Source organism: Candidatus Hydrogenedentota bacterium (assembly GCA_018005585.1).
Taxonomy (GTDB): Bacteria; Hydrogenedentota; Hydrogenedentia; order Hydrogenedentales; family JAGMZX01; genus JAGMZX01.
In genome coordinates this window covers 1-57,671 of sequence record JAGMZX010000018.1, presented here as the reverse complement: position 1 = coordinate 57,671, position 57,671 = coordinate 1, and the positions used below count along the sequence as shown (strand labels likewise).

Annotated in this window: 39 protein-coding genes and 2 pseudogenes (1 of these 41 running past the window's edge); 17 read left to right on the top strand and 24 right to left on the bottom strand. The window is 64.9% G+C overall.

Features of this window, described 5'->3' with window-relative positions:
• The 4 genes from yidC to KA184_05020 all read left to right on the top strand — a co-directional run.
• Positions 1–1,698 carry the 3' portion of a membrane protein insertase YidC gene (gene yidC, locus KA184_05035; protein ID MBP8128924.1) on the top strand. It extends 297 nt beyond the left edge of the window, so 1,698 of the gene's 1,995 nt are visible here — the last part of the coding sequence; the start codon falls outside the window, past its left edge; its stop codon occupies positions 1,696–1,698.
• 63 nt (positions 1,699–1,761) lie between these two features.
• Complete coding sequence (locus KA184_05030; protein MBP8128923.1) at positions 1,762–3,033, top strand: Jag N-terminal domain-containing protein; 1,272 nt, start codon at positions 1,762–1,764, stop codon at positions 3,031–3,033.
• Positions 3,023–4,396: a tRNA uridine-5-carboxymethylaminomethyl(34) synthesis GTPase MnmE gene (gene mnmE / locus KA184_05025; GenBank protein MBP8128922.1), complete on the top strand. Its 1,374-nt coding sequence runs from the start codon at positions 3,023–3,025 to the stop codon at positions 4,394–4,396. The genes KA184_05030 and mnmE overlap by 11 nt, the downstream gene beginning before the upstream one ends.
• A gap of 75 nt (positions 4,397–4,471) precedes the next feature.
• Entirely contained in the window at positions 4,472–5,530 is a 1,059-nt protein-coding gene (locus KA184_05020) for a M42 family metallopeptidase (protein MBP8128921.1), read from the top strand.
• 14 nt (positions 5,531–5,544) lie between these two features.
• On the opposite strand, the gene KA184_05015 is transcribed toward KA184_05020, so the two are convergent.
• The 5 genes and pseudogenes from KA184_05015 to KA184_04995 form a co-directional block, all read right to left on the bottom strand.
• A complete protein-coding gene (locus tag KA184_05015) occupies positions 5,545–8,760 on the bottom strand; it encodes an O-antigen ligase family protein (GenBank protein ID MBP8128920.1) in 3,216 nt (1,071 codons plus the stop codon).
• A gap of 259 nt (positions 8,761–9,019) precedes the next feature.
• Positions 9,020–9,235 carry a flagellar protein FlaG gene (locus KA184_05010; GenBank protein MBP8128919.1) on the bottom strand — a complete coding sequence of 72 codons (216 nt, stop codon included), beginning with the start codon at positions 9,233–9,235 and terminating at the stop codon, positions 9,020–9,022.
• Positions 9,236–9,506: 271 nt separating this feature from the next.
• A complete protein-coding gene (locus KA184_05005) occupies positions 9,507–10,322 on the bottom strand; it encodes a flagellin FliC (GenBank protein ID MBP8128918.1) in 816 nt (271 codons plus the stop codon).
• A gap of 218 nt (positions 10,323–10,540) precedes the next feature.
• A pseudogene (locus KA184_05000) lies at positions 10,541–11,330 on the bottom strand (flagellin FliC).
• Between the two features lie 217 nt (positions 11,331–11,547).
• Positions 11,548–12,363, bottom strand: a complete 816-nt coding sequence (locus KA184_04995) for a flagellin FliC (protein ID MBP8128917.1) — start codon at positions 12,361–12,363, stop codon at positions 11,548–11,550.
• Positions 12,364–13,083: 720 nt separating this feature from the next.
• Between KA184_04995 and KA184_04990 the strand changes: the two genes are divergently transcribed.
• Positions 13,084–15,684 (top strand): hypothetical protein, encoded by a 2,601-nt coding sequence (locus tag KA184_04990; GenBank protein ID MBP8128916.1) that lies wholly within the window; start codon positions 13,084–13,086, stop codon positions 15,682–15,684.
• 20 nt (positions 15,685–15,704) lie between these two features.
• Here KA184_04990 and KA184_04985 read toward each other — a convergent pair whose 3' ends face one another.
• Both KA184_04985 and KA184_04980 read right to left on the bottom strand, forming a co-directional pair.
• On the bottom strand, positions 15,705–16,184 hold the full coding sequence (locus KA184_04985; protein MBP8128915.1) for an isoprenylcysteine carboxylmethyltransferase family protein: 480 nt from the start codon (positions 16,182–16,184) through the stop codon (positions 15,705–15,707).
• A gap of 183 nt (positions 16,185–16,367) precedes the next feature.
• Positions 16,368–17,765: an RtcB family protein gene (locus KA184_04980; GenBank protein MBP8128914.1), complete on the bottom strand. Its 1,398-nt coding sequence runs from the start codon at positions 17,763–17,765 to the stop codon at positions 16,368–16,370.
• Positions 17,766–17,940: 175 nt separating this feature from the next.
• Between KA184_04980 and KA184_04975 the strand changes: the two genes are divergently transcribed.
• Complete coding sequence (locus tag KA184_04975) at positions 17,941–19,131, top strand: Gfo/Idh/MocA family oxidoreductase (GenBank protein MBP8128913.1); 1,191 nt, start codon at positions 17,941–17,943, stop codon at positions 19,129–19,131.
• A gap of 77 nt (positions 19,132–19,208) precedes the next feature.
• A complete protein-coding gene (locus tag KA184_04970; GenBank protein ID MBP8128912.1) occupies positions 19,209–20,486 on the top strand; it encodes a Gfo/Idh/MocA family oxidoreductase in 1,278 nt (425 codons plus the stop codon).
• 199 nt (positions 20,487–20,685) lie between these two features.
• Here KA184_04970 and KA184_04965 read toward each other — a convergent pair.
• Positions 20,686–20,877 (bottom strand): annotated as a pseudogene (locus tag KA184_04965) (type II toxin-antitoxin system HicB family antitoxin).
• Positions 20,878–21,145: 268 nt separating this feature from the next.
• On the opposite strand from KA184_04965, the gene cysS reads away from it, so the two are divergent.
• Together cysS and KA184_04955 are read left to right on the top strand one after the other, a co-directional pair.
• Positions 21,146–22,540 (top strand): cysteine--tRNA ligase, encoded by a 1,395-nt coding sequence (gene cysS / locus KA184_04960; GenBank protein MBP8128911.1) that lies wholly within the window; start codon positions 21,146–21,148, stop codon positions 22,538–22,540.
• A 2-nt stretch (positions 22,541–22,542) separates the two neighbouring features.
• The gene (locus KA184_04955; GenBank protein MBP8128910.1) at positions 22,543–23,019 is read left to right on the top strand and encodes a tryptophan-rich sensory protein; all 477 of its coding nucleotides are present in this window, start codon (positions 22,543–22,545) and stop codon (positions 23,017–23,019) included.
• A gap of 33 nt (positions 23,020–23,052) precedes the next feature.
• Here KA184_04955 and gltA read toward each other — a convergent pair whose 3' ends face one another.
• The 6 genes from gltA to KA184_04925 form a co-directional block, all read right to left on the bottom strand.
• On the bottom strand, positions 23,053–24,525 hold the full coding sequence (gltA, locus tag KA184_04950; GenBank protein ID MBP8128909.1) for an NADPH-dependent glutamate synthase: 1,473 nt from the start codon (positions 24,523–24,525) through the stop codon (positions 23,053–23,055).
• A complete protein-coding gene (locus KA184_04945; GenBank protein ID MBP8128908.1) occupies positions 24,525–27,035 on the bottom strand; it encodes a sulfide/dihydroorotate dehydrogenase-like FAD/NAD-binding protein in 2,511 nt (836 codons plus the stop codon). The genes gltA and KA184_04945 overlap by 1 nt, the downstream gene beginning before the upstream one ends.
• A gap of 53 nt (positions 27,036–27,088) precedes the next feature.
• Positions 27,089–29,017: an NADH-quinone oxidoreductase subunit NuoF gene (locus KA184_04940; protein MBP8128907.1), complete on the bottom strand. Its 1,929-nt coding sequence runs from the start codon at positions 29,015–29,017 to the stop codon at positions 27,089–27,091.
• The gene (nuoE, locus tag KA184_04935) at positions 29,014–29,496 is read right to left on the bottom strand and encodes an NADH-quinone oxidoreductase subunit NuoE (GenBank protein ID MBP8128906.1); all 483 of its coding nucleotides are present in this window, start codon (positions 29,494–29,496) and stop codon (positions 29,014–29,016) included. The genes KA184_04940 and nuoE overlap by 4 nt, the downstream gene beginning before the upstream one ends.
• A gap of 227 nt (positions 29,497–29,723) precedes the next feature.
• Positions 29,724–31,532 carry a tetratricopeptide repeat protein gene (locus KA184_04930; GenBank protein MBP8128905.1) on the bottom strand — a complete coding sequence of 603 codons (1,809 nt, stop codon included), beginning with the start codon at positions 31,530–31,532 and terminating at the stop codon, positions 29,724–29,726.
• Positions 31,533–31,733: 201 nt separating this feature from the next.
• The gene (locus KA184_04925; protein MBP8128904.1) at positions 31,734–33,581 is read right to left on the bottom strand and encodes a hypothetical protein; all 1,848 of its coding nucleotides are present in this window, start codon (positions 33,579–33,581) and stop codon (positions 31,734–31,736) included.
• Positions 33,582–33,745: 164 nt separating this feature from the next.
• On the opposite strand from KA184_04925, the gene KA184_04920 reads away from it, so the two are divergent.
• Together KA184_04920 and KA184_04915 are read left to right on the top strand one after the other, a co-directional pair.
• Positions 33,746–34,813 carry a cellulase family glycosylhydrolase gene (locus KA184_04920; protein MBP8128903.1) on the top strand — a complete coding sequence of 356 codons (1,068 nt, stop codon included), beginning with the start codon at positions 33,746–33,748 and terminating at the stop codon, positions 34,811–34,813.
• Positions 34,814–34,833: 20 nt separating this feature from the next.
• Positions 34,834–36,321: a sulfatase-like hydrolase/transferase gene (locus KA184_04915; protein ID MBP8128902.1), complete on the top strand. Its 1,488-nt coding sequence runs from the start codon at positions 34,834–34,836 to the stop codon at positions 36,319–36,321.
• Between the two features lie 31 nt (positions 36,322–36,352).
• Here the strand turns inward: KA184_04915 and KA184_04910 are convergent, their stop codons facing one another.
• Together KA184_04910 and KA184_04905 are read right to left on the bottom strand one after the other, a co-directional pair.
• Positions 36,353–38,272 carry a methyltransferase domain-containing protein gene (locus tag KA184_04910; protein MBP8128901.1) on the bottom strand — a complete coding sequence of 640 codons (1,920 nt, stop codon included), beginning with the start codon at positions 38,270–38,272 and terminating at the stop codon, positions 36,353–36,355.
• Positions 38,273–38,602: 330 nt separating this feature from the next.
• The gene (locus tag KA184_04905; GenBank protein MBP8128900.1) at positions 38,603–39,652 is read right to left on the bottom strand and encodes a Gfo/Idh/MocA family oxidoreductase; all 1,050 of its coding nucleotides are present in this window, start codon (positions 39,650–39,652) and stop codon (positions 38,603–38,605) included.
• 136 nt (positions 39,653–39,788) lie between these two features.
• Between KA184_04905 and KA184_04900 the strand changes: the two genes are divergently transcribed.
• The 3 genes from KA184_04900 to KA184_04890 are packed head-to-tail and all read left to right on the top strand — an operon-like array spanning position 39,789 to position 43,599.
• Positions 39,789–41,198 (top strand): aspartate aminotransferase family protein, encoded by a 1,410-nt coding sequence (locus KA184_04900; protein ID MBP8128899.1) that lies wholly within the window; start codon positions 39,789–39,791, stop codon positions 41,196–41,198.
• On the top strand, positions 41,195–42,400 hold the full coding sequence (locus tag KA184_04895; GenBank protein MBP8128898.1) for an aspartate aminotransferase family protein: 1,206 nt from the start codon (positions 41,195–41,197) through the stop codon (positions 42,398–42,400). Before KA184_04900 ends, KA184_04895 begins: the two co-directional genes overlap by 4 nt.
• Positions 42,397–43,599 (top strand): alcohol dehydrogenase catalytic domain-containing protein, encoded by a 1,203-nt coding sequence (locus KA184_04890; protein ID MBP8128897.1) that lies wholly within the window; start codon positions 42,397–42,399, stop codon positions 43,597–43,599. The genes KA184_04895 and KA184_04890 overlap by 4 nt, the downstream gene beginning before the upstream one ends.
• A 9-nt stretch (positions 43,600–43,608) precedes the next feature.
• On the opposite strand, the gene KA184_04885 is transcribed toward KA184_04890, so the two are convergent.
• From KA184_04885 to KA184_04870, 4 genes are all read right to left on the bottom strand, one after another.
• A complete protein-coding gene (locus KA184_04885; GenBank protein MBP8128896.1) occupies positions 43,609–45,555 on the bottom strand; it encodes a hypothetical protein in 1,947 nt (648 codons plus the stop codon).
• 217 nt (positions 45,556–45,772) lie between these two features.
• Positions 45,773–46,888, bottom strand: coding sequence for an ABC transporter permease (locus tag KA184_04880; protein MBP8128895.1), 1,116 nt, complete (start codon positions 46,886–46,888; stop codon positions 45,773–45,775).
• A complete protein-coding gene (locus KA184_04875; protein MBP8128894.1) occupies positions 46,881–47,849 on the bottom strand; it encodes an ABC transporter ATP-binding protein in 969 nt (322 codons plus the stop codon). Before KA184_04875 ends, KA184_04880 begins: the two co-directional genes overlap by 8 nt.
• Positions 47,850–47,851: 2 nt before the next feature.
• Positions 47,852–48,973, bottom strand: coding sequence for an HlyD family efflux transporter periplasmic adaptor subunit (locus KA184_04870; protein MBP8128893.1), 1,122 nt, complete (start codon positions 48,971–48,973; stop codon positions 47,852–47,854).
• Positions 48,974–49,305: 332 nt separating this feature from the next.
• Here KA184_04870 and KA184_04865 point away from each other — a divergent pair, with 332 nt between their 5' ends.
• Both KA184_04865 and sfsA read left to right on the top strand, forming a co-directional pair.
• Positions 49,306–50,004: a hypothetical protein gene (locus tag KA184_04865; protein ID MBP8128892.1), complete on the top strand. Its 699-nt coding sequence runs from the start codon at positions 49,306–49,308 to the stop codon at positions 50,002–50,004.
• A gap of 75 nt (positions 50,005–50,079) precedes the next feature.
• Entirely contained in the window at positions 50,080–51,228 is a 1,149-nt protein-coding gene (gene sfsA, locus KA184_04860) for a DNA/RNA nuclease SfsA (GenBank protein ID MBP8128891.1), read from the top strand.
• A 79-nt stretch (positions 51,229–51,307) separates the two neighbouring features.
• Here sfsA and KA184_04855 read toward each other — a convergent pair whose 3' ends face one another.
• The 4 genes from KA184_04855 to KA184_04840 form a co-directional block, all read right to left on the bottom strand.
• The gene (locus KA184_04855; GenBank protein MBP8128890.1) at positions 51,308–52,963 is read right to left on the bottom strand and encodes a hypothetical protein; all 1,656 of its coding nucleotides are present in this window, start codon (positions 52,961–52,963) and stop codon (positions 51,308–51,310) included.
• A gap of 297 nt (positions 52,964–53,260) precedes the next feature.
• Positions 53,261–54,025, bottom strand: a complete 765-nt coding sequence (locus KA184_04850; GenBank protein ID MBP8128889.1) for a four helix bundle suffix domain-containing protein — start codon at positions 54,023–54,025, stop codon at positions 53,261–53,263.
• Between the two features lie 74 nt (positions 54,026–54,099).
• Entirely contained in the window at positions 54,100–56,088 is a 1,989-nt protein-coding gene (locus KA184_04845; GenBank protein ID MBP8128888.1) for a hypothetical protein, read from the bottom strand.
• Positions 56,089–56,531: 443 nt separating this feature from the next.
• Positions 56,532–56,984: a transposase gene (locus tag KA184_04840; GenBank protein MBP8128887.1), complete on the bottom strand. Its 453-nt coding sequence runs from the start codon at positions 56,982–56,984 to the stop codon at positions 56,532–56,534.
• A 192-nt stretch (positions 56,985–57,176) separates the two neighbouring features.
• Between KA184_04840 and KA184_04835 the strand changes: the two genes are divergently transcribed.
• Positions 57,177–57,371 (top strand): hypothetical protein, encoded by a 195-nt coding sequence (locus tag KA184_04835; protein MBP8128886.1) that lies wholly within the window; start codon positions 57,177–57,179, stop codon positions 57,369–57,371.
• Positions 57,372–57,671 lie beyond the last annotated feature (300 nt).

Below are 57,671 nucleotides of genomic sequence, written 5' to 3'. Positions count from 1 at the left end.
ATTACCTTGGCCAACGACCGTCTGCGGCTGGAGTTTACGCGTGTTGGGGCGCGCTTGAAACAGGCGTGCGTCCTCATCGGCGACAGCGAAGACCAGCACCCTCGCCTGGTGCCGGAGTCCCCCGAGATCCTCGGCGACCCGCCCCTGTATCCGCTGGGGCTGCACGGCCTCAAGCTGGGCGACAACTGGCGCGGCGACGAACTTGATTACGCGCTCTGGGAAGCCACCGTGGACGAGACCGGGCGCTCCGTTACGTTTACGTACGAACAGCCGGGCGTGGCGCGCGTCACGAAGCTATTCTCCCTGGATTCGGATGAGGGGCTTTTGGACGTCTCGGTCGTTTACGCCAACCTGAGCGATGCGGCGCAGCGCCTGGGACTGGACACCCATGTTCCGGCTTTTACGTTGAACTGGACGCCCGCGCTGGCGTCCGACGAGAACGGGCAGGCCGGTCCGGTACAGAAGGAGGTCATCTGGCGCAAGAGCGGCCAGAATGAGCATCACGCGACCAGCGGGCTGGAACCGCCGGACAGCGATACCGGCTATTCAACCGAGCGGGTTGTCCAGCCCGACTGGATGGCCGTGAAAAGCGTGTATTTCCTGATGGCCATGCGCGTCGTGGCGCTGCCCGACGCGCCCTGGCTCCCCGATACGTGGGGCTGGGTTGCGGGGAGCCCCGAACGCTACCGGTTCGGCATCGCGACGCCGCGGATGGAAGTGGCGCCCGGCGCTTCCGAGACGCGCGATTTCCGCATCTACCTTGGGCCGACACACCTGGCCTCGCTCAAGGAGGCGGCCTCGCGCGGTTTTCCCGAACTCGACGAAGGGCTTCAGTTTTTCACGATGTTTGGGTTCATGGACTGGTTCGCCAAGCTGCTGCTGAGCCTCCTGAACTTCTTCCACAACACGCTCCATGCCAGCTATGGGATCGCGATCGTCCTGCTGACAGTCGTCGTGCGCCTCTTCATGTTTCCGCTCACGATCAAGAGCATGAAGAGCATGAAGAAGGTGCAGTTGCTCGCTCCGGAAATGGAGAAAATCAAGGCGGAGTTCAAGGACAACCCGCAGGAAATGCAGAAGCGCACGATGGATTTGTACCGGCAGTACGGCGTGAATCCGCTGGGCGGGTGCTTTCCGATGCTCCTGCAAATGCCGGTCTTCATTGCGCTGTACCGCATGTTGTGGAGCGCCTTCGAGTTGCGCGGCACTTCGTTCCTCTGGATTCAAGACCTCTCGCGCCAGGACGCGCTCATTCGGTTCCCGTGGGAAATCCCGCTTGTCTTCACTTCCATCGACGCCATCAACGTGCTGCCTATCCTGATGGCCGTGGCCATGTACGTGAGCCAGAAGCTGATGCCAACCTCGGGGCCGGTACAGACGCAGCAGCAGAAGATGATGCTCAATTTCATGCCCGTGCTGTTCAGCGTCTTTTGCTACAACGTGGCCGCGGGCCTCAATCTCTATATTTTGACCAGTACGCTCCTGGGCATCGGCCAGAGCTATCTCACGCGGATGTTTACCGTCGAACTGACGCCCCAGGAGCTCAAGAAGAAACCGGCCGCCCGGAAACCGCAACACTTCTACGACGCCGCGCAGGCCCGCAAACGGCAAGCGGCGAAGGAAATGCGCCGCGCCAAGAAACAGCCGAAGGGCCGCGGCGACGCCGTCACCAAGCGGGATCCGAGGAAGCGGTCATAACCGCGGGGCGCGCCACGCCCCGAACAGTCCCGGGCTTGCAGCCCGCCGAGGAGACATAGACCTATGCCATCGGTCGAATCCAGCGCGAAAACGCGCAAAGAGGCTATCCAACTCGCCTTGGACCAGCTGGGGGTCGAAATGCATGATGTGGACGAAATTGAAATCCTGGACGAAGGCAGCCGCGGCTTTCTCGGCCTCGGCGCGCGGCCCGTCCGCGTCCGCGTAACGGCCAAGCGCGGCAAACAGCGGCCCGCCGCTCAGGACGAGCGCCGTCCCGAACAGCGCGAGCGCCAGACCGAGGGCGCGGGTGACGAGCGCCGCCGCGGACCGCGCGACGACCGCCGCGGCAGGGACCGCCACCGCGGCCGCGACGAGCGCGTGCCACGGCGCGAACACGACGGGCGGCCAGCCGCGCCGGCACCGCGCGACGAACAACGCCGGGACGCCGGGGACCGGCCCGCCCCCTCCGGCCAGCGTGATGAGCAACGCCGCCAGCGCGACCGCGGAGACCGTCAGCACGGCCGCGACCGTGCACCGCGCCACCGGGACGACCCAGGGCGCGAACCGCGTGCGCAACGCCAACGGCGCCCCGACCAGGGGCCGCAAGCAGACCGGCGGCGCGCGCAGGAAGAGCCCGGCCCGGAAGCGTTGAATCAACCGTTGGCGCAGGAGACGGAATCCTCGCCCCTGACCGAAGATCAAGGCCGCGAGGCCGCCGCGTTGCTGCAATCGATCATCAGCCAGATGGGCATCGAGGCAACCGTCGAATTCCGCCGGGACGGGGACGGCGCGGCCCGGCTCGACGTGGCAACGCAGGACAGCGCCCTGCTGATCGGGCGCAAGGGCCGCAGCCTTCAGGCAATGCAGTATCTCATCAACCGCATCATCGCGCGCAGCGACAAGAACGAAGTCACCGAACGCCTTGTGGTGGATATCGAGGGCTATGTCGACCGGCGGCGCGACGCGCTCGAGGGCATGGCGCGCGGCCTCGCGGAGCGCGCGAAGGAATCGGGCCGCGACGTGCGCCTGAAACCCATGAGCCCGCAGGAACGGCGCGTCATTCACCTGACGCTCCAGGGCGACCCCGACGTGCGCACCTTCAGCATCGGCGACGCGCTCTACCGGCAGGTGGTGATCAGCCCGCGCGTCAAGCAGCCTTCCGGCGGGCAAGGCGGCCCGGCGAGCGAATCGCACCACCGCCCCCGCGGCGGCATCAAGCGGCGCGCAAGCGGCCGCCTGATGCGGCCCAGGCCGGCGAACATGCGCAGGGGCGGCGCGCCGCAGCGGCCCGGGCCGCAAGACTCCGGCAATTCCGGTGAAGACGCTGGCGCATGACGATACCATCGCCGCCATTGCGACCCCGCCGGGGGAAGGCGGCATCGGCATTGTGCGCCTGAGCGGCGCGCAGGCCTTCGGCATTGCCGCACGAGTGTTTCGTCCCTCGCGCGGGCGCGCGTTTGCGCCGGCGCGGCGGCGCGTGCACCACGGCCACATCCACGACGCGAGAGGCAACGCGCTCGACGAAGTGCTCGTGCACGTCATGCGCGCGCCGCGCTCCTATACGCGCGAGGACGTCGTGGAGATCAATGCGCACGGCGGTGCGGCGCCGCTCAACGCGATTCTCGAGGCCTGCCTCGAGGCGGGCGCGCGGCTCGCAAGGCCGGGCGAATTCACGCTGCGCGCGTTTCTCAACGGGCGCATCGACCTCGTACAGGCGGAGGCCGTCATCGACACCATCCGCGCGCGCACGCGCGCCGCGCTGCTCGCGGCCAACGCCGCCGCCAGCGGCCGCCTCTCCCGCGAGTTGCACGCGATGCGCGACCGGATAAGGCACGCGCTGGCGCACATCGAAGCCGCCGTCGATTTCCCCGAGGAAGACTTGCCGGACCTCGTGACGCCCGCGTTACTTGACGAACTGCGCCATGCGCACGCGGACATGCTCGCCTTGATCGACACGGCGGACGCAGGCCGGCTGGTGCGCGAGGGCGCCGTCGCGGCCATCGCGGGCCGCCCCAACGTCGGCAAGTCAAGCCTGTTCAACGCGCTGCTCCGCGACGCGCGGGCCATCGTTTCGGCGCATGCGGGCACGACGCGCGACCGCATCGAAGAGTACATCACCATAGCGGGCGTGCCCGTGCGGCTCGTCGATATGGCCGGGCTGCGCGCGACGGACGACGAAGTCGAGCGCATCGGCGTCGACCGCGCGCGGGAAGCGCTGCAAAACGCGAATTTGATCCTTCTGGTCATCGACGCTTCGCAACCGCTCACCGAAGAGGACCGGGCCATCGCGCGCGACCTCGGCGCCCTCGCGACGCCCATCGTTATCGTACTCAATAAAACGGATTTGGCCCCAGAAGCGGAACCGCCGCCACTGGGACTCGATGCCGCCGCCGTCTGCCGGCTTTCCGCCTTGACCGGCGAAGGACTGAACGGCCTTGAGGCGGCCCTGGGCCGGCTCTTGCTGGGCGGCGCGCATATTGCGGCCGACCAGGCCCTCATCACCCGGCTGCACCAGAAAGACAGCCTGCGCCGCGCTTGCACGGCGCTCGAACGCATGCTCGGCCACCCCGGCGAGTCTCCCGAGTTCCTCGCCATCGACTTGCGCGAAGCTTTGCAGGCGCTCGGCGAAATCACCGGCGAAACCACGCCCGAAGACCTGCTCGGCATCATCTTCTCCACCTTCTGCGTCGGAAAGTGACCTGGTCTCCATTGTCGTTTTGCGTGCGCGACAAGGTACTATACGGCCTCGCGTCAACCCCAGGGAGAGTTTGTCATGCGCCAGGAATCGCTCGATTTCTTGAAACGGTTGCTGAGCACGCCGAGCCCGTCCGGTTTCGAGGAGCGGGTGCAGGCGGCGTGCCGCGAATACGTCGCGCCCTACGTTGATGAAGTGTACAAGGACGTTCACGGGAACCAGTACGCGGTGCGCAACAAGAATGCGCCGTTGCGCGTCATGCTCGCGGGCCACGTCGATGAGATTGGCCTGATGGTGAACACCATTGACGATAAGGGGTTTATCGGGTTCGTGCCCATCGGCGGCGTGGACGCGGCTACGTTGCCGGGTCAGCGCGTAGTGGTGCACGGCGCGCGGGGGCCGGTGCCGGGCGTCATTGGACGCAAGGCGATTCACCTGACGCCGCCGGACGACCGGAAGAAATTCACCGACTTTCACGAGATGTGGATTGACACCGGCGCGAAGGACAGGAAGGACGCGGAGAGGCTGGTAGCGATCGGGGACCCGGTCACGATTGACGTAGGTTTCATGGCGTTGCGCGATCACAAGGTTGTGGCGCGCGCGCTGGACGACCGTATCGGCGCGTTCGTGTGCATCGAGACCATGCGCCTGCTTGCAAAGCGGAAAGTTGAAGTCGCCGTGTACTGCGTCACCACGGTACAGGAGGAGATCGGCTTGCGCGGCGCAACCACGAGCGCGTATGGCTGCCACCCGCACGCGGGCATCGCCGTCGACGTCGCGTGGGCCACGGATCATCCGCGCGGCGACGGGGACCGCTTCGGGCTCACAAAGATCAACTGCGGCCCCATCCTCGACCGGGGTCCCAACATCAATCCTGTCGTCCGCGCGGAGCTGGTGCGCATCGCGGAGAAACACAAGATCCCGATCCAGCACCGTGCCGCGCCCCGGAGCACCGGCACCGATGCGAACGCGATGCAATTGAGCCGCGATGGCGTGGCAACGGCCACGGTCGGCATTCCAAACCGGTACATGCACACGCCGGTCGAACTGGTTTCGCTCAAGGACGTCGAGCAGGCCGCGAAACTGATCGCCGAGTGGGTGTGCGCGCTCAAGAGCGACGCCAGCTTCGTGCCCTGATGCCGTAACGCGGTTTACGGCTGCGGCTGGACAAGTGCGTTGCGCTCCGCTTCGAGCTGTTCCTTCACGTTCGGCGGCAAGTACTGCACGTCCAGCAACGCGTCGTACTCCTGCAACGCCTCGGGAATCTGCTGGTTGCGCACGAGCGTCTGCGCGTGGGCGTGTCGCAGTTCGGGCATGTCTGGGAAACGCGCCAGCAAGTCGCGCAGCAGGTTGAGCGCTTCCGGGGTCCGCCCCATGCGCTGAAGCGTGTCTGCCCATTGGATGCCCGCGATGGCGGTATTCTCGCCTTCAAGGCACTGCATCGCGCGCGGATACAGGCTTTCGGCAGCCGTGTACTGTTCCATGCCGGCCAGCACAATGGCCAGGTTGAGCCATGTCCTGCACAGGGTGGGCTCGCTGCCCTGGGCATTCACCGCCGCCTCGAACAGCAATTGCGCCGCCCAACTCAGATGCACGGTAACGAGCCGCACGTTGCCGGACGGATACTCCCGGAACTGGCGCAACAGCACCGAGGTGGACAGTTCAAGCGCCGCGGGGCCTTGTTCGATCACGTTCGACACCGCGTGCACGAAGGCGGGCGGCGTGACGCTGCCACCGCGCGTGGCGTTGCAGGTCGTCTTCAGGGTTTCCTTGAACGTCTCCATGCGGTCATTTCTGCGCGCGAAATTCGCGTAGTTCGCCCAGACATCGGCGCGGTCCGCCGCGAACCGCACGGCCTGCTGATAGGCGGCCTCGATCGCGGCGGCGTCCGCCGGGGGAGTCTTGCCTTCGTACATCTCCGCCAACAGCAGATGGGCGATGGCGAGCGCGGGCTCGGCCGGCGCGCCGTTCGCGGCGGCCTGCTGCACGGCGTCCCGCAGACAGCGCTCATACAGGAATAGCCGGTCGTGCTCGTTTGCGTACTGGGCAAACGCCCGCCACACGCCTTCCTGCCCGGTCCCGTAACGCGCGGCGCTGGCAATCGCGTCATCGGCGCCGGCAAGATCCTTCGTCTCCGCGAAACATCGCGCCAGCGCGATATAGCCGTTCGCCACGGCGTCGTGGCGCGGCGGCTCCAGGCTGACAATATGCGCAATCAACGTGTTCAGCGTATTCTTGATTCGCTCGGAGACCTCCGCGCGCATGGCGAAACTGAAGAACATCTCCCACAAGTCCGCATCGTCCGGATTAGACTGGACAGCCCGCACGAACGCTTCCTCGGCGCCCTCGGGGTCGGCCAGCGTCTCGCGCACTTGCGCCAGGAGCCGGTATAGTTCGATATGGTTTCTCGCGCCCAATTGAATGGCGCGCTCCAGATGGGCCTCGCCCTGTTTCCATTGCTCTTCGACTTCGACGCCGTCGGCGGGCGGGTCGCGCCGCGCCAGGCATTTTGCCCGCAAGCAGGCGATGCGCCCCTTCAATTCTTCCGCAAGGGCGAAAACGGGGCACAATTCGCCGATGCGATCAGCGTAATGCAGCGCCTCATCCAGCAAACCCGTCACGTCCCCCGCCGGAGCCGCCCCTTCCGGACCCAGCGCGTCCTCCGCCTGCGTAAGCCGGGTTCCGGCGAGCCGGGCCAGCGTCGGCACATAATACGGGTTAAGCGCGAGCGCCCGCTCGAAGTGCCGCGCCGCATCGTCATACGCGCGCGCCGCGGCCTCCGTCTCGCCGATCCGCCCGCCAAAGAGGTAGTTCCACGGAGCAAGCCGTTCGCCCCACGTGAAGGCCGACTTTGCAGCGGCCCGCTGCGCCTCGACAAATGCCGCGGCCTTCTGCGGGTCCATGTCACGCTTTTCCTGCGGCGGCGCATTGAACACCTTCATCATCAGGTGATGATGTTTCAGGCCGCGCTGCAGCATGAATTCGGAGAGAAACACCCGCGCGCCCCAGACAGCGATGATCACCGCGGCGCCCGCCATGCCCAGCCGCCACGCAACGCCGGGCAAGCCCGGTTTGCGGAGGGGCGCAGCGCGCGTATCGGGGGATACCCAAAGCCCTTCCAGGCTGCCCAGCAACACAAACAGCACGGATGCCGACACGGGCACACGCAGATTGAAACCGAACAACCCGTCCACCAGGAACGTCATGAACAAGGCGGCAAACGCAAAGCCGAGACGGCGTCTGGCCGTATCAGGCGCCGTGAACGCCATCAGCAGGCCGTAGCATATCCCCAGCAGCAACAGCGCAAGGTAGAACCCGGCGGCGGGCAGGCCCGCGTCCACGGCGACTTCCAGCAAGTCGTTGTGGACGTGCGCGTTCATCAACTGCTCCTGGGCGAACCACTGCTGCTCGAAAGTCGTCCAGTATACGGGAGTCGTCAGCGCGTAGACCCCCGGGCCGTGTCCGAGGAGCGGCCTGTCGAGGATCATCGCGGCGGAATTCAGATAGCCGTTGTACCGGAGCAACAGGGAACCGTCGAGCGGCAGGGCTACGCCGTTACGCGCCTTGTTCTGAAGCATGTAGAGCCCGCCGGCGGCAGCGCCCGCCAGCGCTGTGACCAGCAGCGCAACCACGACGCGCTTGATCGCGCCGGAGAAGAGACGCGATGCGCCACCGGCCATCAATAGCAGGACAGCCGCGGCTCCGAGCCCGATAATCCCGCCGCGCTGCCCCGTGAAGTACAGGTAGAGGGCAAACAGGGCGGCAACCGCCCAGACCCGGCGGTCAGCCGTGTGCCGCGCAAGCAACACGGCCATGATCAGGGCAAGTACAAGCGTGTGCGCCGCGTAGTTCGGGTTGCCGAACGTGCTCGGCAGATTGGTGTAGATGTCCTGCTCGCGGCCGGTCCATGGAAACGGGTCCAGGCCGCTTTTCTGCAAGAACGCATAGAGCGCGGCCAGCACCATGGCCGCACACAGCGTTTTCATCAGCCCGAGTACTTCCTGCTCCTTCGTATATACCTGACTGGCCACGAAATAGAGCAGAAACAGGCCGCCAAAAAACGCGAGTTCCGTTATGCTGAACCCGGGATAGGGCGAGCGAAACGTGGCGGCGCCATAACACACGAGCATGCCCAGCAGCACTTCCAGCACAATTCGCGGCCGGCGCACGGGAACGCCCATGCGCCACGATGCCGCAAGCCATGCCGTCGCTAATGACGCGCTGAACACCGCCAGCAACAGCCGCTTGACGTCGCCGGCCGGGTCCGGAGTCCAAGGGGTCAGCGCGAGCACAAGCACAAACAGATATGCCGCGATGGAAATGCGAAACCAGCGGTACGCGCCCTGAGTCTGTTTCTCCGCTTCCATAGTACGGCTCCTGTAAACGTGCTCTCTTATGAGACCGGCGACGGGCGCAACGCACACGGGAAGCACGGCGTCCGAACACTTACCCCGAGGCACAAATGCTAACACCCGCGCCATATCCGAGGCAATCGCGCGGCGCAAGGAAGCTGGAAAACCGAGGTCTTCGCGGCGGCCGCGCCGTCCGCTTCACGGACCGGGAAAGCCCCGGCGTCCTCTGCAGGACGCCGGGGCCGGGCAGGACTCGCGCGCCAGTAAAATTCGTTCAGGCGCGTTCGTCAAAGATCAATCCCTGAAGCCGCCGGAACTGTGCCGCGATTTCGAGCAGTTCCTGCGGCGGGACTTGCCTGATCACTTTGTTGTTCTGGTCAATCAATTGACCTACGATGCGGCTGGTCGCCTCATCGACGCGCATGCGAGTACCCGTACGGCGCCGCTGCTCCTCGATGGGAACGGCCTCCGTTTTTCTCTTACGCTCCACGCCATCGTGCAGGCGTTGCGTCTGCTGTACCTGCCGCGGACCGGCATGTTCCCCTGCGGCGGTACGCAAAGCAGGAACAGACGAAGAACCTGCACGGGCGGAAAGCAAGCTCGCGGCGGCTTGTTCCGTATGCTGCTCCACTCGCATATGCATGCTCCGGCAAACGCCTTTGCCGCAATGCCCGACGAAACGGGCCTATTTCACATGGCCAGCGCCGCCGCGGTCTGGACTGCGCCCGACGGCGCGCGGCCGCAGAACATTATCCGGCCTGCTAGCTCAAGAGCAGCAGGGCGGTCTGCGGCACAATATTGGCTTGGGCAAGCACCGATGTGCCTGCGCTGACCAGAATCTGGTTGCGGGTATACCCGACCGTTTCCTGCGCGATGTCGGCATCGCGGATAGCGCTCTGCGAGGCGGCGGCGTTCTCTTCTTGAATCGCCAGCGTATTGATCGTGAATTCCAGGCGGTTCTGGTACGCGCCCAGGCTGCTGCGCAGGGTGTTCACGCTCTGGATCGCGTTGTCGATCGTGCTGATCGCCGACACCGCCAACGCCATCGTGGAAACCGACACGGCGTTCACCGAAAGGTCGTTCGTCTTCGCGCCCGAAACAACCACCGCCAGCACCTGGCTCGTGTACGCGCCCGACTGCAGCGTGACCGTCTGCGACGAACTCAGCACGCGAATCCCGTTGTAGTCGGTGTCCAGCGCGATGCTGTCGATCTGCGCCAGCAACTGCTTCACTTCCGCATCGAGCGCGGCGCGGTTGCTCGTGCTCTGCGTGCCGTTCGCCGACTGCACCGCCAGTTCACGGATACGCTGCAGGATGTTCGTCGTCTCGCTCAGCGCGCCTTCCGCCGTCTGCACGAGGCTGACGCCGTCCTGCGCATTGCGCTGCGCCACTTGCGTGCCCAGCACCTGCGAGCGAAACGCCTCCGCGATTGCCAGTCCCGCCGCGTCGTCCGCCGCACGGTTGATCCGCAAGCCGCTCGACAGCCGTTCCAGCGACTGGTTCAACGCGTTCGTGGACCGCCTCAGGACGCGCGCCGTGTTCAGCGCGGGCACATTGGTATTGATCCGAAGTCCCATAAGCTTACCTCCTTGAATTGTGTTCTCAGGCTTCCGTTGCCACTACCACCTTTCGACAAGAACAGGCGAACGGGGCTGCCACGTGTCCCGGCGTGGCGTCCGCTCGCGCAATATTCTCAGGCCCTCCTTTCTCCGCGCGCGTCCCCACCGGGCGCAGTATACGACGCGGTGCGCGGCCATACGCGTCGTCACGCGCTTCGCCCGGTCCGAATGCTGCGTTACGCCAGCAACCGCAGCGTGGCCCGGGGTAAAACGTTGGCCTGCGCCAAGACCGATGTGCCGACCAGAATCTGGTTGCGGGTATAGTCCATGGTCTCCTGAGCAATATCGGCGTCGCGGATAGCGCTCTGCGAGGCGGCGGCGTTCTCTTCTTGAATTGCCAGCGTGTTGGTCGTGAATTCCAGGCGGTTCTGGTACGCGCCCAAGCTGCTGCGCAGGGTGTTCACGCTCTGGATCGCGTTGTCGATCGTGCTGATCGCCGACACCGTCAGCGCCATCGTGGAAACCGACACGGCGTTTACCGAAAGGTCGTTCGTCTTGACGCCGTTCACGGCCACGGCCAGCACCTGGCTCGTATACGCGCCCGACTGCAGCGTGACCGTCTGCGACGAACTCAGCACGCGAATCCCGTTGTAGTCGGTGTCCAGCGCGATGCCGTCGATTTGCGCCAGCAACTGCTTCACTTCCGCATCGAGCGCCGCGCGGTTGCTCGTGCTTTGCGTGCCATTCGAGGACTGTACCGCCAGCTCGCGGATGCGCTGCAGGATGTTCGTCGTTTCGCTCAGCGCGCCTTCCATCGTCCCGCGCATTGCGCTGCGCCACTTGCGCGCCCAGCACCCGCGAGCGAAACGCCTCCGCGATTGCCAGCCCCGCCGCGTTATCCGCGGCGCGGTTCATCCGCAAACCGCTGGATAAGCGTTCGAGCGACGTATTCAGGCGGCTTGCAGAACGCGCCAACTGGCGTGACGCGTTTATGGCGGGCACATTGGTATTAACCCGCAGGCCCATCACTCAACCCTCTTTGAATGGCCCCAAGACAGTTAAACTTGGATCCTCCCATGCATTCACGCACACTGCCATCGATGGACGACGCGACTCATCCACCCACGGCACGCGCCGCAATCACGGCTCGACCTGCGTTCTGTCCCGGCGCTACATACCTGGCGGGGCGGTTGGGCGCTATAACGGCGCCCAACCGCCGGCACAGTTATGAGAAACGGCGCGCCTAACCGAGCAGTTGGAGCGCCGTCTGCGGCACAATATTGGCTTGGGCCAGCACCGATGTGCCTGCGCTGACCAGGATCTGATTGCGCGTGAACGACACCGTTTCCTGCGCGATATCGGCATCGCGGATAGCGCTCTGCGAGGCGGCGGCGTTCTCTTCTTGAATCGCCAGCGTATTGATCGTGAATTCCAGGCGGTTCTGGTACGCGCCCAGGCTGCTGCGCAGGGTGTTCACGCTCTGGATCGCGTTGTCGATCGTGCTGATCGCCGACACCGCCAACGCCATCGTGGAAACCGACACGGCGTTCACCGAAAGGTCGTTCGTCTTCGCGCCCGAAACAACCACCGCCAGCACCTGGCTCGTGTACGCGCCCGACTGCAGCGTGACCGTCTGCGACGAACTCAGCACGCGAATCCCGTTGTAGTCGGTGTCCAGCGCGATGCTGTCGATCTGCGCCAGCAACTGCTTCACTTCCGCATCGAGCGCGGCGCGGTTGCTCGTGCTCTGCGTGCCGTTCGCCGACTGCACCGCCAGTTCACGGATACGCTGCAGGATGTTCGTCGTCTCGCTCAGCGCGCCTTCCGCCGTCTGCACGAGGCTGACGCCGTCCTGCGCATTGCGCTGCGCCACTTGCGTGCCCAGCACCTGCGAGCGAAACGCCTCCGCGATTGCCAGTCCCGCCGCGTCGTCCGCCGCACGGTTGATCCGCAAGCCGCTCGACAGCCGTTCCAGCGACTGGTTCAACGCGTTCGTGGACCGCCTCAGGACGCGCGCCGTGTTCAGCGCCGGTACATTGGTGTTAATCCTAAGTCCCATAGCATTGTCCTCCATGAGTGGTTAAGGCGACGCTTCCATGCGCCTCCTTATTGCGCCGTCCGGCCCGCACAGGGGACCGGACGCATCCCAGTACACCGGGAAGCTCCGCCAGAGGCAGGCACCTGTTCCCGGCGCGCCCAGCCTTCCAGCGGTCATGTCCCTATGCCGTGGAACGCTGTTTGCGTCAGGAAGCCGGCCCCAAACGGCCCTTCCCGCCCAATTCCGGTGTGCGCTGTCCCTGCGCACACCACTTTCCATTACCGTTTCAACTTTCTACCAAGTCCCTCGGCCTGTCCCCAGGCTTTGCTACGTTCCGAACAGGCACTTTCCCGGATACCATCCGGTTTTATCGGCAACTTAAGCCGAAACTTTAGCGGATTTTTCCGTAATCGCGGAAATAGCGTAAGTAATTGTGATAACATACCTTACGCTCCGCCCGGACAGTCGCCCGCGTCGAATTACTGCCACTGGAAGGGGACGTTCGCACCAAAAAAAGGCGCCGAAGACCCCAATCGCGCACTTTTTCCCGCCCTGCTACTCCGCTAACCCGGTTTTCCCCAGTCACAGGCATGCCGTTCATCTTTCTTCCTGTTTGCGCTTTTTTTGCCACTGTGTAACGTGATTCCCTCGGGCCTGGGCGCCTTGACGGCTGGATTCCGACCATACCCGGCAATAGAATAGGCGGGTGAAGAGCGAATCCAAGGCTGGGAGACCCCGGTGATGCCAATCAAGCGCGGCGCTGAGGAATGGGCCCGCCCCGGGCCGCTGCGGGTGTTCCGCGGCCGGCAATTGGACCAGATATCGTTTCCCCTGGGCGGTATCGGCACGGGCTGCGTTGGCTTGTCGGGCCGCGGCGGCTTGCGCGACTGGGCCATCCAGAATCGTCCCGATTTCAATGGGTATCTCTCGCGCACGTTTCCACTCGTATATGCGCGTGAGAAGGGCGGGCCGCCGGTGTGCCGCGTGGCCATGGCTCCGCCGGAGCCGCCTTTCATTGGCGGGGGCGGCGGAGACCCGCATGACTGCGGTCAAGGGTGGCCGCACCTGGACGGCTGCCGTTTTCGCGGCGAGTATCCGTTCGCCTGGATTGCTTTTCAGTGCGCGAAGCTGCCTGTCCGAATCACTCTGGAAGCGTACAATCCGTTCATCCCGGGCAATCCCGACGGCTCGGGCTTCCCCGCGGCAGTCCTCAAGTACACGCTGCAAAACCGCAAACCCACCCCGGTCGATGCTACCCTTGCGTGGAGCCTCTTGAACTCCGTGGGCAGCATCGGCAAAGCCGCGGGTCTCGACCCCGTCTATTCGGGCAGCCCGCACGGTTACGGCCGCAACGTAAACCGGTATGTGGAAACGCCGGGGGTGCGCGGTCTCGCCTTCACTTCCGAAAAATGGCCCGAGAACCACCCCCGATTCGGGTCCGTGGCGCTTCTTACACCCGACAAACACGTTACCGTGATGCGCTACTGGCCGCGCAAGGGCTGGTTTACGCCGTATCACGAGTTGTGGGACGCCTTCTCGACCACGGGCCGCCTGTGTGACAACGACTATGGCCCCACGGAGGAGGGCCAGACGGCGGCGGGCGTATTGGGGGTCCGCATGCGGTTGGAGCCGCGGGCGGTAAAGACAGTCACGTTCTACATCACGTGGTTTTTCCCGAACTTCGAGAAGTACTGGCACGACGCGGCATGCGCCGAGCAGGCGTTGCGGCAAGGCTGCTGCCCGCCGAGACGGGACTTGCCCGTCTGGAAGAACTATTACGCCTCGCAATTCGCGGACGCCGTCGATGTTGCGCTCCGGCTCCACGCGAGAGAGCGGCAACTGCACACTCAAACCAAGCGGTTCCACGACGCGCTGTTTTCGAGCACGCTGCCGCCCTATGTGCTCGATGCCGTATCGAGCCAGACAGCGATTCTGAAAACGGCCACCTGTCTGCGCCTGAGCGACGGCACGTTCTACGGCTTCGAGGGTTCCGCGCCGGCCGGCGGCTGCTGCGAAGGCTCATGCACGCATGTCTGGAACTACCAGCAAGCGCTCGCCTTCCTGTTCCCGAGTCTCGAACGGTCCATGCGCCTCGCGGACTACCGGTACAACCTGCGCGCGGACGGGAGCATGGGCTTCCGCCTGAATCTGCCGTTGGGCGCGCCGCCGAACGATTTCCTGCCCTGCGCCGACGGGCAGTTTGGCGGGACCATCAAGGCCTTCCGTGACTGGAAAATCTGCGGCGACGACGGTTTCATCCGCCGTCTGTGGCCCTCATTGAAGCGCGCGCTCGAATTCGCGTGGAAGGAATGGGACCCCGAACACACCGGCGTGCTGCGCGGCAGGCAGCACAACACGTACGACATCGAGTTCTACGGCGAGAACACGATGACCTCGTGTTTCTATCTCGGCGCGTTGCTGGCGGGCGCGGAGATTGCAGCGCATCTCGGCGACGACGCCACGGCGGGCGCATACCGCGAAGCCTACACGCGCGGCAGCGCTTGGCTGGACGCGCGTTTGTTCAACGGCGAATACTACGAGCAGCATTACAATCCCGAGGACGCCCCTGAGTACCAGTACGGCAAGGGCTGTCTCGCGGACCAGGTGCTCGGCGCATGGCTGGCCGATGTGGCGGGGCTCGGGCCCATCCTCGACGCGGACAAGCTGCGCACGGCGCTGCGCTCCGTTTTCCGGCATAATTGGCGGGCAGACCTGCGCGAGCACGCGAATGCGCAGCGAGTCTACGCGCTCGGCGGCGAGGCGGGCCTCATCAACTGCACATGGCCGCGCGGCGGGCGGCCGGCCGTGCCGTTTCCTTATTCGGACGAAGTCTGGACCGGCATCGAGTATCAGGTCGCAAGCCATTGTATTCTCTCGGGGCTGGTGAAGGAGGGACTGACCATCGTCCGCAGCGTTCGCGACCGCTATGACGGGCACAAGCGCAACCCCTGGGACGAATTCGAGTGCGGCCATCACTACGCGCGCGCCATGGCCTCGTATGGCCTGCTGCTGGCGCTCAGCGGGTTCCGCTACGACACGGGCGCGGGCGTGATCGGCTTCGCGCCGCGCCTGCACGCGGAGGAATTCCGCTGCTTCTGGGCGCTCGACGGCGCATGGGGCACGTACCGGCAACATCACACGGGCGCCACGATCACCGTGCTCTCCGGCGAACTTGCGTTGAGCCGTGTCGACCTGCCGCATCTTGCACGAGCCGGAACCGCAAGGGTGCAACACGCGCGCAGAACGTTCCGGGCGCCCGTGGATGAACTCGGGTCGGTGACCCTGCCCGCGATGGTGCGGCTGAGCGCCGGCAAATCGCTGGTCATCCGCGCGAAACGCTGAAATGCGGCCGCCGCCCCGGCCTATGGCGCCCCAGGCCACCACCGCCTGACCCGGCGGCAGTACGCTTCATATTCCTGTCCGAACATATGTCGCAGTGTGGGTTCCTCGTACACGACAACGAACAGGTGCGTCACCAGAAAAAACGCCGCCATGTACGCCAGCAACAGCCATGATTCGCAGAACAACGCGGCCCCGCCCATGGCGAGCCCCGCGCCGATGTACATGGGGTTCCGCACGTATCGATAGGGCCCCTGCACGACCAGCCGGCGCGGCGGGTCAAAGGGCGCGGGGGTCCCCTTCCCGACGAAAATGAACGTGGTCACGCACCACAGGACAAAGGCCGCGCCGGCTATTGCCAGCACGCCCCCGACAAGCTGCGGAACGCCTATCGCCGGGGGCGCGGCGATGCCGGACCACGCCAACAGGCGCGCGGGCACGAAAACCAGCATGACGCCAGCAAACAACGTCGCGTAGGCAAGCGCTCGGAAAAGGAGGAACATGTCCGACTCCGGGGACGCACCGGCCGTTCCGGTTTCTTCTTTACATCCGACTCAGGTTCTTTTGTGCGCGAGTTCCTCTTCAGCATATCTTGAAGGCAGCCCAAAACGCGCAGTTCAAGCTTCAGGCTGGCTTCAAGACAGCCTGAAGGCTGAACTGCGAACAAGATACTTTTTGCAGAGTCATCAATCCTCAGGGCGCTCGCCGGAGGGGGCCATCTTGACGATTCGCGGCTGGAAGCGCGCCAGCGCCTCGACGAGGTCCGCCTGCGCGGCCATGACTTCGTCGATGTCCTTATAGACCATGGGCACTTCGTCGAGGCCCGCGGAAATCAGCGTTACCCTGCGCGCCTCGAGGACGCGCCGGGCTTCCCCCCACGTGAAGCGCTTCTTCGCTTCACTGCGGCTCATGACGCGGCCCGCGCCATGCGACGCGCTGTCCAGCGACGCGGCGCTGCCCCTGCCGCGGACGATGTACGCGGGCGAGGCCATCGAGCCGGGGATGATCCCGAGTTGCCCTTCGGCGGCGGGCGTCGCACCTTTGCGATGCACGACCAGGTCCATGCCGTCGTGAATCTCGCGCCACGCGAAGTTGTGGTGGTTCTCGATGTCGAGCAAGACCGCGGCGCCGAGGTTGCGCGCGATGTGGCGGTGAATGCATTCGTGGTTCGCGGCCGCGTACGCGCCCATGAGTTCCATGGCGGCCCAGTACTCCCCGCCCGCTTGCGAATCGAGGTCGAGCCAGGCGAGGTGCTTGGATTCGCGAGGCATGTCGCGCCGCTTGTCCATGGCGATGCGGCTGTAATAGCCGCAGACTTCCGCGCCCGTGCCGCGGCTGCCGCTGTGCGTGAGCAGCGCCAGGTAGCGCCCCCGCGGCAAGGCAAGCCCGTCCTCGAGGATTTCGAGTTCGCCGAATTCGACGAAATGATTGCCGCTGCCGCTCGTGCCCAACTGGGACCACGCCTTGTCCTTGAGTCGCAGCGTGACCGGAGACACCGTCCAGTCCCGGTCCATGACGGGATGATCGCGCCGGTTCTTGAAGCAGGCGCCGACGCCGAACTTCGTTTCCTGCTCGATGGCCTTCTTCAGCCGTTCCGGGGCATCGTCCAGGGTCGCGGCTGGGAGGTCGAGCGCGGTCAGTTTCATGCGGCACGCGATATCGACGCCGACGGCATACGGGATCACGGCCTTGTGCGTGGCAAGCACGCCGCCGATGGGCAGGCCATAGCCCACGTGCGCGTCCGGCATCAGCGCGCCGCGCACCGACACGGGAAGCGCGCAGGCGTTGTACATCTGGTCAAGCGACTTCGGGTCGAGGTTCTCTCCCCATTGCCGGAACGGGGCGTGTCCCGTGCGGCGCGTTATCGCCGCTTCGGCGGCGTGGTCCGCCTGCAGCGCCCGAGCCAACTCCGCGAAGTGCGGGTCGCCCAGAAACGCGGCGGGGTCGCGCGCCACGTCTTTCAAGAGTCTGCGCACCTGCTTCTTGCTCAGGCCGGCATGCACGGCGCGCTGAATGGAGCGGCGCGCGTTTTCGATGCCGCCGCCGCGCCGCAGACCCAGGTCGATAAGTTCTTTGTCTCTCACACGTCTTCTCCAGCGCCGGGGCGCGCTCACCCCGGCTCCAGAACGTGATTTCATGCATACCGCAACAGTGTGGCGCTTCCCCGCGTGAAAGACAAACGTCTTACGGACGGCGCATCGCGCGGTTTGTCGCCCCTGCGATATACTGTCCCTGGAATTCCAACGGGGAGGTCATGCCATGTCGCACGTTTTCTCACGCCGCCATTTCATTCAAAGCGCCGCCGCGGGCGCCGGCCTGCTGAACCTGGCCGCCGCGGATAATGAGACCATCCAGGGCTTCGACGACACCGCCAGCAACACGGTGAAGAACAAGGAGTGGGCGCCCGTCTCGGACCGCAAGATACGGATGGGCATCGTCGGCTACGGCGTGTGCAAGTTCGGCGCGGCCTTCGGCTTCCAGGATCACCCGAATGTCGAGGTGGCCGCGGTCAGCGACCTGTTCCCCGACCGCTGCGCGGAACTGGCCCGAGTCTGCCGCTGCGACAAGACCTACCCCTCGCTCGAAGAACTCGTGAAAGACCCGAATATCGAGGCGGTATTCGTCGCGACGGACGCGCCCAGCCATTGCCGGCACTGCATCGACGTGCTCGCGCACGGCAAGCATGTGGCCACGGCGGTGCCCGCGGTCTGGGGCTCGGTCGAAGACGCGGGCAAGCTGCTCGATGCGGTCAAGGCGTCGGGGCTCAACTACATGATGTTCGAGACGAGCGCCTACCATGACGATTGCTACGCCATGCGCGAAATCTACAACGCGGGCGGCTTCGGCACGATTGTCTATTCCGAAGGCGAGTATTACCACTACCTCGCCACGCCTATTGACTCGTACAAAGGCTGGCGCATCGGCTGCCCGCCGCTGTGGTATCCGACGCACTCGACGGCCTATCACACGTGCGTCAGCGGCGGCGGTTTCACCGAGGTGTCGTGCCTGGGCATGCCGAGCGAACTCGAATGGCTGCAATCGGGCGGGAACGCCTACGGCAACGTCTTCGGCACGGAAATCGCCCTGCTGCGCACGACGGAAGGCGGCATGTCGCGCATGCTCATGAGCAAGGACACCGCGGGCCACGGCGGCGAAACGGGCCGCGTGCGCGGCCAGAAGGGCTCGATGATCGGCATGAATTATGACGGGCTCGCCGATATCTCGAACCTCCAATTGGCCAAGCCGCCGCTGCCGCCCGGCGTCGACCCCGGCGGCCACGGCGGCTCGCACGGCTATCTCGGCAACGAGTTCATCCATTCGATCATAGAAGAACGCAAGCCGCTGGTCGATATCGTCGCTGCGCTCAAACTCACCGTCTGCGGCATCGTCGCCCACGAATCCGCCCAGAAAGACGGAGAACTGCTCAAGATTCCGCAGTTTACGCTCTGATAGTGGAGGCGGCGTCGGCGCCGCTCGTTCCAGAGAAGACATCCCAATCGGCTGTTGCACCGGAAGGATTTCGGATAATGAGAGAAGACACCATTTCCCGGCGCGGCTTCATCCGCGCATCGGCGGCCGCAGGCGCCGCCCTCGCGCTTCCGCAGATGACAGCGGCCAGCGCCGCGCGCGCCATCGGCGCAAATGACCGCATCAACCTCGGCCTCATCGGCTGCGGGGGACGCGGACGCTGGATTCTGCAGAACATGGTGCAGCCCGCGAACGCGAATACGGCGCTCGTGGCGGCCGCCGATATCTGGAGACTGCGGCAGGAGACCTATCCCGATGAAGCAGCGGGGCTCTACGGCCTGAAACCGAGGATGTATGCCGATTACCGCGAACTGCTGGATGACCCGGATGTGGACGCGGTCATTATCGCCACGCCTGACCACCAGCATTGCCGCCAGACCATCGACGCGGTGCGGGCGGGCAAGCACGTCTATGTCGAAAAGCCGATCGCGCCCGTTGCATCGGACCTCAAAGAACTCAACGAGTGCTACGACGTCGTGACGGACTCGAAACGGGCCGTGCAGCATGGCACGCAGGGCATGTCGTGTCCCGCGGCGCGCGCGGTCAAGGAATTCATCGCCGCGGGCACGCTGGGCCGGCTGTTCCGCGCGGAATCCAACGAATCGCTTCAAGTCCCGTTCTGGGTGCACTACCAAGGCCCGGAGACCGCGGAAGACACGGACTGGAAAGCGTTCCTGTACAACCGCAAGCGCCGTCCCTTCGACGCGCACCAGCATGCGTGCTGGATGGGTTACCACGACTTTTCAAGCGGGGCCATCGGCGGCTGGATGAGCCATTTCATCAACACGTTCCACTTCGTTACGGGCTGTGGCTGCCCCGTCGCCGCGACCGCCTTCGGCGGCCGCTACGCGCACGGGAACGACCCACGCTGCGACGCGCCGGACCAGGTCACCGTCGTGCTCGAATACGAAGAAGGCTTCCACGCGCAGTTCGTCAGCCATTTCGGCAGCACCCTCGACAGCGAGTCCACCGTGCTCATGTTCGAGAAGGGCATGGTGCGCGGCCGCTTCGGGCACGACCTCGGCAATATCGTATATTCGAGCGAAGGCGTCGACGAATCGATCCCGGAGCAGAAGCTGCTCGACTTCGATCCGCCCTACCCCGGACAAGCGCACGTGACGAACTGGTTCGACTGCATCCGCGACGGCGGCCTGCCTCGTGCGAACATGGAATACGGCTACCGGCACGGAATTGCAGTCCTGCTCGGCGACCTGGCGTATGTCCTCGGCCGCCGCGTGGTCTTCGACAAGGAGAAACGCAAAATCCGGCCCGCGTGAGCGTCCTTCCCTCCCGGGCTGTCACTGTTCCGGACGGAGCATCTTCAGAATGTGCCTGGCCAGCGTATCCTTGATTTCTGCATGGCGGGGTCCGGCTGCGACACCATGGTCTCCGGATTGTGATACCAGTCGTGGCGCTAGCCGTGACGCAGGAGAACGCGGCGCATGGCGCCCAGTCCTTTGAGCAGGTCCGTTCGCTTCACGGGATGACCAACTCGCCGGTCCGGCGCACGCAAGGGATTGTGCCGCTTTCCCGTTCTTCACGAATATCCCGCAGACTCTATTCGAGTTCTTCCAGGGATGCCCCCTGCGTGCGGTAATCGGGGAACGCCTCAAGCCATCCCACCCGCATGTCGCCTTGCTGGTAATGGACATGCCGGAACGTTTGCAGGTCGTATTCCTTTGCCGACGAGCATAGGCACGTCATGTCCGATCTGTATTATGCCCTGGAAGACGTTTTTGCCCGACCAGAGGCTGCACGGACACCAGAACAGGCGTCCCACGAAGCGTGTGGGTGCCTGTGCCGACCCCGGAATGGGCCGCTTGTGCCAATTCCCGGCGAAGTGTCCCGGGTTTTTCATGCGTGGGCGGCGAAATGCTAGAATGCGGCTTCCCACGCCGTTGTGATCGACGGCTGTCCCATATGCAAGGAGAGACCGATGGCGCTGCGTTTTTTCAACACGATGAGCCGCGCGAAGGAGGCGTTCGAGCCGGTCGAGGCGGGCAAGGCCGGCCTGTACACGTGCGGCCCGACGATCTACAACTTCGCGCACATCGGCAATTTCCGCGCGTACGTATTCGAGGATCTGCTGCGCCGCTACCTGGAATACCGGGGTTATGAGGTCCGGCACGTGATGAATCTGACGGACGTGGAGGACAAATTGATCCGCGCGTGCCGCGAAACGGGCGAGCCGCTCAAGGCCATCACGGACCGCTATGCAAGGGCGTTTTTCGAGGACGTGGACACGCTGGGCATCCGCCGGGCGGATGTCTATCCTGCCGCCACGGACCATGTGCCCGAGATGGTCGCGATGATCAAGACGCTGCGGGAGAAGGGGCACACGTACGAGCACGAGGGGAGCATATACTTCCGGCTTTCGACGTTTCCGCGTTATGGCCGGTTGAGCCACATGGACCTGGAGCAGTTGCGAGCGGGTGCGAGCGGGCGCGTCGATACGGACGAATATGAAGCGGCGGACGCGCGCGATTTCGCGTTGTGGAAGGCCTGGGACGAAGACGATGGCGCCGTGTTTTGGGAGACGGAACTGGGCAAGGGCCGCCCGGGCTGGCATATCGAATGTTCGGCCATGAGCCTCAAATACCTCGGCGAGAGTTTCGACATCCATTGTGGCGGCGTGGATAACATCTTCCCGCATCACGAGAACGAGATCGCCCAATCCGAATGCTGCACGGGCCGGACGTTCGTAAAATACTGGCTGCACTGCGCGCATCTGGTGGTTGAAGGCCGCAAGATGTCGAAATCGCTGGGCAATTTCTTCACGCTGCGCGACCTGCTCGAACGCGGCATCGACCCGATGGCGATCCGGTGGGTGCTGCTGGCCACGCACTACCGCCAGCCGAACAATTTCAGTTTCGAGGCCGTCGACGCGGCCCGGGAATCGCTGCGGCGCATCCGCGATTTCCGCGACCGGTTGAAGACGGTGCGCGGCGGCGGCGGCCTGGCGCAGCAGTGCGCGGCCTGCGAGGCGGCGTTTCAGGAAGCGCTCGACGACGACCTCAATATCTCGGGCGCGCTCGGCGTGGTATTCGATTTCATCCGCGACGTCAACAAGCTGGTCGACGACGGCGTGGCGGGCGCGGAGGGCGCACGCGAGGCCCTTACGCTCATGGACCGGCTCGACCGCGTCACGGGGCTTTTCGGCGATGCGCCGGAAGCGGCCGTTCCTCAGGACGTGCTGGACCTGGTTCAGGCGCGTCAGGACGCGCGCCGCGCCAAGGATTTCGCGAAAGCCGACGCGGTCCGCGACCAGTTGCGCAGCCTCGGCTGGATACTCGAGGACACGGCGGACGGCCCGCGCGTGAAACGGGCGTGACCATGTCCTCTTGGGAAAAGGCCGGCGTTCTTATCGTCAGCATATTGCTTGTTGCGGGGGCGGCTGCGTTCGGCAGCCAATACGGCGCAGGCGAATGGTACCGCGCGCTTCACAAGCCGGCATTCACGCCACCGGCCTGGGTTTTCGGCCCGGTGTGGTCGCTGCTGTACCTGGGCATGGCCGTCGCGGCGTGGCTGGTGTGGCTGCGACGGCAACAGGCGCCCGTCGCCGCGCCGCTGGCCGTCTATCTCATGCAGCTTCTGCTCAACGCGCTGTGGTCCTGGATATTCTTCGGGCAGCACGCGTTGGGCTGGGCTTTCGCGGAGATCCTGTTGCTCGACGCCGCCATCCTCGCGACCGTTATTCTCTTCTGGCGCGTTCGCGCCCTGTCTGGGGCCTTGTTGATCCCCTATGTCTGCTGGGTGAGTTTCGCCGCTATTCTGAACTATGCGCTCTGGCGCATGAATGCGGGCGCGTGAGCCGGGCTGAGTCCCCGCCCGGCGCGCTTATGCTCAACTTGCGGCGGCCTGGCCGGCCTGCGCGGCAGGCGCGGGCTCGCCCATCAGATACCGGTGGATCGACGCGGCGGCGGTGCGGCCCTGGCCCATCGCGCTGATCACGGTGGCTGCGCCGGAGACGATGTCGCCCGCGGCGTACACGCCCGGCACGGATGTGGCCATGGTCCCGGCATCCACCTCGACCGTGCCCCACTTGGACACCTTGAGTTCGGGCGTCGTCTGAGGCACGAGCGGGTTCGGCTTGTTGCCGATGGCCATGATGACGGTATCCACGTCGAGGATAAACTCGGACCCTTTCACGGGCACGGGCCTGTGGCGGCCCGATTCGTCGGGCTCGCCGAGTTCCATGCGCAGGCATTCCATGCCGGTTACGCGGTGGCGCTCGTCGCCGAGGATGCGCACCGGGTTGTTGAGCAGCATCATCTTGACGCCTTCCTGCTCGGCGTGATGGACCTCCTCGGCGCGGGCCGGCATCTGCTCGCGGGCGCGCCGGTAGACGATGTAGACCACCGCGCCGAGGCGCAGCGCCGTGCGCGCGGAGTCCATCGCCACGTTGCCGCCGCCTACGACGGCGACGCGTTCGCGGCGGATCGGCGGCGTGTCATATTTCGGGAAGAGGTATGCCTTCATAAGGTTGGCGCGCGTCAGGTATTCGTTGGCCGAATAGACGCCGACGAGATTCTCGCCGGGGATGTTCATGAACGAAGGCAGGCCCGCGCCGGTTCCGACGAAAACGGCGTCGTAGCCCTCGTCTTCCATGAGTTCGCGGATGGTCGCGTTGCGCCCGACGACGTAGTCCATGACGAAGCGCACGCCGAGTTTCTTGAGATAGTCCACCTCCGCCCGCACGATCTCCTTGGGCAGGCGGAATTCGGGAATGCCGTAGGTGAGCACGCCGCCCGCTTCCTGCAACGCCTCGAAGACGGTGACCTCGTGGCCCAGCTTGATCAGGTCGCCCGCTACGGTGAGGCCCGCGGGCCCCGCGCCGATGCACGCGACGCGCTTGCCCGTCTTGGCCGGCAGTTCGGGGATACGCACCTCGCCGGAATTGCGCTCGTAGTCGGCCACGAACCGTTCGAGTCGCCCGATGGCCGCGGCCTCGCCCTTGATCGCGAGGATGCACTTGCTCTCGCATTGCTCTTCCTGCGGGCAGACGCGCCCGCACACGGCCGGCAGCGCGTTCTGTTCCTTGATCTTCTGCGCCGCCTCGATGAACTTGCGCTCTTTCACCAGCGAGACGAAACCGGGGATATCCACGTGAACGGGGCAGCCCGTCACGCATTTCGGGTTCCTGCAATTGAGGCACCGGCTCGCTTCGAGCACGGCTATCTCTTCCGAGTAGCCAAAGGGCACCTCTTTGTAATTGCGGACCCGGTCTTCCGGCGCCTGCTCGGGCATCAGCTGCCGGGGAATCTTCGGCTTCGCCTTCGGTTTCTGGGCCGGTTCGCCGTTGGGTGTGTCAGGCATCACTTCACCCCCGCTTCCGCGCGCATGCCGCAGCCGCAGCCGCGATGCGCGTGGTCATGGTGTTCCACGACGGGTTCGGTGCGTCCAACCGACTGGATTTCCGCGAAGCTGTAGGCGTCGCGGCGGTCCCGCACCTCGTCCCAATCGACCTGATGCGCGTCGAAGAACGGTCCGTCGACGCACGCGAATTTCATCTTGTCGCCCACGGTGATCCGGCACGCGCCGCACATGCCCGTGCCGTCCACCATAATCGGGTTCAGCGCCGCGAGCGTCTTCACGCCGAACGGCCTTGTTTCTTCGCTCGTCAGCATCATCATGAACGGGCATCCCACGGCGATGACACAGTCGAGCTGCTCGCCCGCGCGCAGCCGCCTGCCGATGTCATCGACCGCGTGCCCTTTCACTCCCGACGACCCGTCGATGGTCGTGAAGACGAATTCGTCGGCCGAGCCCGCCAGTTTTTCCTCGTAATAGTTCATGTAGTGGCTGCGCGCTTCGGTCACGACGATCACGCGATTGCCCGCCGCTTTCATGGCCTTCGCGATCGGCAGAATGCCGCCGATGCCGTAGCAGCCGCCCGCAAGCGCCACCACGCCGTACTGTTTGATTTCGAGCGGAATACCCAGCGGCCCCACCACGTGCGCGAGCCGGTCGCCCGCCTCCGTCAGGATTAGTTTCCGGCTCGACTGGCCCTTTTCCTGGACCACGAGCGTGACGGTCCCCTTCGCGGCGTCCCAGTCGCACAACGTGTAGGGCACGCGCTCGGACCGTTCGTCCACCATGACGATGATGAACTGCCCCGGCTGTGCCTTGCGCGCGATCTCGGGTGCTTCGATGACGATTTCGTGCGAGTTGGGCACAATTTCGCGCTTGGAAACGATGAGGAAGCGGCCTTCAGCCCGAATCGGACGCAGGTCTGCCGGGCGGCCTTCCGCGCCTTTCAGCGCGCGGAGGCCCGCGACGTAGTCCTCGATGCGATGCCCCCGGAAGAACGAGCTCGCCGCCAACTTGTCCAGCGCGGGCGCGGGCGCTTCCGCGCGGTCCGCGTGGAGCGCAGCATCGTCCAGGCCCAGTTGGGCCGTGATCTCGCCCACCTTGTTCCAATCGAACCCTGCGCCGCCGAGCGTCCGGGCCAGTTGTGCGATGATGCGCCATTCGGGCCAAGCCTGACCCGGCGGCGCGCACGCCTGGCGTAATGGCCGCGGACGGCCCTCTCCGTCAAGGACCGTGCCGGCGGTCTCGGCAAACACGGCGGCGGGCAGCACGGCGCAGGCGCGCTCGCTGACGGGTGTGGGGTAGCAATCCAGGACCACGATCACGTCGACGCCATCGAGCTGCGCGGCGTCCACGAAATCGCCGGTCGTCACGAGCGCGCGCGTGCCCTCCGGCACCGCCGCGCGCGATAAGCCGTGCGCGTCCGGCGTGATCTCGAAATACCGCTGCGATTTCATGACTTCGTTCGTGAAACGCTTGAAGACGTGCCGGTCTTCGATGGGCGTGCCCGTGTCGCACACAAGGGCGAAGCCGTCATTGATGTACGGGCGAAGCTGTTCCGCGACGGACGCCAACGCGTCGTCCCATTTCACTTCGCGCAGGACCTCGCCGACGCGCACGTGCGGCGTTTTCAACCGGTCTTCCCCGTTCAGGAATTCGGACAGGGCAAACCGGCCCATGAGACACACCGGCACGCCCATGTTCACCGCGCGCGCGGCCACGAGCCGGCCGTCGTTTGAGCCCAGGTGCAGCGCGCACGCGGCGCCGCAGAAGATGCAGGTGCTGTCCACCTCGCTTTCGGCGCGGCCGTACCATTTCGCGTAGCGGTCGGCAAGCGTGCCCGTGGGGCACACATCCACGCACGAGCCGCAGAAGGTGCAGCCCGCTTCCTCGAGGTTGCGCCCGAACGCCTCGCCGATGTGCGTCTTGCCGCTGCGGTTGACAAACGCGATTACAGGCTGCCCCTGCTGGTGTTCGCAGATGCGCACGCACCGTCCGCAAAGGATGCACAGGTTCAGGTCGCGATCGATGAACGGGTTCGAGCGGTCGAGCGGCCGCATGTGATACAGCGGCGCCACGGGAATCTCGGTCAGGCCGAGGTCTTCCGATAACGCGCGGACTTCGCAGACTTCCTTGTTGTTGCAGGTGTGACAACCGGTGGTGCGGCCCACCTTCTCCGCCTTGGGCCGGAACTTCTCGCACAGCTCCCGTTTGCCGCAGACCAGACAGGCGTTTGGGTGCTCGATCATCATCAGCGCGAGGATGTTGCGCCGCAGCTTGAGCAATTCCGGCGTTTCGGTCTCGACGCGCATGCCCTCTTGCACGGGCGTCGTGCATGACGTCGGGAATCCGCGCATCTTCTCCACCTGAACCACGCAGAGGCGGCAAGCGCCGAACGGCGGCAGATTCGGGTGCGTGCACAAATGGGGAATATGGATGCCATGGCGCAGCGCGCATTCGAGAATGGTCTCGCCTTCCCGGCCTTCCACTTCCCGCTGGTTGATGTAGAGCTTCATAGTGTCTATCTCACCTATGCTTCCCGTGCCGCGTCGGGCATCTTGCCTATGCATCACGGGCGGGACGCCCGTGCCGCGTCTGCTTTCTTCTCGCGCCGCGGTTCGAATCGGACCAGCCGGCCGCTCTCCCGGTATACGGCGGCGCTTGTCGAGGGGCACCGGCTCACGCAGGCGCCGCAATGAATGCACACGCGCTGGTCGATCGCGTGCGGCTTGTTCTTCTCGCCCTGGATGGCGTTCACGGGGCAGCCGCGCGCACAGGCGCCGCAGCCTTCGCACCGCTCCTGATCGATGCGGAACGTAATCAGTTTATTGCACGTGAACGCGGGGCACTCGTGTTCCCTGATGTGCTGCTCATATTCCGCGCGGAAATAGCGCAAGGTGGTCAGCACCGGGTTGGGCGCGGTCTGGCCCAGGCCGCAAAGCGACCCCTGTTTCACCGTTACCGCCATCTCCTCGAGCGTATCGAGGTCGCGCGGCGTGCCGCGGCCCTCGGCGATCTTGTTGAGGATGCCCAGCATGGCGCGGGTGCCCACGCGGCACGGGCCGCACTTGCCGCACGATTCCTCTTGCGTGAACGACAGGAAGAACCGGGCGATGTCGACGACGCAACTGTCTTCATCGAGCACGATCATGCCGCCCGACCCCATGATGGTCCCGGCGCTCGTCAACGATTCGTAATCGACGGGGAGGTCGAGCTTGTCCGCGGGGATGCAGCCGCCGGAAGGCCCGCCGGTCTGCACAGCCTTGAATTGCTTGCCGTTCGGGATGCCGCCGCCGATCTCCTGAATGATCGTGCGCAGCGGTGTGCCAAGCGGCACTTCGACCAGGCCGGTCCGGTTGATCTTGCCCGCGAGCGCGAAGGTCTTGGTGCCGCGGCTCGATTCCGCGCCGAATTGCGCGTACCAGTCCGGGCCGTTACGGAGAATAAGCGGCAGGTTCGCCAGCGTTTCCACGTTCTGGATAACGGTAGGCTTGCCCCAGAGGCCGCTGATGGCGGGGAAGGGCGGACGCGGACGCGGCATGCCGCGATGGCCCTCGATGGACGCGATCAACGCGGTCTCTTCGCCGCAGACGAACGCGCCCGCGCCTTTCTTTACCGTAATCTCGAACGAGAAGCCGGACCCGAGAATGTTCTGCCCGAGCAGGCCGAGTTCGCGCATCTGAGACAGGGCCACGTCGAGCCGGTGCAACGCCAGCGGGTATTCCGCGCGACAATAGACATAGCCCGCCGTCGCGCCGATGGTGAAGCCGGCGATGAGCATGCCCTCGAGCACCGCGTGCGGGTCACCCTCGAGCACGGACCGGTTCATGAACGCGCCGGGGTCGCCTTCATCCGCGTTGCAGATGAGGTATTTCGCGGTGCCGGGCGCTTTGCGGCAGAATTCCCACTTCGACGCCGTGGGAAAACCCGCGCCGCCGCGCCCGCGCAGGCCCGCCTGCTTCACCATGTCGAGACAGTGGTCCCGCCCGCTTTCCAGTGCCTTGAGAAGACCGCGGTACCCGTCACGAGCCAGGTAATGGCGCACGTTTTCCGGGTCGATCTGGCCGCAATTGCGCAGGATGTTGCGCACCTGTCCGCGCAGCATGGGGTGGTCCGCGAAATCGCCGATGCCGTCCACCTGGCCCGGGTCCATCTTGCCGACGGCCAGGTCGCCGCACGGGTCATCGCCCAGCACATAGGCGTCAAGCAGCCGCAACGCGCTCTTGCCGTCGATGGGGCCGTAGCACACGCGCGGCTTGCCCGGTTTCTGCACGATTACCAGCGGTTCCAGAGAACACGGCCCGAGGCAGCCGACCTTTATGACCTCCGCGTCGAGGCCGCGCTCGCCGATGGCCTTGGTCAGGGCGTCGATCACCTCGCCCGCGCCCGCGGCCACACCGCACGTTGCCGCCCCCACGAAAAAGAGGGGGTGTGCGGTCCGTTCCAGCGCCTGCCACTCGGCTTGCGCCTGATCATAGGCGTGCTGCAGACCGCTCATGATTCCGCCACCTCCTTCTTCCCCCGGTACTTGGCCAGGATCGACGGCACTTTCGCGCGCGTCACTTCCGCGAACACGTGGCCGTCCACAGAGACGACCGGCGACAGCGCGCAACAGCCCAGGCAGGCCACGCGGCGCAGGTCGAACCGCCCGTCCGGCGTCGTCTCGCCCGCTTCTATGCCCAGCCGGTGCTCCAGTTCCTGCAGAATCTCCGCCCCGCCGCGGACGTGGCACGCCGTGCCTTGGCATACGTAGATCGTATGTTCGCCGGGCGGCTGGAAACGGAATTGGGTATAGAACGTCGCTACCCCGTACACTTCATTGGGCGACAGGTTCAGGCGCTGCGCCAGGTTGTCCATGGCCGCTTCGGGCAGATACCCGTAGTGCTCCTGCACGTCTTGAAGGATGGGTATCAGGCTGCTGCGGTTGGCGGGGTATTTGGCGACAATCTCCGCGACGGCCGCCGTATCGACAGTCATTGTCGTTGCCATGGTCCCTCTCGTTGCGTCAGCGCGCTCAGGCCACGAGCTGCCGCAAAAACAAGGGAACGGTCAGGCATCCCGCGAGAACCGTTCCCACCATTGGTCACGCTCAGCGCAGAGCCTAGCAACTTGATTCTCTGATTTCAAGGAAGTCATGGAAAACTCGTGCAATCCTTCACGATTTCGCCGGGCTCTGGCGTGTTTGCAGACAGCGTAACGGGGAATCACTCTTGTCGCTGGCCCGCGCCACGCAAGACATTCAGTTCCTGACGGGCAGCCGTGTTGGCCGGGTCCAGCCGCAGTGCTTCTTCCAGTTCCGCCGCGGCCGCTGCCGGGTTACCCGTCCTGCGCAAAGCGCGGGCGTAGTTGATTCGGGCGTTCACGTGCGCAGGGTCCAGGCGGACAGCGTTTTTGAGATAGCGGAGCGCCTCCCGCGGGCGCCCCAGGTCGAGCAGGGCCGTCCCCAGGTTTGAGAGCGACGGGGCATGTTCCGGGTTGCCCCTGACGGCCTGCTGCAGTGCGAGCACCGCCTGCGCGGGGCGGTCGCAGACGAGAAGTGCGCTGCCGAGATTGTATTGCCAGAGGAAATTGCGCGGCTCGATGCGCGCCGCTTCACGATAATGCGCGACGGCGTCCTCGCAGCGCTGCTGCGTGAGGCGCACCATGCCCAGATTCGTGTGGGCGAGCGCGTTGTCTTTCGTGACTTCCAGCGCGCGCGCGAACAGGCGCTCCGTGTCGTGCCAGTAACCCGCTTGCCACCAGCCCAAGGGCGCAAGAGCCAGAATCGACACAACAGCCAAGCCCCCTGTCAGCATGCCGCGCGAGTCCTGGGCGGGCCGCGTCTTTCGGTCTTTCCTGCGTGCGCCATGCCTGCCGGGGAGCGCGGCCTCCGGCGGTTGTCTGAACTGGAGGTGCGGCACGCCCCAACCCGCCATGATAAACAACCCGATAACCGGCACATAGGCATAGCGGTCCGCCATTGAGGCGTTGGCATACTGGACCAGGCCGATTACCGGGAGAAGCGTCCCGAGAAACCAGAACCAGCCCACAAGCAGGCAGGGCGCGCGGCGGAACAACGCCAATACCGCCGCCGTTATCGCGAGCAGCAACAGCGCCGCGCCCGCGGCCAGCAGCGGTGTGAGCGCTTCGCCCAAGTGCGGATAGTGGCCCGAGAGCCAGACGGGCCAGACCGCGTGAAAGAGGTACCGCGCGTAACTGACCGCCGCGTTCGCCGCGTTCACGCCCAGAGAGACATCGCCGTACAACGTGACCGCATGCACATCTCGTTGCCCCCAGACCGCTGCCGCCGCCGCCGCCACGCTCAGCAAGAACATGGGCGCTTTTTCCAGGATCAACGCAAGGGCCCGTGCCCATAGCTGTTCAATCGTGTCTCCCCGCCAGCGTCCGAGCGGCCACCAGTCGAGCAGGAGCAACACGCAGGGCAGCGTCATGATCATCGGTTTGCAGAGCACGCCGAGCGCCATCGAGACCAATACGAGCACATAGTGTCCGGGCGCCGGTTTCCGCGCATACCGCGCGTAGGCCCACAAAGCGAGAAAGAAGCACAGAGCCCAGGTCAGTTCTTTCCGGCTCGACACCCAGCCCGCCACTCCCGCGCCAAACGGGTGCACCGCGAACAGCGCCGCGACCCACATGCTGCGCCACGGGCTGCCCGTCAGCGCGGACAGCGCGAAATACAGCACCGCGACATTCGCCAAATGCAACAGCAGGTTCGTCAGGTGGTGTCCGCCCGCCCAATCGCCGAAGAGCTGCGCATCCAGCATGTGGCTCATCGACGTGAGCGGCATCCAGATGCCGAAATGGGGATGCATCCACGCCCACACAATGCCCGGCCACGTCAGGCCCGCGGTCACGTGTTCATTCCCGCAAACGATCTCGTTGTCGTCGAATTGCAGGAATTCAAATCCCGTCACGCGGACGTATGCGGCCAATCCCAGCACCATGAGGATGGCCAGGATCGCCAGGTGCCGGCGCAGGTCCGGGAAACGGCTGGGAGCGGGTGTCCTCGCCACGCGTGTTCCTTTCCGTCAGAAGCGCAAGTATAACGATTGAGGAGGCCGGCGGCACTTCCATTCAGACGCGCAGCCTCTGGCATTCATCCCGAGACTTGATTCCTGTACCCCGCAGGGGCATGCCCCGCCCCTGCGAAACGCAGGCACAGTCGACATGGCCCTCCCAACGGTATCCTCATGTTGAATGCGCGGTTTCGCCCATCACAGGGGTTCCTGGCGCCATTCCGGAATATAGTGCAAGCGGTACCATTCATCCTCGACGGCTACGGGCAATGCGAGCGGCACAAAACCCGGCGCGAACACGAAACGGAAACCATATTCTCTGCCAAGGGCCTGCCACTGGGACGCCGAGAGGCGCCCCCAATGCTCGCGCCAGACCTCGAACGGCGTGGTCTTTCCGCCCGACGCGCGCAGGTCGATGCCATACAGGTCGCGATACAGCTTATACAGCGTCGGGCCGAGCCGCTTGTGATAAGGCAGCCAGGTGTGCGTGGCCGCATCCGCGATCACGGGGTAGCCAAGCCGCGCTTGCAGCCGCCACTGGTACACGGGCGCGGCGATCATGCTGTCCGGCGCCGCGTGCCCGGCAAGATACGCGCGGGTGCGCAGTTCGAAGTCCGTCGGCGTGAGCCGCTCCGCAACATCCTCACGCGAGCGCCACTCGGCATACAGATTGGCTCCCAATGCGGCGAGGCATGCCAGGCCCACAACAGAAAGAAGGGCCCATCGCAATCCCTCGTGTTGCTCGCTGCGGACATTGGGGCACTGGCGCCCCGCGAAATGATGAACCATTACGCACGCCAGCAGCGGCACGGCGAAGAATGCGCCGTCCAGCCTGAACTCCGCGACCGAGAAAAGCCAGAACGCGCCTGTCGCGCCAAACCAAGCCTTGGCGAGACGCGGCCGCGCGGACGTGGCATACGGCACAATCGCCGCCGCGGAAGCGGCTGACAGCAAGAAAGCGCGTTCGCCGCCGTGCGGCAAGGCGGCGCACGCCAGCGCCGCGGCCAGACACATGATTCCAGGGCCTGTCCGCGATGCCGTCAACACGGCGAACACAGTCAGCAAAGGTATGAGGTGGTTCACGAGACGGTAGGGCATCCACGCGATGAGCCAGGCGGGTGTTTCCGCGCCCAGGAGCGCGTGTGCGCCCATGACCCCCCACACCAGCAGCGCGGTAATCATCATATAGACGCCGAACCAGGTCCTGCCGGGCCGCGAGCAGCGTTTACGCATGCCGGTGAAGAATAGTAGCGCGCCGGAGAGCGCAGCCCAGCCCAACACGGCCTGCTGCCGGTCCCAGACGAGGTCGCGGTGCGCGGAATAGTGCGTCAGGAACGCCTTCCAGACCGTTTCCGGCGCAATCGGGTCATAATAAGGCCCGGACTCCGGCCAGGGAACGCGCAGATACCAGAAGACGAGAAAGGCAATCAAGGTGACCGAGAGCCCCGCGAGCAATCCGGCGCATGGGCGCCGCATATCGCCCCGCCGCCCACGCCACGCCGTGTGCGCGGCATGGAGGCCGGTAACGGCGAGAAGCGGCGCGCATTGGCCCAGGTGCAGGGCGGGCATGAGCCCCGCGATGGCATACGCGGCCGCGTTCCACCCGTTGCAGAGGCACGCGATACCGAGCAGCGCGGCCCCCGTTCCTACGGCGCCGTTGCCCGCGAACATGGGCCACGGCCGCGACGGATAGGTCGTCGCGAATTCGTTGCCCGCCAGCAGGGCCAGCACGGCCGCCGCGTGACCCCAACGGGCGCGCCCCGTAAGCCCGGCGCCCAGGAGAAAGGCGGGCAGGGTCTTGGCGAGGACATACAACACGTTACGCACGCCGCACGTCAGGCGCGGGTCCGGATCGATCCAGAGCAGCGCCGCCGCCAGGTATGTTTGCAGGCTCGGCGTATTATGAACGTGCTGGTACAAGGGGTGCCCCGGCGGGTACGAGACCGCGCCCAGCAATACCTGCGCGAACTCGTAATTCTCCTCCCAACGGATACCGCGCACCGTCACCGCCACGAAGGCGAACAGCACCCACGCGCACGCGCCCACGGCAACGCCGCGCCTGCTCCAAAAGTTGCTGCCTTCCCGCGTAGACCGTTCCTCCCGAATCCTGAAACGTCAAGTATCCCAGGAAGCCCCGGGCGTGTTAAAGTCTGGACTGAACACGCAGCGGATTCCGTCGTTCTTTGCACGGTATTCGAGGAGAATGACACATGCAGCGTCGCGAGTTCCTGAAGACATCGGCGACCGTTATGGCGGGCGCTGCGTGGGCGTCCGCCGTATCCGCGCAGCCGGAAACGCCGCTTCACAAGCGGCTGCCGCGCTGGCGCGGCTTCAACCTGCTCGAGAAGTTCTGGGTGCCCGGCAACAAGCCGTTTGTTGAGGAGGATTTCGCGTGGATTGCCGAACTGGGCTTTGACTTTGTGCGCTTGCCGATGTCCTACCATTGCTGGGCGAAACCCGGCGATTGGTACACGCTGAATGAAGCGGAATTGAAAGAGATTGACGCCGCCGTCGCTTATGGGCAGAAACACGGCATCCACGTGTGCCTGAATTTTCACCGTGCGCCGGGCTACTGCGTCGGCGGCGATCCCGAACCGGTCTCGCTCTGGGACAACGAGGAGGCTCAGCGCGCGTTTGCGTTCCACTGGGGCCACTTCGCCAAGCGGCATCAGGGCATTCCCGGCGCCGCGCTCAGTTTCAACCTTGTCAATGAGCCCGGCAAGATTACCGAGTCCGTCTACGTGAACGTGATGAAGCGCGCCATCGAGGCTATCCGCGAGCACGACCCGGAACGCTTGATCATCTGCGACGGGATGTTCTGGGGGCGCGAACCGGTCGACGGGCTGGTCCCGCTGGGCGTCGCGCAGAGCACGCGCGGTTACGACCCCATGCCGCTGACGCACTACCGGGCGTCGTGGGTCCAGGAATCGGAGCGCTGGCCTCTGCCCACATGGCCGCTGCGGGAAAGCGAACACGTGGTCTGGGACAAGGAACGCCTGCGCGAAAAACGCTTCCAGAAATGGCGGGAACTGGCGGCAAGCGGCGTGGGTGTGCATGTGGGCGAATGCGGCGCGTTCCGGCATACGCCGCACGGCGTCGTGCTGGCGTGGCTGCGCGATTGTCTCGAACTCTGGCAGGAAGCGGGCATGGGCTGGGCATTGTGGAATTTCCGCGGCCCCTTCGGCATCCTCGATTCGCAGCGTGAAGACGCGATATGCGAAGACTGGCGCGGCCACAAGCTCGACCGCGCCATGCTGGCGCTGCTGCAAAGCAAATAGCGGCGAGGCGCGAGAGCACAATGCCCAAGAATATCCTGTGGATCATGGCCGATGAATTCCGGGCGGACTGCCTGCGCGCGGCGGGCAACCCGGTCATTGAAACGCCGCACCTGGACGCGCTGGCGGCGGAAGGGGCGCTGTTCACGCATTGTTTCGTTCAGGCGTCGCCGTGCGCGCCGAGCCGCATGTGCATCTATACCGGGCGCTACATGTGCGCGACAGGTTGCCTGGACAACATGACGCCGCTTGCGGACGCGAACGACAACGTCGCGATGCACCTGCGTTGTCATGGATTCCGGCCCGCGATCATGGGCTACAATGATTACGCCATCGACCCGCGCACCTTGCCCGGGGGCCACCCGTACACCACATCATTGAACTATCACAATGCCTTGCCGGGTTTCGAATTCCTGCTCGATCATGAATACGATTGTCCGGAATGGTACGCGTGGCTGCGCGCGAAAAACTACCCCGCCGCGTCCTGCTGCCGCGAGGTCATGTACGCGCCCGATGTGCCGCCCGGTGGCCCCGGCGAGCACCTGCCGTGCTGGTATCCCGCGCGCTACCGGGCCGAAGACAGCGAATCCCAGTTCGTCACCACACAGGCCGTTGAATATATCGGCGCGCGACCGGATACCGGCTGGTTCCTGAGCCTGAATTACCTCAAGCCGCACGGGCCCGGCCTTTGTCCCGCGCCGTATCACCGGATGTACGACCTGGCGGCGTTGCCGCCCGCGACGCGGCGGCCCGAGGAGCGGGACGGCCTGCACCCGTATCTGCGCCGGATGAGGGACAACGCCAATGACCAGTTGATGGATGAGCGGGAGATGCGCGAATTCAAGGCCTGCTACTATGGCATGGTCTCGGAGATCGACTCGTGTCTTGGCCGCTTGTTTCAGGCATTGCGCGACTCAGGTCAATGGGAAAACACGCTGATCATCTTCAGTTCGGACCACGGCGAACATCTGGGCGACCATTACCTGACCGGCAAATCCCATTACTTCGACGCGGCCCTGCGCGTGCCGTTGATCATCCGCGACCCGTCGCCGCGGGCGGACGCCACGCGCGGCACGCGGGTCGGCGGCTTTTGCGAGGCAATCGACATCGGGCCCACCATCTGCGAATGGCTGGGCGCGCCGCCGCACGCGCGGTTCCAGGGCGCGAGCCTGCTGCCGCGCGTCCACGACCGTCCCGGAGCGCAGGCCAAGCCGCGCATTTTCTTCGAGTATTACTACTATACGTCGCTTCGCGATCAAGAACGGCCCGCAAACCCGGACACGTGCCGCCTCTGGGTGGTCCGCGATGACCGGTTCAAGTTCGTGGCGTTCGGCGAGGAGGCGGTTCCACCTCTGTTATTTGACCTTCGCGCGGATCCCGGCGAATTCGTGAACGTCGCGCAACGCAGCGAATACGCCGCCGCCGTTGCGGAATACGCGCAGCACCTCATACGCTGGCGCATCCGCAACGAAGACACCCGAATGGAACGCTGGGCGCGGCCTTACCGGTGAGCCAGAGACCGGGTGCCCGCGCCGGGTGGTGTCAGAGAACGTTGACGGGGAGTGGGACAGCGAGGCGTTCCTGCGCGGCCTTGAGAATCATGTTGAGCAGGTCCGCGTAACGCAGTCCGCGCAGTCCGGCCATGATGTTCATCTTGCCGTCCCAGCACCAGCCCGGGTTCGGGTTGACTTCGAGCAGTTTCACCACGCCGTTGGCGTCGGCGCGGAAATCAAAACGGGCATAATCGCGGCAACCGAGACGCTCGAACAGCACATTCGCGTAATCGCGCACTTGGCGGCGCGCGTCGGAGTCCAGCCGTGCTTCCCGGTAAGACACCTGGTCCCAGTAGGGGGAGTCTGGAAGCCATTTGGACTCGTAACCGAGAATCGGCGGCAAATCGGGGTCGAGCTTCGAGTAATCGACCTCGAGCAGCGGCAGGATCGTGTACGTCAAGCCGGAATTGCCCACGATGCCGACGGTATACTCCGGACCGGTAAGAAACTCCTGGATGAGAATGGCGCACTTGCCGTAGCTGGCGCGCATCCACTGGATATATTCGAGCAATTCCTCCGCGTTGTGCACCACGGCGTCCTTCGTGATGCCCATGCTGCTGTCGCCGAAATTCGGCTTCAGCAGCGCGGGTAGCGTCGCGGGGAGCGTGGCCAGCGAATCGTCCGGGCCGATATAAGACTCGAGCGGCGTCGGAATATCGAGCGACTGGGCAATCGCATTGACGAGGCCCTTGTTGTAGCACAGGCCGAGGCACGCCGGGCTTGCGCCCGTGTACGGGATGTCCAGCATTTCCAACAGCGCGGGCACATGCAGTTCCATGAACGGGTCGTTGCGGAAGCCCTCATCGCAAAGGTTGAACACCAGGTGCGGCGGATTCGCGGCCAGCGTGCGCAGCAGATTCTGGTGGTTGTCCAGATAGGCGAACTCGTACTCTGGCAGTTCCGCCAGCGCCGCCTTCATCTTGTTGATCGTGTCCATGTCTTCCGCATTGAACTGGCCATTCACCTTGACACGGTCCGGCATCTCGGGGTCGCCCATGACTACGGTCACTTTCGTGCGCGACGCCTTGGCCACGGCCGCGGGCACGGCCCGCCGCGGCGCCTTCACCGTCAGGATGAGCCGGTGCGCCATCATGCCGAGGTCCTGGCCGCGCGTCGAGTTCGTTTCGAGCGGTTCATGGAACCGCACGGACTCGTAGCCGACCTTCTCCAGCAGTTCCTTGAGCTGCTCCCGCGTGTACAGGCGCTCGGCGTAGAATTGGTCCGCGATTACGCCTTTTTCCGCGTGCGTGATGACTTCGCGCGTGACGATGCGGCGTCCGTCCTTCGACAGGGCGCGCTCCCGGCACACGAAATGCTGTTCGTCGATCCACTCCCACGTGCGCGCCTCGAAATGCTGGCTCAGCCATTCGCCGTCGGCCAGGTCCATGAACACCAAGCCGTGCGGCAGCAGCAATTGCGCCAGGTTCTTCAACACCATCTCGTCGTCCGATTCCTGTTCAAAATAGCCGAAGGAATTCCCCATGAGCAGGATCGCATGGAACTGGCGCCCGCCCAACCGCGATTTGCGCGCATCGCCCTCGTGGAACGAAACGCCGAGCCCCTCCGCTTTCGCGCGCCGCCGTCCCTGGCGAATCAGGTACCGCGAACGGTCGCAGCCCGTGACGTGACGGAACCCGCGCCGCGCCAGTTCGAGGGAATGGCGCCCCTGGCCGCAGCACATGTCCAGAATGTAATCGTTCGGTTGCAGCCCCAGAAGGCGGGTCGCCATGTCCACCTCCTGACGCGTGTTTTCCGGATTCTCGACGACGTCGCCGTCCGTCTTCAGATACAGCGAATTGAACAGCGTCCGCCACCATTCCGTTGGCAAATGACGCTCGAGGTCCGATATGGGCCCGAGCGTCTTGACTGTGGCAGAACCATTTCTTTGCGACCCTTTCCGGTCGCCTATCTCGCGCGTTTTCAACGTTCGCCTCCTGCGGACCAGCCCAACCCAAGAGCCGGATTGCCTCAAAAATTGGCTACTTATAGTACTTATCCGCACTAAAAGACAAGCAGAAAATCTGCGTCCCAAGATTCCGCCGGGCGCAAGGCTGGCCGGATACGAAAAACAGCCCAAATACCGGCAGCCGGCGAGAGCCCCCGTTGCCGAACCGGCAACTGTGCCATAACTCGATTCCTGCCTCTTGCAGGGGCGCGGGCACAGTCAAGCCGCGTCTTTGAATGGTATCCTCCAATCGAATATACGATTCCCGTCGTCCCACGGATTTTGGGATAGCTGCTACGCGATTTCGTCCAAGGCAATCTCGCGGCGTTCGTCCGCGGATTTCCGCAATGCGAAGGCGAACCGCAGTACCTCCCGGGCCTGTTGGCCCGTGAGCAGCGGCGTTTCGCGGCCCTGGACCGCGCGGATGAAGTTGCGCGTGGCGCCGCGGAAGCCTTCCGCCCAGTCGGAAGGCACGTCATAATGTTTCCAGCCGTCGTTTGTAAACGTGCTGACCGGCGGGCCATCCAGGATATTGCCCGTGCAGCGGCGCACGAGGAGGATGCCCCGGCTGCCCGTGACCTCGAACCATTCGTCGCACGAATAATACCGCGTCGGGATTTGGAGATCGACAGCCTGCGTGTAGTCGCACGTGCCGTACCGTTTCGCGTCTTTGTACTTCCACATGATCACCGCGGGACAGTCGATGAACTCGCTGGTCCAATCGATCCACGCCACGACACGCTCGATCTCACCCATCAGGAACCACGCGGTAGCCCACATGTGGTGGCCGTGGTCAAAGGTCTGGATACCACGGCCGCGCGCGACTTCCTCGCGCCGCCAGGCCCACGTGTCCGGCGGCACCTGCCAGCCGCCTTCCCATTGCCCTCCGACGAATTTCATGCGCAGCATAATCGGGTCGCCGATGAGCCCCTCGCCAAGGAGGCGCTTCGCCAGTACGATGGGCGGGTGCGTGACGTAATTGTCCGTCACCTTGAACAGGACGCCCGCGTTGCGCACGGCATCGAGCATGCGGTCGGCCGCAGCCATGCTCGTAGTCATGGGTTTCTGCACCGCAATGTGCTTGCCCGCGGCGGCCGCGTCGATGACCATCGGTTCGTGCACGGTCTGGGGCGTGACGATCTCGACCGCGTCAATCTCCGGGTCGCTCAGCAACGCGCGATAATCCGTATAAGACTTGGCGGCATTCCACTGGCGGCGGCGCGTTTCGGCCAGTTCCGCATTCACGTCGCAAACCGCGTGGATCCGCGCATCCGGAAAGTCCGCGTAACCCAGTTGATGCAGGCCGGCAATGCGCCCGAGTCCGATCAGGCCCACCTTGGTCATCGGCGTTTTCTCCCCTTGCGGCACCGGCGCATTATGGGACGGGCGCGCGACCCGGTCAAGCCGCCGCGACCGGCATTGCGCCGCCCCGTCCCGGCGTGAAAGAATCACCCTGTGTCTTGTAGCGAGGAGAAGACCCATGTCCAGCACCACACCGCCGGGGCCACGCATGACCCAGGCGGAAAAGGCCAGCCTCGTGGCCCGGTTCTCGCGCTACCTCAACCGCGGTCAGATGAAGTATCTGCGCGCGGGACACCTGGACGTCGTAGAAACGGACCGGGAAGGCGTCGGATTCCGGGACGCCGCATCGGGCCGGCGCATGTACGACTGTTTCACTGCCGCCGGCTGCTTCAACGTATCCCGTCACAATCCGTCCGTCATGGACGCGCTGGACGCGGCTCTGAACGACCTCGACATGGGCGCGTTTCACATGGTTTCGCCGGCCAAACTGGCGCTCGCGGCGAAATTGGCCGCGCTCGCGCCCGGCGACCTGAATCAGGTTCTTTTTGCGGCGGGCGGCGGCGATGCGATCGACTGCGCGATTAAGCTCGCGCGCGGCGCGACCGGGCGCAGCGAGATCGTCGCGACGGTGAAGGCGTACCACGGCCACACCGGATTCGCGCTGTCCGCCAACGGCAAGGCGCATTACCGTCATTACTGCGAACCGCTCATGCCGGATTTCACCTTTGTGCCGTTCAACGATCTTGGCGCGATGCGCGCGCGTGTGTCGGACCGGACCGCCGCCGTGCTTCTCGAGCCGGTCCAGGGCGAAGCTGGCATCTTTCCCGCCGGCGCCGCCTATCTCGAAGGGGTGCGCAACCTCTGCGACCAACAGGGCGTTCTCCTGATATTTGACGAAATTCAGACCGGTTTCGGGCGCACCGGGCGTCTCTTCGCCAGTGAACATGCGAACGTAGTCCCGGACATCATGACCGTCGCGAAATCGCTGGGCGGCGGCCTCTACCCCATGGCGGCGGCCGTATACCGGCCCGTGCCCGTCCTGACGGACTTCGTGGACCGCAACCCGCTGTTCCACGAGACGTGGGGCGGCGGGACGGACCTGGGTTGCCGCGTCGCCTTGCGCGTGCTCGAATACATCGAGGAAACGCGCTTGTGGGAGAACGCGGCGCGGCGCGGTGCGCGCCTGAGACAGGCCCTGGAAGACCTGCGCGACGAAAACCCGCGGATCGTGCGCGCCGTGCGCGGGCTCGGGCTCATGGTCGGCATCGAGTATGTGCACGAATTCATGGGGCCCATGATGTCCGACGCGCTTGCGCGGCATGGCGTCTTCGCCGCCTACTCGGGCAATGCGCCGCAAGTCATGCGTTTCATGGTCCCAATCACGGTGAGCGAGGCGGAACTCGAAGAGGTCATCGCCGCTATCCGGGAATCCGTGCGCGACATGATGACGCTGCTGCCCGCGGCCCTGCTCGCCGTCAGAGTCCCCGGCGTGCTCCGGCTGCTCAATAACGAAAGGGCACAGATGGCCTTGTTCGGCCTGTTGCGCAGCATCGAGGAATGGATGCCCTCGCGGAGGCGCGTGTCATGAACCAGGCATTCCCCGCCGCTGTGTGTCCCGGCCTGGCGCAGGGCCGGCTGGAGTGGTTGCGCGCCATGGGCCACGATTTCTTCGAAGGCAAGCGCGAGGGGGCGTGGGTCTGGGACACCGCCGACCGCCGGTATCTCGACTGCGTCTGCGGCGCGGGCACGTACAACCTCGGGCGGCGCCCGCCGGAACTCATCGAGGCGCTGCGCGCCGCCATGCGCGAGACGGACCAAGGCAACTTCCCGATGATCTCGGTCGAGAAGTCGCGCCTGGCGGAAGCGCTCGCGACGTTCGTGCCGGGGCCGCTCGAATGCGCGGTGTACAGCGTCATGCGCGGCGAAGCGATGGAATTCGCGTGCAAGGCCGCCCGGGGCCACACCGGCCGCGCGGAACTGGTCACCGTGGACGGCGGCTGGTACGGGCACACGGGATTCGCGCTCACGCTGTCCGACCGCGCGGACAAGCAGCGTTTTGGACCGCTGGTCCCCGAGGTGCGCACCGTGCCCTTCGGCGATTCGGACGCGATCGAGGCGGCGATCACGCCAAAGACCGCGGCGTTCATCTTCGAGCCGGTGCAGGTCGAGAACCACTGCCGCGCCGTCTCGCCCGAGTATGCGCTGGCGATAGAACGCGCGTGCCGCAAGACCGGCGCGCTGCTCGTGGCGGATGAGACACAGACCAATTTCGGGCGCACGGGCGCACGGTTCGCGTACGGGGCGCTCGGCATCTCGCCGGACATCCTTGTCTTGGGCGAAGCGCTCGGCGGCGGCGTGTTTCCCATCGCGGCGACCCTGCTGACGCAGGAGGTTAACCGTTTCATGAACGCGCATCCCATGATTCACCTCTCGACCTTCGGCGGGTCGGATATCGGGTGCCGGGTCGGTCTGAAGACCCTCGAGGCCTACGCGCGCCTCGAGCCGTGGCGCAACGCGGCCGCGATGGGCGCGCGGCTGCTCGACGCGCTGCGCGGGATCGCGGCGCGGCCCGGCGCGCCTTTCCGCGACGCCGCCGGGACCGGTCTCGCGCTGTCGCTGGACTGCGGCACGGAAGAATCGGCCCGCGAGTTCTGCCGCCGCGCCGCTTCAAACGGCCTGCTTGTGCTCCCGGGTGCGGTGGCGCGGCACGCCGTCGTGCTGCGCCCGAGCCTGTTGCTCACGGCGGACGAAGCGGACGCCATTGTCGCGGCGGTCCAGGCGTGCCTATGAAGGCGCTTTTTTTCGAGAACCGTCCCGGTAAAGTCATGGCCCTCAAAGTCGCGGAACGCCTCTTCCGCTATGCAGCGCTCGGCCCGTTGTCGCCGCTGCGCTACGCGGAAGTGCCCGAGCCCGCGATTCCCAATGAACGCTGGCTCAAGGTTCGCAATATTCAGTGCGGTCTATGCGGCACCGACCTGCATTTCATGTTCATGGACCTCGACCCGAAATGCTTTTCCGCGGCCGTGCCCGGCATTCATCGTAAATTCCTCGGACACGAACTCGTCGGCGAAGTGGCCCAGGCCGGAAGTGAGGTGGAAGGGCTGGCCGCGGGCGATCGCGTCGTCCTGCGCATCGACTGGCCGTCGTGCTTCCAGATGGAGCACGCCCCTCCGTGCCCGCAATGCGCGCGGGGCAACTACATGCTCTGCGAAAACCTGGGCCGCGGCAGCCTGCCCCTGCGGGACACCGGCGGCGGCTTCTCGCCGTACATGGTCATGCACCGGACGCAGCCGTTTCGCGTCCCCCCGGCACTGAGCAACGACGCCGCCGTGCTGATAGAGCCGCTCGCAAGCGCCGCGCATGGCGTGCTCAAGGCGCCCCCGCGGCCGGGCGAACGCGTGCTGGTCATCGGCGGCGGCGCCATCGGACTGCTTGCCGTCGTGGCCTTGCGGCGCATGGCGCCGGACGCCGCGGTACACTGCCTTGCGCGCTATCCATTCCAGGCGCGGGTCGCGGCGAAATACGGTGCGGCGGTCATTGAGGAAGGCCCCGGCCTCTACCGGCGCGTGGCGGAAACCGCGGGCGCGCGTTACGTGCGCGGCCACTTTGGCAACGAAATCCTGCTGGGAGGCTTTGACCGCATTTACGACACGGTCGGGAGCGACGCGACGCTGCAACATGCGCTGCGCTGGGCGCGCGGCGGCGGCGCTATTGTGCTGGTCGGCATCAACTTCAAGCCGGGGCGCGTCGACTACTCGCCCATCTGGTCGCAGGAAGTCCAGGTTTCCGGCATCAACTGCCACGCCTCGGAAGCCGATGGCCGGACTTCTTTCGACATCGCCGCGGATATGCTGCTCACGAACGCGGTGGACCCCGCCGACATCATCACCCACCGCTTCCCCATGGCGCGCTACAAGGACGCCGCGAAGGCGTTTCTCCACAAGGGCCGCACCGGCGCCATAAAGATCGTGCTCGAGCACGCAGGCTGAACCCGTTTCCTACCGCCGCAGAAAGACCTGCTGCAGCGCGAAATATGCCGGCTTGGGCCGGCGCTCGAAATCGATAACGGAGTTGTTGGCGGGGCAGGGGAAGCAGTCGTGACCCATCCAGATGAGGAACCCGCCGCACTTCGGGAAGCGCTGTTTGCAGCAAGCCGCCGCAACCGCGTAAGCCGCCGCCTGATACGCCTGTGTCTGTTGCACGTATGCGCGCAGCCCCGCCTCCGGACCCATGTGTTCAAACTGCGCCTGCAGCCGGTCCCACTGCGTCCACCACGCAGCTGTATGCCCCCAGTATTCGCCCTCCGGCGGCCAGCAGGCCATGCCGTCCGCGTATTTCAGGATCAGGTCCGCGTCCATTGCGCCGGGCATGCCGACTTCGGAACGGAACAGCGCGTCGTCGCCCTCCCAGTACGCGCGCCACGCTTCCAGGCCGGCGAACCCGGCCATGCCCCACGGCCCGTGGATGTCGTGGTGCCGTCCCTTGCCGTACGCGGCTGCGTGCGCGTAAAACTCGGGTCCGCTCGGCGACGTGGGGAGAAACCGGCGCCCGGGGTCTTCCTCCTCGACTACACGCCGCAGCGCCGCAATGCACGGATGCGACGCGTCCACGGGCGAGGCGTCCGCAAGCGTGAGTTCGTTGCCGCCGCACCACAGCAGCAGCGACGCGTGATGGGCGCGCCTCGCGATGTACGAACGCGCGATGCCGGCGAGCGTTGCTATCGCCTCCGGGCAGTCCGGGGGCAGGTTCTCCACGCCGGACGAAGACAGCGGGAATTCCTGCCATACGAAGATGCCTGCCTGGTCGCACAGGTCGTAGAAGGTCTCCTTTTCGAGAATGCCGCCGCCCCAAACGCGCAGCGCATTGCAGCCCATTTCCCGGTACAGGCCGATGAGCGCACGGTAGTCTTCCTCTGTAACGTCATGGTAGGCGATGCGCGGCGGCACCCAGTTCGCGCCCTGCAGGAAGACCGGCGTTCCGTTCACCTCGCAAATCCAGGGCAGCGCCCCTTCGGGGGCGGCCTCGCACGCGCGCCACGCGATATGCCGGAACCCGGCCTGACGCTCCGCGCGCCAGACAGGCGCTCCGTGCGCATCCACGACGCGGACTTCGAGGGTGTACAGTTTCTGCTCTCCCGCGCCGTTTGGCCACCACGGTTGCACGGCGAGGCCGTCCAGCGCCACCGTCGCGCCAGCTTGTTCGAGCGGGGCCCGCGCGCGCCCGCATTCCCGCTCGCCATCCAGGAGAATTGCATGGACCGTCATGCCTTCCGCCGCGGGACTTTCGGTGCCGACCGCGGCCTCGATACGGCCCGTGGCGTAGTCCCCGGCGAGCGTGGCGCGAACGCGGTCAAGGCGGAATGCCGCGCTTGACCCCGTTTCCAGGCAAAGCGCGTCCCAGACGCCAACGGGCACGAGCCGCGGGCACCAGTCCCAACTGTAGGGATAGCGCGGCTTGAAGTAGCGCGAACGCGAGGAATATCCGATCTGCCCCTGCTCGGGCGGGGCCTCATCGAAACAGATGCTGAGCCGGTGCGGCCGGCCGTCGCTGATCTGGGCTGTCAGGTCGAACCGGTGCGGCGCCAGCGCGCCCGCGAACCGCGCAACCTCCACGTTGTCCACGAGGACCCAGCCCGCGTAATCCAGGCCTTCCGCAACGAGCACGGCCTGTTCGCCCGGCGGCGTCCACGCCGCCGGTATCGTGGTTTCAAAAAGCCAGTGCCGGTGCTCGACCCATTCACAGTCCCGCGAATGCACGCCCAGATGCCAGTCCGGCAGCAGCCCCGCCGCCAGCAGCGCGGCCTGCACCGACCCCGGCACGCGCGCCGAAACCGGCGCGATATCCGCCTGGATGTGACTTGCGCCGGGCTTGCGGCCGAGCATCCAGGCATAGGGTCGCCAGCCCTCGAGGGTCCAGGACAATCGCGACAGTGCATGTTGCGGCATGAGTGGAACTCCCAGGGTGACGCGATAGTAGCACGGGCCGCTTCCGCGCCGGCAATCTTCCCGGAAAACCGTGGGAAGCAGGGACGCCACAGGCAGGTGCTGGCAGAGGGCCTTGAATGCGGATTCCCGGACGTTCGTCCCTGGTTCCTATTGAGACAGCGGCAAAGACCCGAACAACGGCCGCATTCCGCCCGCGCGTACCCGCGCGGGTGAACGCTTACGCCAGCGTCTTGTGGAACCGCAGCGTTGCCAGCCAGATCACGCAGAAGCCCATGCAGGCCAGGATCGCGGCATTCGGCCACAGGTCGTAGAACCCGGCGTCGCGCAGAATGATCCCGCGGAGGATTCGCAGGAAGTAGGTCGCGGGGACAACCTGGCCAATCGCGTAGATGACCGGCGGCATGGTCTCCTGGGGGAACATGAACCCCGACAGCAGGAATGTGGGCAGCAGGATGAGAAAGGAAATCTGCAAGGCCTGAATCTGATTGCTGGCGAAGGTCGATACGAGCAGGCCAAGCCCCAGCGTCGTGAACAGAAAGATCGCCGTGAATCCCCCCAGCAACAGCAGGCTCCCCGCTATCGGAACCTGAAACAGGACGCGCATCAGCGTCAGCACGGATACGACTTCCGCCACGCCGATGACACCGAAGGGAACAAGCTTGCCCAGCATGAGGCCCAGGCGCGAGACGGGCGTGACGATAAGCTGTTCGAGCGTGCCCTGCTCCTTTTCCCGCACGATCGCAAACGAAGTGAGCAGCATGATAACCACCTGGAGAATCACGCCCACGAGGCCGGGCACCATGAAATTCGCGGTCTTCATGTCCGGGTTGAAGAGGACGCGCTGGCGCATGTCCACGGGAAGCTCCCACCGGCTCGGCGACGTCCTGCCAAGAATCTGGACCGAGCTGCGCAAGCCGATCGCGCTGCTGACGTTCAACGCCTGCATCGCCACGGTCGAATCGCTGCCATCCAGCAACACCTGCACCTCCGTCTTTTCGCCGGTGAGAACGCGCTCGCTGTAATCCGGGGGAATCTTGATGCCCACCCGGGCGTCGCCGCGCACAATCGCGTGGACCATCTCCTGGCCGGAGTTCGCGTAACCGACAATATCGAAATAGCCCGTGTTGACGAAGCTGTCGAGCAGCGCTTTGCTTTCCTGGCGGGCATCGAGATTGCAGACGACCGTCGGGATGTGCCGCACGTCGAGGTCCACGGCGTAGCCGAAGATGATCAACTCCAGGCTCGGGATCACCAGCATCAGAAAGAGCGTCTTCGGATCGCGCAGGATGTGCCGCGTCTCCTTGTAGATAATGGCGCCGATGCCGTTAATCATGATTGTCCCCCGTCCGGCTTCGCGTCAGCGTGACGAACACGTCCTCGAGCGTTGCCGGGATGGGCTGGACCGCCGCGTCCGGAAATCCGCTCCGGCGCAGGTCGTCTACGATGCGTCCTTCCGTGCCTTTCGCCGTGAGCACATGCACCACGTCGGCGAAGATGGTCGCGTCGCGCACATAGGGAAACGTGTTGAGCGACCGCATCGCGGCCGCCACGCGCGGCACGCGCAACTCGAGGCGCGCGCAGCCCTCGGGCGTCACGTCATCGAGTTTCTTCAGGTCGCCCGGCGTCCCGTAGGCAATGAGCCGGGAGAAATAGATGTAGCCGAGGTGGCTGCACCGCTCCGCCTCGTCCATGTAATGCGTGGTAACGAAGAAAGTGACATTCTGTCCCGCCAGGTCGAACAGGAGATTCCACAAGTCGCGCCGCGCGACCGGGTCGATGCCCGCCGTCGGCTCGTCGAGGAACATGAGGCGCGGCCGGTGCACCAGCGCGCACGCCAGGGCCAGCCGCTGCTTCCAGCCGCCCGACAGCCGGCCCGCAAGCTGTTTGCGGTAGCGGTCTATGCCTACGATGCCGATGACGTCGTCTATGCGTTGCGCGCGCTGCTTGCGCGGAATGCCATAGACGCCCGAGTAGAAGCGGAGATTCTCCATTACGGACAGGTCGTTGTACAGGCTGAACTGCTGCGACATATAGCCGATGCTGCGCTTGACCCCCTCGCTGTCGTTGCGCACGTCGTGGCCGAGCACGGTTGCCTGGCCCGAACTGGGCCGAAGCAGCCCGCACAACATGCGGATCAGCGTGGTCTTGCCCGAACCGTTCGGGCCCAGAAAGCCGAAGATATCCCCCTCTTCAATGGCGATGTTGACCCGGTCCACCGCCACGAGGGGGCCAAACCGGCGGGACAGCTCCCGCGTCTCGATCACGACCGGCTTGGACGCCGCGCCCCCGGCCATGCTCAGGGTACCTTCCGCGGGTCCGGGATGCGCGCGGCGACCGTCATGCCGGGGCGCAGCTTGCCGCCCGCGGAATCGAGCTTCAGCTTGACGCCGAACACCTGCTGCACGCGCTCTTCCTGCGTTTGCAGGTTGCGCGGCGTATATTCTCCCTGCGTCGAGATATGGACGATCGTGCCTTCAAAGACTTCGTTTCCGTGGGCATCGGTGGTGAACGGCAGCGTCTGCCCGACTTGGAGATGGCCGAGCAAGGCGGCGCTGACATAAATCATCACTTCGAGGTCGCCGGGATCTATCAGACGCACTACGGGTCCTGGCGCGACCAGGTCGCCCACGTGCACGGCAATCGACTCGACCACACTGTCCCTAGGGGCGGTGACGACCATTTCTGACGCAATCGTCTCGGCCCGCCGCAGGTCGGCAGCGGCGGCGTCCAGCGCCGCCCGGGCGGCCGCCTTGTCCTCCTCGCGCGGCCCGCGCACGAGTTCATCGCGCCCCGCCTGTGCCCGCTCCAGCGCGGCCTTGGCCATGGCGATTTCCTCGTTCCGCGCGCCTTCCTCCAGCATGGCATGCCGTTCGGCCGCGGCCCTGTATTGCGCCTCCGCCGCGTCGAACGCCGCCTTTGCCTGGTCATATTGACGCCGCGCCGCCACACGCTCCTCGTAGAGCCGCGCAATGCGCTCGAAATCCGAGCGCGCCGTGTCGCGCGCCGCGCGCGCGCCCTCCAGCACCGCCGCGGCCGCGCGGATTTCCTCGTCGCGTGCGCCGTTCTCCGCCATGCGGTACTGCTCCTCCGCCACACGCACCGCCGCCTCCGCCTGGCGCAGTTGCTCTTCCGTCGCGCCCGCTTCGAGCTTGGTCAGGGTCGCCCGCGCGGAGTCCACCCGAGCCCGCGCTGCCGCCACCGCGGCTTGCGCCTCCGTATCGTCCAGCCGCACCAGCACGTCGCCCGCCGAAACGGGCGCGCCTTCGTCCACGAGGATTTCGACGACCCGGCCCCCGATCCGGCTCCCCGCGTTCACCCCCACCCCTTCGATTTCGCCGGATACCGACAGCATGCCGCCGCCGTTCCCGGTGCAGCCAAGCGTGACGAGGGCAAGCAGGAATAACGCGGGTCTCTTCATGGATATGATGGAATCACCCTGGCGCAAGGCGTTAACGATCTTGACACGCTCTTCTACGAATTATGTCAGCCACTTCCACTGATATTAGGACGACTTGAAATGCACGGCCGGCGCAGTTGCGGCCGCGGGACCGCAAGACACACGACGGCCTCGGATCATAGCGAAACATACTCCTGGAGATCGAATCCGTTACGCGCCGGGCAGCACCCCGGCCGCGACTGCGGTTTCAACTGTCGCCGGGCCCGAAACCGCGGGTATTCCGGCCGGGTCTATCCATCAAATGATTGATGAAACCCCGGGGGAGACCTCCGGTACCGAGGAATCGCAGGTCCATGGCCTACCAGCACGACGCCCAGCTCGCGAATATTGTCACGTCCTATTGCACCTGCTTCGGAGGCATATTGCCGTTGCTCTTTACGGCGTTCACGCGCCGGCAGCCCGGGCGCTGGATGTTCGTGTATGCGTGCGTCCTGATCACCGGCATCCCCACGGTCTGGCTCCACTCCGTGGAAGGGTACCGCGTGGCGTCCTTCTTTGACGTAGGCACCAACATTCTGCTCGCATTCGCCCTGCAGATTGCGTTCAGCCGGGACTTCCTGCATCCGCGGGCGAGCCGTGCATTGATTGCGGCGTCCACGACGGTCAACCTGTGCGTATGGGCCTATCTCGCCTTGGAAATCTGGGCCATCGAGAAGAAACCCGTCGTGAACTTCGGGGATTTCGGCCAGTTCTACTTTGGGGAACTGGCGCTGATCTTGAACGCCTGGGTGTGCGTCGGCGTGATTGCCGTGTCGTTCCGGAAGATCCCCCGCCATGCGCGGCCCCTGTTCTGGATGTTCTTCCTGTTCTTCTTGGCCGGGATGTTCGTCGCGGCAGCAGGCAATGACGAAATCAGCCTCTATGTCTTTCCTTGGCATGCGTTCTGGCATATCCTCGGCTGCATGGGGTTCATCACCTTGTGGGTCTTCAACTACCAGCGTTTCTTTGGCCGGCCGGAAGTTGATTCCCGGCCCGCGATGCTCCACTCTTGACCCTCGCATCCGGCGCGGCCCGCGATTCCCGCGTTTCCGCGCCGCGTTGTATCCACCGGAGGGAAACACGCACGCATGCGCGCGTCCAATCGTTTCTTCACGACACCGGTTTTCCAGGCGCGTTTCATCGCGCGGCCCAACCGGTTCCTGGTGAGCTGCGCGCCGCCGGGGCGCCCGCCCGTCGAGGCGTTCCTGCCAAATCCGGGCCGATTGCGCGAGCTGCTGCTCCCCGGCGCGACACTGTACGTCACGGAGAACGCGGATCCCGGCGCGGCGCGCAGGACCCGCTTTACCGCCGTGGCCGTGGAGCGCGACGGCGCGCCCGTGCTGCTGCACACCCACGCGACGAACGCGGTGGCGCGGCGCCTGCTCGAACGCCGGCGCATCCCGGGACTGGAACACGCCGCCATCGTGCGCGCGGAAGCGCCCGTGGGGCGCAGCCGCTTCGATTTCCTGCTGCGCGACGCGGCCGGCGAGCTCTACGTCGAGGTGAAGTCCTGCACGCTGTTCGGGAACGGCGTGGCCATGTTCCCCGACGCCGTGACGGAGCGCGGGCGCAGGCACCTGCTCGAACTTGCGGAAATGGCGCGCAGCGGCACGCGCACGGCCGTGGTGTTTGTCGTGCACACGCCGAACGTGCGCTGGTTCATGCCCGATTTCCACACGGACCTCGCGTTCAGCCGGACCCTGCTCGACGTGCGCGATTATGTGCGCATCCTGCCCGTCTCGGTGACGTGGCGCGAGGACCTCACGCTCGGACGCGGCGTGCGGCTGCTCGATATTCCCTGGGAGCACATCGACCGCGAGGCGCAGGACCGGGGCGCGTATCTCTTGCTCCTGGAACTCAAGGAAACCACGCGGGTCGAAGTCGGCTCGCTGGGAGCCGTCCCGTTCCGCAAGGGTCATTACATCTACGTAGGCTCCGCGATGGCCAACCTTGCCGCGCGCATGGCCCGGCACCTGCGCCCGCACAAGACGCGCCACTGGCACATCGACTACCTGCGCCCGCGCGCCGCGCCGGTCGAGGCCTTGGCCGTCCGCGCATCCGTCCGTCTCGAATGCGACCTGGCTCACGCCCTCGCGCGCGTGCTCGCACCCGGCTCGCGCGGGTTCGGCTGCACGGATTGCGCCTGCGCGACCCATCTTTTCTACAGCAGCGCCCCGCCGCTCGACCGGCGCGACGTGCATGACGTCCTCGAACGCTTCCGCATGCGCCGGCCCTGATTCCAATGCGATGGAGTGCGACAGCGTACCGTCGCTTTCACAAGCACAACCGCCGCCTCCCGCCATGTCCCGCGTTCCCTTAGTAGACCAGCATGTCGAGACTATACGTAAATTCCTTTTCTTCGCCGGGCGCCAGATCCGCCTGCCACTCCATCTCGCCGGCCGGATTGTAACTGCGGATATTCTCGGCGCTTTTCGAGACCTTGGCTTCGGGCGCGGTCTCGAGCAAAGTGCCGACAAAACGCTTCTTGATTACGACCCGCACGGTGTCGTTCTCGTTGTTCCGAATGCGCATGACACCGCGCACCGTGACGATTTCGTCCGGCCCGCCGCGGAGGTAGCGGCGAATCACGTTGTTTCTGCGGTTGGTCTCCTGGTCTTGGCTCGAAGCGGTCACGCCCAGCGCCTTGGTAAGCCGGAAATCCGCCACCGCGCCCGGCGGCGTGTACTGAAGGACATCCTGGCTGATGGGGTTTCCGCCACGCGTCACGAGTACGGACCCCGTGGTCCAGGGCGCGCCCGACGCGTTCGTAAGACGTAGCGAGTGCCACACGGTTTGTGCGTCCGCGGCAGGATTGGCCAACCCTTCGCCGCTCCCGCCCCAATCCCGGGGCGCCATGTCCGAGACCTCCCAGAGATAAACGTGCTCACACGGGACATCGTGTTTGCCAATAAGAAACGCGCCGCGTTCGCCCCGTTCGAGCGTCGCATGCACCGGCGCATAGAAGAACATGTCCTCCTCGAACGATCCGTCCAATTCGACCTGTTGCGGCTGCACGCGGACTTGCTCGACGGGACCCGGTGAATTGCTCACGAACCACGGCACACCGGGGCTCTGCGTCGTCATCCCGCCGTCGTAACGGCCGGCGGGCTCAAATGCCCGCTGCAGCGCACTGTAGAATTCCGCGATTGGAAGCGGTGAAAGGAGTGCGTCCTGAACGGTGCGCAACCGGAAATTCGGATGCCCCGCGACGAACGACACCGCGCAACCATCGAGCGAGACGGCGTCGTTGAGAATTGTGCCCCGGAACACGACACGGGCCGTATCGTCGTCGCGCAGGCCGATTTCGTATGCCGGAATCCAGCTCAATCCGTAGACCAGGTAGTGCATGCGCAGTTCGCCGCCGCCGCACGGCCCGGAAAGCGTGCAGGCGAGGCGCCACGTGTCGCGCTCGACCGGTTCCGTGAACACGCCGTCCTCCAGGAGCACCAGCCGCCGGATTTCCGGCGTGCGCAACGCGACGGTGCCGCCGTCGTCCGTCCGCAGCAGGCACAACGAATCCGCGGCGAGCGGCTTCACCGGGATGCCGGCGGGCGTCTCCTCCGTGTCTCTGTCAGGTGCCGGAGCCACAGACCCTAGCAACACCCCCGACAATTCGTCCTGGTCCGTTAGCAGTCGCACGCGGCGGTTCGCATTCAGGCGTATCAGGTCCGCGATCGTGGCGGCAGGCGTTTCCATGGTCTCCTTGCGCGATTCCCGGCGCACGGCCGAGACATGCGTCCCGTCCGGCAGCGGCTCGAACCAGAACGTGCCCAGCGCCGCTTCCGGCAGTTCCCCGACAGCAATGTCCCCCGCGCCTGCGGGCAGCGTCACCGACGCCGTGACATACCCGTAGCCGTGCTTGTACAGGGCCGCGTCCGTGACCCGCGGCGTAAGCGCCACCGGCTCCGCCATCACGGCGGACACGCATGCCCACGCGCCCAGCAACCCCGCCAATACCCATGTCTTTTTCATCGTGCATTCTCCTGTCTTCGGCTCGGTCCCAGACCGAGTTCCCGAATGCACGATAGCTTCCCGACCGGCAAAGGGTGTCAGCGCCTTGTGTCGGGGTTGTAAGGAATTCGCAAGCTTCGGACGGTGACGGCTCTTGCCGCGCCGGAACGTTTCGCAAAGGCGGGTGCTATCACTTTCCTATGGGCGGGATGCGACATCAATCCCGACAAGGCGGGCCATGGCGGCGCCGACTGCCGCGATTCGTCCTTGTTCCTCAGAGCCGCACGCGCGTGATGCCGAGAATTTTGGCGGCTTGGGTCAGTTCTCCACCAGGCCCGTGCAATCCGGGTATGCTGAGCAGCCCCAAAACTGTTTTCCGGCGCTTTTGCCCTTCTGCGCGGTACGCAGGACCATGGCCTTGCCGCAGTTCGGGCATTCGGGAATGCGCTTTGACGGACCAGGCGGGTCAGACCGATCATGCGGATCGTGTTTGCGCCGCTCGCGCTCCGCGAGCCGCGCAGCGGCGAGTTGTTCGCTGTAACCGCCGCCCTCGACAAATGCCTTTTCCAGCGCGGCGATTTGCTGGTCAAGCAGGAAATTGGCCTGGTGGTTCAGGCAGATGATCGCGTTGGCGCGCACGGCGGGGTCGGCGTGATCGAGCCACGGCGCGTACAGCGTCCAGCGCTCTTGATCCGACAGACCGGTCAGATCCGTCCGATCTGGCCGCTCCCGCTTGAACCGCTGCGGCACTTGCCGGACAGCCAAGGCCTCCGGCGCGTCGGGGCCCGATTTCGGGAGGCGCCGGTGCCGCAGAAAGTCCTCGAAGTCGAGCAGCAGTTCTTCCAGGCTCGAACGCGCCACGTTCAGCAGACGCAACTCAGTTTGCGAAGAGGTCGCCGCGGCACGACTGCCCTCGGCGATGTTCTGACGGCCGGAGCGCGCGGCCTGGACCATCTGGTCCACCGTGCGCGAACGGGAATCGAGAAATGTCTCGCAAAACCAGTAGGTGGCGTCGTAGATGATCGTCGCCGCCTGAAAACTGGCCGTGTCGCGATAGCCGCCGCTGGGTCTGAGTTTCCCCATGCCGTCTCCCTTCACGCCGCAGATTGGCTCAGCGAAACATCATCCTGTTCAACTCTTCACAGGACCACTTCCTCTCACTGCTTCCAGATGCAGCGGTAATTGAAGCGGCGGTTCGGGGCGGTGTCGCCGTTGAGACACAGGGATATCGGGTCGTTCAGGTCGGCGGGGTTATCGGTCCACTTGAAGTCGAATGTCATTTCGCCGCCGGACAGCCCGATCCATTCGCGCGGCACGGCCAGTTCGAGCGCATTAGCCGCGTAGCGATAGGCGAGTTGCGCCTGCTCGACCCAAGTGCCCGACGCCGCGTCCCAGCGCATCAGTGTCGTAGTGTCTTCGTCGATTACGCGGTAGTTGACGAGATAGTCGTAACCGTGCCAACCGGTGTCGTGGTTCCGGTCGGCGTCCAGCAACAGCATCATCCAATGCCGGTCCGTGTGCGGCGTGACCGGCTCCCGCGTGGCCGCATGGAAGCACACGGATTCCGCGCCGACGGCGACCTTGCACGTTAGCAGGTCATTGCGGCCGGAGTCGTTCGTGTAATGCGCGCCGCCGTAGCCCGGATAGTCGCGGTGGAATGTGTCGCCCGCGGTGTCGCGGTACTCCACGCTGACCGCCTCCCAGTCTTCGAATGCGCCGTCAATCTGGACCGGCGTCAGCCCGCGCAGTTCCGGAATGGGCCGCGCGCCCTTGTAGCGGCGGATGTTCTGCGCCATCTGCATGTAGTAATTGTCGGTATACCCGCCGCGCATGGGGTGAATGCAGCGGTTGAACTCCGCGTTGTACTGATCGACGAAGAAGAACGGGTTGTCGCGCCGCATGAACTTGAAGGTCTGCCCCGCCGGCGGCTGGTACTTTCCCGCGGTCCATTCGTTCCAGTCGTTGATATAGAGGAACTGCGGGCCCGCCTCGATCGCCTCGTCCCACCGCTGTTGGAAATAGATGCCGTAGCCTTCCGGATGCTCGACCGTCTTGCCCAGCCACGGCACATGCGTGGGCACGGGCAGGTCATATTCGTTCAATTCCGGTTCGCCGTGTTCGCGGGTCCAGCATTTGCCGGTGAGGCTTGACGGATGCTGCGCGGGCGTGACCGCCGCCTGCTCCTTCACGCCGTTGTGGCGCGAGACCAGTTCCTCGGGTGTCATTGCCTTGACACGCTCGTCGGCCAGGTCATATCCGAAACTCCAATAGTCTTCCGAGCCGATGGCGCGCTTGCCCGCCCATTCGTAATAACCCCACCACATCGTGCGCAGCGTGAAGAAATCCTTTACCTCCTGCGAGTAGTCCGTGAAGAATTCCACCGTGTGTTTCGGGTCGCCATAGTGCGGATGGCTCGGGTCTGTCTTGGCCGCCGGGTCATAGTTGGGGTTCGGGTGTTTGATGTCGTGTCCCGTCGAGTCGATGGACGGCGTGCCGTTGTACAGCAGCAGCGGCTTGCCGTCCCAGTAGAACCAGAGGTCCTTGTATTTCCCCGCCGCGTAGATGCGGTCGTACAAATCCTGCACGACGACGATCGACGGGCCGTTATACGCCCAGAAACAGAACTGCGGCACGCGGTTGCCCTCCGCCTTCATCCGCTGCATGACCGGGAAGAGCACGTCCCACTCGTCCCAGTAGCGCACCGCGTTGGTCACGTCCATGACAAGCAAGTCGACGCCCGCATCGGCGAGCATTGACATGTCCTTGCGAATGACGTATTCGTCCCTGCTCAGGAAATAGCCCATTTCCGGCTCGCCCCAGTGATACATGCCCTCCGTCCACAGCGGGTGCGCCGCGTCCAGGCGCGCGCCCGGGTCCTGAGCGAGAATCCTCGACACGTCGCCGGTCCAGGGACTCTTCGCCTTCGCCATGCCGTCGCTGTGCCACGTGATATAGAAAATGCCCACGACCCGCCGCTGGTCCGTCTTCGGCGGGCCCACGACCAGCGCGTCCGGCATCGTACGCCCGAGCGCGTCCGTCGCTACCCAGGTATCGGGATACAGGTCGCGGTAGTAGGGCTCTTCCGAATGCGCCGTCATCGAAACGCACAGCACAAGCAGGGAAAGCATGAGGATGTGGATTTTCATGGCGGGCTCCCACGCATGGACATGGCGCGGCGGCTGCCGCGCCTTGCCCCGATTATTCCGAAAACGGCCCGCCCGGCACAACCCCGTGGCATGGGCATCTTGCCCATGTCTCCCATGCGCGGATTGAATCACGGGCGGTACGTTCGTGCCACTCCCTCTCCCCGAGGGAGAGGAGCGGGGTGAGGGCTTCCGGAGACCGGCGATAGCGGAAACGGAAGCGGCGCGCGGCATCTTGTCCGAAGGACAAGGATATGATAGCCCAGGGCAACGCCCTGGGACATGATAGCCCAGGGCAACGCCCTCGGACATGATAGCCCAGGGCAACGCCCTCGGACATGATAGCGCCCAGGGCAACGCCCTCGGACATGATAGCGCCCAGGGCAACGCCCTGGGAAAATAGGGGCGCCCGGAAAAATGAAGCCCTGAAGGGGCGAAACAACAGGTCAATCCCAAACATACCGTTCATCATATTCGACCTTGTATCGCCTCAGGAACGACCGGAATTCGTCCTGAAACGACATTGCGCGGTGATGTTCTTCTTGGCCCTCGATATAGCGACGCACGTGTGCCACATGGGACTGGCTGACGGAGAAGGCCCCGTATCCATTTTGCCAATGAAATCCCGCAAATGATCGACCCTGTGTCTTCAGCCATTTTGAGGAACTCCTCTTGACCTCTTCCACAACCTTACATAGGGCGTGGTTCTTTGATAACACAAGCAATGTGTGTAGGTGGTCTGAGACACCGCCAATCACGATCGCGCGACTATCCCATTCCCGCAAGATAGCGGCCTGATATGCGAATAAATTCGGTCGAATCGCGGGTGTGAGGCAGGCATCCCGGTTTTTCGTGCTGTAAATGAGATGGATCAGATTCATCGATAGCGATTGTGGCATGGGAGGAATCCTTCTATTGCCCTTTCAGGGCGGGCGTTTCCCTGTCTTTGTCCCCAGGGCGTTGCCCTGGGCCATCATATTCTTGTCCTTCGGACAGGCAACGGTTCAAAATAGAGCACGCAAGAGCTGGATAACAGGCGCAATCCGCGCGGTGCGCGTCGGCCACGAGAAGGAAAAACGGAGGGGAAAGTCATGAAACGCGGCGAGTTCCGTGTTTCAATTCTGTTGCTGGTTTTGGCCCTGGCGGCCTGCGGCGGCGGGAAACAGTCAGCGGTCGAGGGCAAACTGATCGACTGGAACGGCAAGCCCGTGGCAGGGGTGAAGATCACGGCGGCGCAGGTCCAGCCCATCAAGGGCTATGAGCAATTCGAGGCAACGACGAAGTGATACAAAGCGGAAGACCGGACGGTCTGATGAAGGAACGTGTTGGCGTATCTCTCCAATCTCCGGGCGAGTAAGCAGTTCAGGCCGTCTTCGAGGCAAAACGCGGCTACGCGCTGTTTGAGTTTCGACTTCGTGCATGCCGTCATTCAGCACTTCTCCGGAGACTGATCCTGCCACGGCAAGCGGCGGGGACGCCGCTCCTGCGTTAGTGGCTGCGGTCTACCAGTCCCAGCGCGGGGTGACCGCGTCGATGAAGCCAACCGGCTTCGCGGCATCCGGCGGCTCGAAAACGACGCCCAGATT

What these genes read in the sequence shown, in the direction of transcription:
- KA184_05030 (MBP8128923.1), top strand. Translation starts at nt 1,762, where the DNA reads ATGCCATCGGTCGAATCCAGCGCGAAAACGCGCAAAGAGGCTATCCAA.
- KA184_05020 (MBP8128921.1), top strand. Translation starts at nt 4,472, where the DNA reads ATGCGCCAGGAATCGCTCGATTTCTTGAAACGGTTGCTGAGCACGCCG.
- KA184_05015 (MBP8128920.1), bottom strand. Translation starts at nt 8,760, where the DNA reads ATGGAAGCGGAGAAACAGACTCAGGGCGCGTACCGCTGGTTTCGCATT.
- KA184_05005 (MBP8128918.1), bottom strand. Translation starts at nt 10,322, where the DNA reads ATGGGACTTCGGATCAATACCAATGTGCCCGCGCTGAACACGGCGCGC.
- KA184_04995 (MBP8128917.1), bottom strand. Translation starts at nt 12,363, where the DNA reads ATGGGACTTAGGATTAACACCAATGTACCGGCGCTGAACACGGCGCGC.
- KA184_04990 (MBP8128916.1), top strand. Translation starts at nt 13,084, where the DNA reads ATGCCAATCAAGCGCGGCGCTGAGGAATGGGCCCGCCCCGGGCCGCTG.
- KA184_04985 (MBP8128915.1), bottom strand. Translation starts at nt 16,184, where the DNA reads ATGTTCCTCCTTTTCCGAGCGCTTGCCTACGCGACGTTGTTTGCTGGC.
- KA184_04975 (MBP8128913.1), top strand. Translation starts at nt 17,941, where the DNA reads ATGTCGCACGTTTTCTCACGCCGCCATTTCATTCAAAGCGCCGCCGCG.
- KA184_04970 (MBP8128912.1), top strand. Translation starts at nt 19,209, where the DNA reads ATGAGAGAAGACACCATTTCCCGGCGCGGCTTCATCCGCGCATCGGCG.
- cysS (MBP8128911.1), top strand. Translation starts at nt 21,146, where the DNA reads ATGGCGCTGCGTTTTTTCAACACGATGAGCCGCGCGAAGGAGGCGTTC.
- KA184_04955 (MBP8128910.1), top strand. Translation starts at nt 22,543, where the DNA reads ATGTCCTCTTGGGAAAAGGCCGGCGTTCTTATCGTCAGCATATTGCTT.
- gltA (MBP8128909.1), bottom strand. Translation starts at nt 24,525, where the DNA reads ATGCCTGACACACCCAACGGCGAACCGGCCCAGAAACCGAAGGCGAAG.
- KA184_04945 (MBP8128908.1), bottom strand. Translation starts at nt 27,035, where the DNA reads ATGAAGCTCTACATCAACCAGCGGGAAGTGGAAGGCCGGGAAGGCGAG.
- KA184_04940 (MBP8128907.1), bottom strand. Translation starts at nt 29,017, where the DNA reads ATGAGCGGTCTGCAGCACGCCTATGATCAGGCGCAAGCCGAGTGGCAG.
- nuoE (MBP8128906.1), bottom strand. Translation starts at nt 29,496, where the DNA reads ATGACTGTCGATACGGCGGCCGTCGCGGAGATTGTCGCCAAATACCCC.
- KA184_04920 (MBP8128903.1), top strand. Translation starts at nt 33,746, where the DNA reads ATGCAGCGTCGCGAGTTCCTGAAGACATCGGCGACCGTTATGGCGGGC.
- KA184_04915 (MBP8128902.1), top strand. Translation starts at nt 34,834, where the DNA reads ATGCCCAAGAATATCCTGTGGATCATGGCCGATGAATTCCGGGCGGAC.
- KA184_04905 (MBP8128900.1), bottom strand. Translation starts at nt 39,652, where the DNA reads ATGACCAAGGTGGGCCTGATCGGACTCGGGCGCATTGCCGGCCTGCAT.
- KA184_04900 (MBP8128899.1), top strand. Translation starts at nt 39,789, where the DNA reads ATGTCCAGCACCACACCGCCGGGGCCACGCATGACCCAGGCGGAAAAG.
- KA184_04895 (MBP8128898.1), top strand. Translation starts at nt 41,195, where the DNA reads ATGAACCAGGCATTCCCCGCCGCTGTGTGTCCCGGCCTGGCGCAGGGC.
- KA184_04890 (MBP8128897.1), top strand. Translation starts at nt 42,397, where the DNA reads ATGAAGGCGCTTTTTTTCGAGAACCGTCCCGGTAAAGTCATGGCCCTC.
- KA184_04885 (MBP8128896.1), bottom strand. Translation starts at nt 45,555, where the DNA reads ATGCCGCAACATGCACTGTCGCGATTGTCCTGGACCCTCGAGGGCTGG.
- KA184_04880 (MBP8128895.1), bottom strand. Translation starts at nt 46,888, where the DNA reads ATGATTAACGGCATCGGCGCCATTATCTACAAGGAGACGCGGCACATC.
- KA184_04875 (MBP8128894.1), bottom strand. Translation starts at nt 47,849, where the DNA reads ATGGCCGGGGGCGCGGCGTCCAAGCCGGTCGTGATCGAGACGCGGGAG.
- KA184_04870 (MBP8128893.1), bottom strand. Translation starts at nt 48,973, where the DNA reads ATGAAGAGACCCGCGTTATTCCTGCTTGCCCTCGTCACGCTTGGCTGC.
- KA184_04865 (MBP8128892.1), top strand. Translation starts at nt 49,306, where the DNA reads ATGGCCTACCAGCACGACGCCCAGCTCGCGAATATTGTCACGTCCTAT.
- sfsA (MBP8128891.1), top strand. Translation starts at nt 50,080, where the DNA reads ATGCGCGCGTCCAATCGTTTCTTCACGACACCGGTTTTCCAGGCGCGT.
- KA184_04855 (MBP8128890.1), bottom strand. Translation starts at nt 52,963, where the DNA reads ATGAAAAAGACATGGGTATTGGCGGGGTTGCTGGGCGCGTGGGCATGC.
- KA184_04850 (MBP8128889.1), bottom strand. Translation starts at nt 54,025, where the DNA reads ATGGGGAAACTCAGACCCAGCGGCGGCTATCGCGACACGGCCAGTTTT.
- KA184_04845 (MBP8128888.1), bottom strand. Translation starts at nt 56,088, where the DNA reads ATGAAAATCCACATCCTCATGCTTTCCCTGCTTGTGCTGTGCGTTTCG.
- KA184_04840 (MBP8128887.1), bottom strand. Translation starts at nt 56,984, where the DNA reads ATGCCACAATCGCTATCGATGAATCTGATCCATCTCATTTACAGCACG.
- KA184_04835 (MBP8128886.1), top strand. Translation starts at nt 57,177, where the DNA reads ATGAAACGCGGCGAGTTCCGTGTTTCAATTCTGTTGCTGGTTTTGGCC.